Source organism: Streptomyces sp. NPDC002838, from assembly GCF_040295365.1.
Classification (GTDB): Bacteria; Actinomycetota; Actinomycetes; order Streptomycetales; family Streptomycetaceae; genus Streptomyces.
Genome location: NZ_JBEOVF010000051.1, coordinates 1 through 55,865, shown reverse-complemented (window position 1 = coordinate 55,865; position 55,865 = coordinate 1). Strand labels below are relative to the sequence as shown.

Annotated in this window: 53 protein-coding genes and 9 pseudogenes (1 of these 62 running past the window's edge); 25 read left to right on the top strand and 37 right to left on the bottom strand. The window is 70.0% G+C overall.

The genetic code is table 11. The features are described from left to right. The 6 genes in view from ABT063_RS41660 to ABT063_RS41635 are tightly spaced (at most 35 nt apart) and all read right to left on the bottom strand, a layout consistent with a single transcriptional unit that may run on beyond the window. Positions 1–210, bottom strand: partial view of a TIGR04283 family arsenosugar biosynthesis glycosyltransferase gene (locus tag ABT063_RS41660; protein ID WP_351066156.1) — the 5' end (the start) only. The gene continues 513 nt to the left of window position 1, outside the view; only the first 210 of its 723 coding nucleotides appear in the window; the start codon lies at positions 208–210; the stop codon falls past the left edge of the window. Further along, complete coding sequence (locus tag ABT063_RS41655; protein ID WP_351066155.1) at positions 207–875, bottom strand: TIGR04282 family arsenosugar biosynthesis glycosyltransferase; 669 nt, start codon at positions 873–875, stop codon at positions 207–209. Before ABT063_RS41655 ends, ABT063_RS41660 begins: the two co-directional genes overlap by 4 nt. Then, positions 872–1,660 carry an MTAP family purine nucleoside phosphorylase gene (locus ABT063_RS41650; RefSeq protein WP_351066154.1) on the bottom strand — a complete coding sequence of 263 codons (789 nt, stop codon included), beginning with the start codon at positions 1,658–1,660 and terminating at the stop codon, positions 872–874. Before ABT063_RS41650 ends, ABT063_RS41655 begins: the two co-directional genes overlap by 4 nt. A 3-nt stretch (positions 1,661–1,663) precedes the next feature. After that, positions 1,664–3,091 carry a radical SAM domain-containing protein gene (locus ABT063_RS41645; protein ID WP_351066153.1) on the bottom strand — a complete coding sequence of 476 codons (1,428 nt, stop codon included), beginning with the start codon at positions 3,089–3,091 and terminating at the stop codon, positions 1,664–1,666. A 35-nt stretch (positions 3,092–3,126) separates the two neighbouring features. Beyond that, positions 3,127–3,585: a MauE/DoxX family redox-associated membrane protein gene (locus ABT063_RS41640; protein WP_351066152.1), complete on the bottom strand. Its 459-nt coding sequence runs from the start codon at positions 3,583–3,585 to the stop codon at positions 3,127–3,129. Beyond that, the gene (locus ABT063_RS41635) at positions 3,582–4,997 is read right to left on the bottom strand and encodes a dihydrolipoyl dehydrogenase family protein (RefSeq protein ID WP_351066151.1); all 1,416 of its coding nucleotides are present in this window, start codon (positions 4,995–4,997) and stop codon (positions 3,582–3,584) included. Before ABT063_RS41635 ends, ABT063_RS41640 begins: the two co-directional genes overlap by 4 nt. A gap of 233 nt (positions 4,998–5,230) precedes the next feature. On the opposite strand from ABT063_RS41635, the gene ABT063_RS41630 reads away from it, so the two are divergent. After that, positions 5,231–6,340 (top strand): methyltransferase domain-containing protein, encoded by a 1,110-nt coding sequence (locus ABT063_RS41630; protein WP_351066150.1) that lies wholly within the window; start codon positions 5,231–5,233, stop codon positions 6,338–6,340. A 221-nt stretch (positions 6,341–6,561) separates the two neighbouring features. On the opposite strand, the gene ABT063_RS41625 is transcribed toward ABT063_RS41630, so the two are convergent. Beyond that, the gene (locus tag ABT063_RS41625; protein WP_351066149.1) at positions 6,562–6,885 is read right to left on the bottom strand and encodes a DMT family transporter; all 324 of its coding nucleotides are present in this window, start codon (positions 6,883–6,885) and stop codon (positions 6,562–6,564) included. Positions 6,886–7,167: 282 nt separating this feature from the next. After that, positions 7,168–8,670, bottom strand: coding sequence for a carboxylesterase/lipase family protein (locus ABT063_RS41620; protein ID WP_351066148.1), 1,503 nt, complete (start codon positions 8,668–8,670; stop codon positions 7,168–7,170). A gap of 646 nt (positions 8,671–9,316) precedes the next feature. Between ABT063_RS41620 and ABT063_RS41615 the strand changes: the two genes are divergently transcribed. Next, a complete protein-coding gene (locus ABT063_RS41615) occupies positions 9,317–9,661 on the top strand; it encodes a DoxX family protein (protein ID WP_351066147.1) in 345 nt (114 codons plus the stop codon). 440 nt (positions 9,662–10,101) lie between these two features. On the opposite strand, the gene ABT063_RS41610 is transcribed toward ABT063_RS41615, so the two are convergent. The 3 genes from ABT063_RS41610 to ABT063_RS41600 form a co-directional block, all read right to left on the bottom strand. After that, positions 10,102–11,400: a PucR family transcriptional regulator gene (locus tag ABT063_RS41610; protein ID WP_351066146.1), complete on the bottom strand. Its 1,299-nt coding sequence runs from the start codon at positions 11,398–11,400 to the stop codon at positions 10,102–10,104. A gap of 10 nt (positions 11,401–11,410) precedes the next feature. Beyond that, positions 11,411–11,875 carry a flavin reductase family protein gene (locus ABT063_RS41605; RefSeq protein WP_351066145.1) on the bottom strand — a complete coding sequence of 155 codons (465 nt, stop codon included), beginning with the start codon at positions 11,873–11,875 and terminating at the stop codon, positions 11,411–11,413. Positions 11,876–11,945: 70 nt separating this feature from the next. Continuing rightward, entirely contained in the window at positions 11,946–13,133 is a 1,188-nt protein-coding gene (locus ABT063_RS41600; RefSeq protein ID WP_351066144.1) for a PucR family transcriptional regulator, read from the bottom strand. A 289-nt stretch (positions 13,134–13,422) separates the two neighbouring features. Between ABT063_RS41600 and ABT063_RS41595 the strand changes: the two genes are divergently transcribed. The 6 genes and pseudogenes from ABT063_RS41595 (at position 13,423) to ABT063_RS41570 (ending at position 20,432) form a co-directional block, all read left to right on the top strand. Beyond that, a complete protein-coding gene (locus tag ABT063_RS41595) occupies positions 13,423–14,625 on the top strand; it encodes an acyl-CoA dehydrogenase family protein (RefSeq protein ID WP_351066143.1) in 1,203 nt (400 codons plus the stop codon). A 43-nt stretch (positions 14,626–14,668) separates the two neighbouring features. Beyond that, entirely contained in the window at positions 14,669–15,247 is a 579-nt protein-coding gene (locus ABT063_RS41590; RefSeq protein WP_351066142.1) for a VOC family protein, read from the top strand. A gap of 177 nt (positions 15,248–15,424) precedes the next feature. Beyond that, a pseudogene (locus tag ABT063_RS41585) lies at positions 15,425–16,574 on the top strand (VOC family protein). After that, positions 16,571–17,542, top strand: coding sequence for a fumarylacetoacetate hydrolase family protein (locus ABT063_RS41580; RefSeq protein WP_351066141.1), 972 nt, complete (start codon positions 16,571–16,573; stop codon positions 17,540–17,542). Before ABT063_RS41585 ends, ABT063_RS41580 begins: the two are co-directional and overlap by 4 nt. 51 nt (positions 17,543–17,593) lie before the next feature. Continuing rightward, a complete protein-coding gene (locus tag ABT063_RS41575; RefSeq protein WP_351066140.1) occupies positions 17,594–19,633 on the top strand; it encodes an acetoacetate--CoA ligase in 2,040 nt (679 codons plus the stop codon). Between the two features lie 76 nt (positions 19,634–19,709). Further along, a complete protein-coding gene (locus ABT063_RS41570) occupies positions 19,710–20,432 on the top strand; it encodes an amidohydrolase family protein (RefSeq protein ID WP_351066139.1) in 723 nt (240 codons plus the stop codon). Here the strand turns inward: ABT063_RS41570 and ABT063_RS41565 are convergent. The 10 genes from ABT063_RS41565 to ABT063_RS41520 form a co-directional block, all read right to left on the bottom strand. Further along, a complete protein-coding gene (locus tag ABT063_RS41565; RefSeq protein ID WP_351066138.1) occupies positions 20,323–20,814 on the bottom strand; it encodes a GIY-YIG nuclease family protein in 492 nt (163 codons plus the stop codon). The two genes, ABT063_RS41570 and ABT063_RS41565, sit on opposite strands and share 110 nt — an antisense overlap. 277 nt (positions 20,815–21,091) lie before the next feature. After that, complete coding sequence (locus ABT063_RS41560) at positions 21,092–21,295, bottom strand: cold-shock protein (protein WP_020120296.1); 204 nt, start codon at positions 21,293–21,295, stop codon at positions 21,092–21,094. Positions 21,296–21,876: 581 nt separating this feature from the next. Continuing rightward, complete coding sequence (locus ABT063_RS41555) at positions 21,877–22,251, bottom strand: ArsR/SmtB family transcription factor (protein WP_502990994.1); 375 nt, start codon at positions 22,249–22,251, stop codon at positions 21,877–21,879. After that, positions 22,238–22,675, bottom strand: coding sequence for a (2Fe-2S) ferredoxin domain-containing protein (locus tag ABT063_RS41550; protein ID WP_502990993.1), 438 nt, complete (start codon positions 22,673–22,675; stop codon positions 22,238–22,240). Before ABT063_RS41550 ends, ABT063_RS41555 begins: the two co-directional genes overlap by 14 nt. Beyond that, positions 22,672–23,706: a WD40 repeat domain-containing protein gene (locus ABT063_RS41545; RefSeq protein ID WP_351066137.1), complete on the bottom strand. Its 1,035-nt coding sequence runs from the start codon at positions 23,704–23,706 to the stop codon at positions 22,672–22,674. The genes ABT063_RS41550 and ABT063_RS41545 overlap by 4 nt, the downstream gene beginning before the upstream one ends. Beyond that, a complete protein-coding gene (locus tag ABT063_RS41540) occupies positions 23,703–24,716 on the bottom strand; it encodes a CobW family GTP-binding protein (RefSeq protein WP_351066136.1) in 1,014 nt (337 codons plus the stop codon). Before ABT063_RS41540 ends, ABT063_RS41545 begins: the two co-directional genes overlap by 4 nt. Then, entirely contained in the window at positions 24,713–25,003 is a 291-nt protein-coding gene (locus ABT063_RS41535) for a hypothetical protein (RefSeq protein ID WP_351066135.1), read from the bottom strand. The genes ABT063_RS41540 and ABT063_RS41535 overlap by 4 nt, the downstream gene beginning before the upstream one ends. A gap of 13 nt (positions 25,004–25,016) precedes the next feature. Next, positions 25,017–25,427, bottom strand: a complete 411-nt coding sequence (locus tag ABT063_RS41530; protein WP_351066134.1) for a Fur family transcriptional regulator — start codon at positions 25,425–25,427, stop codon at positions 25,017–25,019. 248 nt (positions 25,428–25,675) lie between these two features. Continuing rightward, complete coding sequence (locus tag ABT063_RS41525) at positions 25,676–27,931, bottom strand: heavy metal translocating P-type ATPase (RefSeq protein WP_351066133.1); 2,256 nt, start codon at positions 27,929–27,931, stop codon at positions 25,676–25,678. A gap of 12 nt (positions 27,932–27,943) precedes the next feature. Continuing rightward, a complete protein-coding gene (locus tag ABT063_RS41520; protein ID WP_351066132.1) occupies positions 27,944–28,258 on the bottom strand; it encodes a DUF1490 family protein in 315 nt (104 codons plus the stop codon). A 260-nt stretch (positions 28,259–28,518) separates the two neighbouring features. Here ABT063_RS41520 and ABT063_RS41515 point away from each other — a divergent pair, with 260 nt between their 5' ends. The 4 genes from ABT063_RS41515 to ABT063_RS41500 all read left to right on the top strand — a co-directional run bounded on the left by ABT063_RS41515 (position 28,519) and on the right by ABT063_RS41500 (position 32,067). Further along, complete coding sequence (locus ABT063_RS41515) at positions 28,519–29,460, top strand: metal ABC transporter solute-binding protein, Zn/Mn family (protein WP_351066131.1); 942 nt, start codon at positions 28,519–28,521, stop codon at positions 29,458–29,460. 11 nt (positions 29,461–29,471) lie between these two features. Next, positions 29,472–30,338, top strand: coding sequence for a metal ABC transporter ATP-binding protein (locus ABT063_RS41510; protein ID WP_351066130.1), 867 nt, complete (start codon positions 29,472–29,474; stop codon positions 30,336–30,338). Next, a complete protein-coding gene (locus ABT063_RS41505) occupies positions 30,335–31,216 on the top strand; it encodes a metal ABC transporter permease (RefSeq protein WP_351066129.1) in 882 nt (293 codons plus the stop codon). The genes ABT063_RS41510 and ABT063_RS41505 overlap by 4 nt, the downstream gene beginning before the upstream one ends. 605 nt (positions 31,217–31,821) lie before the next feature. Continuing rightward, positions 31,822–32,067 carry a hypothetical protein gene (locus ABT063_RS41500; protein ID WP_351066170.1) on the top strand — a complete coding sequence of 82 codons (246 nt, stop codon included), beginning with the start codon at positions 31,822–31,824 and terminating at the stop codon, positions 32,065–32,067. 369 nt (positions 32,068–32,436) lie between these two features. Here ABT063_RS41500 and ABT063_RS52435 read toward each other — a convergent pair. Next, positions 32,437–32,703, bottom strand: a pseudogene (locus tag ABT063_RS52435) (ATP-binding protein); the annotation flags it as partial. A gap of 224 nt (positions 32,704–32,927) precedes the next feature. Between ABT063_RS52435 and ABT063_RS41490 the strand changes: the two are divergent. Both ABT063_RS41490 and ABT063_RS41485 read left to right on the top strand, forming a co-directional pair. After that, positions 32,928–33,305: a hypothetical protein gene (locus ABT063_RS41490; RefSeq protein WP_351066128.1), complete on the top strand. Its 378-nt coding sequence runs from the start codon at positions 32,928–32,930 to the stop codon at positions 33,303–33,305. Between the two features lie 11 nt (positions 33,306–33,316). Continuing rightward, positions 33,317–34,504 (top strand): GTP-binding protein, encoded by a 1,188-nt coding sequence (locus ABT063_RS41485; protein ID WP_351066127.1) that lies wholly within the window; start codon positions 33,317–33,319, stop codon positions 34,502–34,504. Between the two features lie 7 nt (positions 34,505–34,511). Here the strand turns inward: ABT063_RS41485 and ABT063_RS41480 are convergent, their stop codons facing one another. The 12 genes and pseudogenes from ABT063_RS41480 to ABT063_RS41425 form a co-directional block, all read right to left on the bottom strand. Further along, the gene (locus tag ABT063_RS41480) at positions 34,512–34,715 is read right to left on the bottom strand and encodes a hypothetical protein (protein WP_351066169.1); all 204 of its coding nucleotides are present in this window, start codon (positions 34,713–34,715) and stop codon (positions 34,512–34,514) included. 152 nt (positions 34,716–34,867) lie between these two features. Beyond that, positions 34,868–35,128, bottom strand: a pseudogene (locus tag ABT063_RS41475) (class I SAM-dependent methyltransferase); the annotation flags it as partial. Positions 35,129–35,425: 297 nt separating this feature from the next. Then, positions 35,426–35,716: an ArsR/SmtB family transcription factor gene (locus ABT063_RS41470; RefSeq protein WP_351066126.1), complete on the bottom strand. Its 291-nt coding sequence runs from the start codon at positions 35,714–35,716 to the stop codon at positions 35,426–35,428. Between the two features lie 95 nt (positions 35,717–35,811). Further along, positions 35,812–36,114 carry a hypothetical protein gene (locus tag ABT063_RS41465; protein ID WP_351066125.1) on the bottom strand — a complete coding sequence of 101 codons (303 nt, stop codon included), beginning with the start codon at positions 36,112–36,114 and terminating at the stop codon, positions 35,812–35,814. A gap of 134 nt (positions 36,115–36,248) precedes the next feature. Next, positions 36,249–36,485 (bottom strand): annotated as a pseudogene (locus ABT063_RS41460) (transcriptional regulator); the annotation flags it as partial. Between the two features lie 492 nt (positions 36,486–36,977). Next, on the bottom strand, positions 36,978–37,817 hold the full coding sequence (locus ABT063_RS41455; protein WP_351066124.1) for a metal ABC transporter permease: 840 nt from the start codon (positions 37,815–37,817) through the stop codon (positions 36,978–36,980). Continuing rightward, the gene (locus tag ABT063_RS41450; RefSeq protein ID WP_351066123.1) at positions 37,814–38,659 is read right to left on the bottom strand and encodes a metal ABC transporter permease; all 846 of its coding nucleotides are present in this window, start codon (positions 38,657–38,659) and stop codon (positions 37,814–37,816) included. Before ABT063_RS41450 ends, ABT063_RS41455 begins: the two co-directional genes overlap by 4 nt. Next, on the bottom strand, positions 38,659–39,453 hold the full coding sequence (locus ABT063_RS41445; protein WP_351066122.1) for a metal ABC transporter ATP-binding protein: 795 nt from the start codon (positions 39,451–39,453) through the stop codon (positions 38,659–38,661). Before ABT063_RS41445 ends, ABT063_RS41450 begins: the two co-directional genes overlap by 1 nt. Beyond that, complete coding sequence (locus ABT063_RS41440) at positions 39,450–40,403, bottom strand: metal ABC transporter substrate-binding protein (RefSeq protein ID WP_351066121.1); 954 nt, start codon at positions 40,401–40,403, stop codon at positions 39,450–39,452. Before ABT063_RS41440 ends, ABT063_RS41445 begins: the two co-directional genes overlap by 4 nt. Positions 40,404–40,583: 180 nt before the next feature. Beyond that, positions 40,584–40,989, bottom strand: a pseudogene (locus ABT063_RS41435) (four-helix bundle copper-binding protein). A 166-nt stretch (positions 40,990–41,155) separates the two neighbouring features. Then, complete coding sequence (locus ABT063_RS41430; protein ID WP_351066120.1) at positions 41,156–41,650, bottom strand: DUF4396 domain-containing protein; 495 nt, start codon at positions 41,648–41,650, stop codon at positions 41,156–41,158. Between the two features lie 212 nt (positions 41,651–41,862). After that, entirely contained in the window at positions 41,863–42,822 is a 960-nt protein-coding gene (locus ABT063_RS41425; RefSeq protein ID WP_351066165.1) for a PA domain-containing protein, read from the bottom strand. 4 nt (positions 42,823–42,826) lie between these two features. Here ABT063_RS41425 and ABT063_RS41420 point away from each other — a divergent pair. From ABT063_RS41420 to ABT063_RS41395, 6 genes and pseudogenes are all read left to right on the top strand, one after another. Next, a pseudogene (locus tag ABT063_RS41420) lies at positions 42,827–43,138 on the top strand (DUF305 domain-containing protein); the annotation flags it as partial. A 160-nt stretch (positions 43,139–43,298) separates the two neighbouring features. Further along, entirely contained in the window at positions 43,299–43,664 is a 366-nt protein-coding gene (locus ABT063_RS41415; protein ID WP_351066119.1) for a hypothetical protein, read from the top strand. A gap of 761 nt (positions 43,665–44,425) precedes the next feature. After that, positions 44,426–45,535: a PLP-dependent cysteine synthase family protein gene (locus tag ABT063_RS41410; RefSeq protein WP_351066118.1), complete on the top strand. Its 1,110-nt coding sequence runs from the start codon at positions 44,426–44,428 to the stop codon at positions 45,533–45,535. After that, positions 45,532–46,830, top strand: coding sequence for an MDR family MFS transporter (locus ABT063_RS41405; RefSeq protein ID WP_351066117.1), 1,299 nt, complete (start codon positions 45,532–45,534; stop codon positions 46,828–46,830). Before ABT063_RS41410 ends, ABT063_RS41405 begins: the two co-directional genes overlap by 4 nt. Positions 46,831–47,280: 450 nt before the next feature. Further along, entirely contained in the window at positions 47,281–48,234 is a 954-nt protein-coding gene (locus tag ABT063_RS41400; protein ID WP_351066116.1) for a universal stress protein, read from the top strand. A gap of 1,066 nt (positions 48,235–49,300) precedes the next feature. Next, on the top strand, positions 49,301–50,500 hold the full coding sequence (locus tag ABT063_RS41395; protein WP_351066115.1) for a serine/threonine-protein kinase: 1,200 nt from the start codon (positions 49,301–49,303) through the stop codon (positions 50,498–50,500). A gap of 111 nt (positions 50,501–50,611) precedes the next feature. Here the strand turns inward: ABT063_RS41395 and ABT063_RS41390 are convergent. The 3 genes and pseudogenes from ABT063_RS41390 to ABT063_RS41380 all read right to left on the bottom strand — a co-directional run. Continuing rightward, a pseudogene (locus ABT063_RS41390) lies at positions 50,612–50,683 on the bottom strand (TraR/DksA C4-type zinc finger protein); the annotation flags it as partial. Between the two features lies 1 nt (position 50,684). After that, positions 50,685–50,816: pseudogene (locus ABT063_RS41385) on the bottom strand (MarR family transcriptional regulator); the annotation flags it as partial. Between the two features lie 334 nt (positions 50,817–51,150). Next, positions 51,151–51,570 carry a CBS domain-containing protein gene (locus tag ABT063_RS41380; protein WP_351066114.1) on the bottom strand — a complete coding sequence of 140 codons (420 nt, stop codon included), beginning with the start codon at positions 51,568–51,570 and terminating at the stop codon, positions 51,151–51,153. A gap of 459 nt (positions 51,571–52,029) precedes the next feature. On the opposite strand from ABT063_RS41380, the gene ABT063_RS41375 reads away from it, so the two are divergent. The 5 genes and pseudogenes from ABT063_RS41375 to ABT063_RS41355 all read left to right on the top strand — a co-directional run. Further along, the gene (locus ABT063_RS41375; protein WP_351066113.1) at positions 52,030–52,242 is read left to right on the top strand and encodes a hypothetical protein; all 213 of its coding nucleotides are present in this window, start codon (positions 52,030–52,032) and stop codon (positions 52,240–52,242) included. Positions 52,243–52,437: 195 nt separating this feature from the next. After that, positions 52,438–52,866, top strand: a complete 429-nt coding sequence (locus ABT063_RS41370; protein WP_351066112.1) for a hypothetical protein — start codon at positions 52,438–52,440, stop codon at positions 52,864–52,866. A gap of 704 nt (positions 52,867–53,570) precedes the next feature. Beyond that, a complete protein-coding gene (locus ABT063_RS41365; RefSeq protein ID WP_351066111.1) occupies positions 53,571–53,864 on the top strand; it encodes a hypothetical protein in 294 nt (97 codons plus the stop codon). An 896-nt stretch (positions 53,865–54,760) separates the two neighbouring features. Beyond that, positions 54,761–55,642 carry a universal stress protein gene (locus ABT063_RS41360; protein ID WP_351066110.1) on the top strand — a complete coding sequence of 294 codons (882 nt, stop codon included), beginning with the start codon at positions 54,761–54,763 and terminating at the stop codon, positions 55,640–55,642. Between the two features lie 132 nt (positions 55,643–55,774). After that, a pseudogene (locus ABT063_RS41355) lies at positions 55,775–55,865 on the top strand (2Fe-2S iron-sulfur cluster-binding protein); the annotation flags it as partial.

Below are 55,865 nucleotides of genomic sequence, written 5' to 3'. Positions count from 1 at the left end.
CCGGGCTCCTTCGTTCATCTGCCGCGCACGGCCGCGTCCACTGTGCACCACGGTGGCATGCGGGGTGGCGAGTTCGACGGTGGCGTCGGTGGAACCGCCGTCGACGACGATCAGCTCGCAGTCGGGGAAGTCCCGGCACAGGCGGCTCAGCGCGGCCTGGACGGTGGCTTCCTCGTTCAGTACGGGGACGATGACCGACACCTGGCTCATACCGCGTCCTCCGTGGGACGGAGCAGGGCGGCGATCCGGGACGGCATCATCCGGTCCGCGAGCAGCGCGGCAGCGTCCTCGGGAGTGTCCAGGTCCCGCAGCGGGCGGAGCAGTTCCACGCTCAGCCCTTCGTCGGTGGCGAGCGCGCGGGTGGCGGCCAGCACCTGGTCCGTGCTCCACAGGGCCGCATCGATGCCGAACAGGCCGACGTGCGGGTGGCGCATGCCGATCAGGTAGTAGCCGCCGTCCAGCGCCGGGCCGAGTACGACGTCCTTGTGCTCCAGCGAGGTGAGGGCGGCGGTCAGGTGGTCGCCGGTCAGGATCGGCGCGTCGGTGCCGATGACCAGCAGCGGACCCGCACCGTCGGCGAACGCCTCCAGAACCGCGGAGCTGAGCCGCTGTCCGAGGTTCTGGCCACGCTGCACCATCAGGCGGACGCCGGGAGGGGCTACGTGGCCTGTGCTGTCCTCGGCCTCTCCCGGGGCGTACGCCAGGTAGGTGCGCGCTCCCAGGCCGCTGGTCAAGTCCACAGTGTGGCGGATCAGTTCGGCCTGGAGGACGGCGCAGCCGTCCGGGCCGAGCAGCGGGTGCAGCCGGGTCTTGACCGTGCCCGGCCGGGGTGCCTTCGCCAGGACCAGCACCGAGGGTGTGTGTCGCGTACTCATGTGCCGAAGCGGTAGACGGTGCCGACCGGTGCCACGGGTCCCAGGCCGGGCAGGGCATGGGCGGCCAGCGCGGCGAAGATGTCCTTGCTCGCCGCCATCCGGGCCAGCAGCGCGTCGAGGGGCTCGGGTTGCGGTGCGACGCCGTTGGCGTAGTCGGTGACAAAGCCGACCAGGGCCATCGGCAGTTCGGCCTCCCCGGCCAGCACCACCTCCGGGCCCGCCGTCTGGCTGATGGCGGTGACGCCCGCGGCGGCCAGGGCGGCGATCTCGGGGCGGCTGTTGAAGCGGGGGCCGTCCACATGCCCGTACACACCGCTCGTGACGACGGGCGCTCCGGTGTGTGCGGCGGCCGTGATCAGGGCCTGGCGCAGCGGCTCGCTGAAGGGCCGCTCGAAGATCCAGTGGCCGCGGCCTGCGGCGCCGGGAGTGTCGTACCAGGTGCAGGCGGAACCGTCGGGCAGCCGGTTGCCGGGGAAGTACAGGTCGTCGAAGACCACCAGGGAACCGGGCTCGGCGTCGGGGTCGACCGCGCCGCACACGGTGAGTGACACCAGAGCGTCGACCTTGCAGGCGAGCAGGGCGGCGAGGTTCGCGCGGTGGTCGACCTGGTTCGAGAGCCGGTGATGGCCGGCGCCGTGCCGGGACAGGTGCACCAACTCGGCGCTGCCCAGGTCGCCTTCGGTGACCGTGGCCTCGCCGTACTCGGTCTTGACGGTTCGCTGGGCCGCGTTCTCCAGTTGGGGCCAGTCGTAGCTGCCGGAACCGGTGATGACACCGATGCGCATGGGTCACTTCTCCTGGGTGGTGGCGGGACGGCGGACGGACGTACGGACCTCGACGAGCGGGAGCAGCGTGCGCAGTTGGGCGTTCTCGGCCGGGTCGAGCACCGCATGCTGCACGCAGGCCGGGACCAGGGTGCCGTCCTGCGGGTGCGCCATGGCGTAATGACAGGCGGCCAGCCGTTCCTGGGTCTCGCGCAGCTTCGGGTCCTGGGCCTGCTCGCCGCGCCGCATCATCTCCCAGGCGGGCGCGACGACTTCGGCGTCCATGAACTGATGCATCACGAAGGTGACCGGGCGGACGCGGAAGTGGTGGCGCAGCAGCCGCAGTACGCCGACCCGGCCGACCGTACGGGCCAGCCACCGCAGCCCGACCACCATCGTGGACGGGTGGCGGGCGACGACGCGGGCCAGCTTGGCGGCGAGCAGCACGGGCGGCGTGCCGGTGAAACTGACCTTGCCGAAGAAGCGGAAGAAGGCGTCACGCACCGCCAAGTCGTGAGGGTCGTCCTCTTCGAGGAACGGATACCAGCGTTTCCCGACGTAGAAGCCGTACGCGGTGCGGTTGCAGCGCACGTCGCCGTTCTGGAAGACGTGATAGCCGAGGGCGCGTCCGGCGCCGCGCCCGATCTCCGCCCAGACCGCGTCCGGGGTGGCCTCGCGGTACCGCTCCTTCCAGCGCCGCTCGTCGCCGAGGAAGGCGGCGGGCTGGAAGGAGAACATGCCGTAGCCCATCGCCCGGCAGTCGCGGATGACGTCGGCGACCTCGTCGAGGTTGCCGGGGGTGACGGTCATGTTGTGGGCGAGGAAGTACCGCACCCCGTGCTCGCGGCGCAGCTTCGCGAACATGGCGGCGAACCGCCGGCGGTAGGGGCTGAGTGCCTGCTCGCTGGGCGGGCGTTCGATGCCGCGCCTGCCGTACATGAACTTGTCGAAGTGCGCTGCGAACGAGAGCCGGTCGAAGCGTCGCTTGCCGTCGTCGCCGAGGGCGAGTTGCTCCAGGTAGTCGTAGTCGAAGTCGCCGTGGGTGAAGCTCATCGGCTCCCGGCCCTGCCGACGCATGATCTCCAGGGTGGCGGCGTGGTCGTCGGGCGGGAGCAGGCTCACCTCACCGCCGATGAGCTGGGCGTGGGCGCGCGGACCGCGCAGGGTGCGCAGCAGGCCCATCTGGGCGGCGACCTGCTCCTGGGTGTGAGGGCCGTCGACGCGCACCTGATTGGCGTCCCGCGAGTGGTAGCAGGGCGTGCATTTCAGGTCGCACTTGGGGAACACGCCGTGGGTGCCTTCGCAGCCGACGCCGTGCTGTCCGATGATCTGGCCCGGTGTCCTGACGATGTCGGGGAGTTCGGCCCACCGGCGTTCCATCGCCGCGACGAACTCCGGGTCGTAGGGACGGGTGGCATGTTCGACAGCCCGCAGTCGCGCCAGGATTCCCATCGGGTACCTCTCCGTTTCCGGTATCGGACCAGTGATCACGGGCCGGTCGTCCCGAGGGTCTGCCGGGTCGGTGTCGAATCCCCCGGGGCGCGCGGCCTTCCGCGCGCGGCGCGCAGCAGCAGCCACGCGTACAGCAGCATCAGGGCGTCCTCGACGAGGACGAACCACCGCAGCGGCTGGGCCAGATGGATACCGAAGCAGCCGCAGTTGGAGACCGACAGCCCCCGCGCGTACGCCTGCACGGCGAGCAGCGCCCACACCAGCGAGACGACCGTGTAGAGCCACACGGGGACGACCGCCTTGGAACGGGGCCGGGCCAGGAACCACACTCCGACCACCGCTTCAGCCGCGATCAGCACCACCGCCAGGGCCGTTGAGGCAGCTCCGCCGGTCACCCCGTAGGCGGTGAGGATGCCCGGCATGGCGTCGAAGGAGGCGAGCTGGCCGAGCGCCATCGCGGCCATCAGCACGCCCAGGACCAGTCGCAGGATCATGACCGCACCTTCCTGCGCAGGCCCAGCAGTGCGCCGGTGATCCTGCGGTGCGTGGCGAGCCGGTCGTAGACGTCGGTGAGCGCGGCGTGCCAGGGCCCGTCGGTGTAACTGGGGTAGGGGTGCACGGTTTTGGCGTACTGCGAGGGCGTCCAGCCCAGCCGTACCGCCGTGGCCAGGTGCGCGATCGTCTCCCCGGCGCGCGGGGCGACCACCGTCGCGCCGACGATCCTCCGGCGTCCGTCCAGCACCAAGCTGGTGAAGCCGTCGGTGCGGTCGTCGGCAACGGCCCGGTCGACGCGGTTGTGGTCCAGGGTGTGCGTGCGGGTTCCTTCGGCGGAGGTCACACCGACGCGGGCGACCTCGGGATCGGTGTACGTCACCCAGGGCACCGCGTCATAGCCGATTCGGCGCCGCACGCCGAGCAGCGCGTCGGTGGCGGCGGACGCGCCCTGCACCCCGCCAAGATGGGTGAACGCCGACTTGCCGGTGACGTCCCCGGCGGCGTAAATGCGCGGGTTGCTCGTCCGCAGCCGGTCGTCGGTCCGGACCTGACCGCGCTCGTCCGTCTCCACCCCTGCCGACTCCAGCCCGAGGCCGTCGGTGGTGGCGCGGCGGCCGGTGGTGGTCAGCAGCCAGTCGTACGGAATGGGTCCGCCCGGCCCGTGGACCGCTCCGGCGTCGACCTTCTCGGCCCGGTAGCCGGTGAGGACGGTGATGCCCTCGGCCTCCAGCCGCTCTCGGATGAGCGCGGAGGCACGGGGCTCCTCGCGCGGCAGCAACCGGTCCACGGCTTCCACCAGGGTGACCTTGGAGCCGAGGCGGGCGAACGCCTGCCCGAGTTCGCAGCCGATCGGCCCGCCGCCCAGTACCACCAGACGCTCCGGCAACTCGGTCAGACTCCACACGGTGTCACTGGTCAGCGGCTCGGCCTCGGCCAGGCCCGGCACCGGCACCAGAGTGGGCGCCGAGCCGGTCGCGATCAGCGCGTACCGGAAGGCCACCTCCCGCCCACCGGCCCGCAGCGCCCGACGGCCGGTGAAGACGGCGTCCCCGTGGGTCACCTCGACACCGAACTCGTGCAGTGACTCGGCCGAGTCGTGCGGCTCGATCACCCCGATCGCCTGCTTGACGTGGGCCATGGCCGCCGCGAGGTCGGCCGGGCCGTCCGCGGCCTGAAGCCCGTACCGCCCCACCCCACGGGCGGCCTGCACCTCGGCGGCCACATGCAGCAGCGCCTTGCTGGGCACGCACCCGGTCCACAGGCAGTCGCCGCCCAGCCGGTCCCGCTCGACCAGCAGCGTGCGGGCGCCGAGGCGGCCGGCGGTCCGGGCGGCGGTCAGCCCGGCGCTTCCGCCACCGATCACCACCAGGTCGTACGCCCTCTCGCCCCGCGGGGGATGTCCCATGCTCATCGGGCCGCCTCACTCGCCTTTCGTCGTCGCTGCGGCAAGGGAACCCGTTCGGGCGGCTTACGCCTTCCCTCCGGGTACGACTCACGACTCATTCGATACGACACACCGCACCGGCGGGCACACTCCCGGTTCCGGCGTGTCCGGCCCGGGGAATGCCGCCTCCTCCTCGGCGGGTTCCCGGCGCACGGCGGCACCCGCCCGCCGACGCTCACCGCCTTCATCCAGGGGAGACCATGGCGACCGATGTATCCACCGGCCACGTGACAACCGCCGGGTCCGTGACGACCGGCCACGTGACGTCCGCCGACTCCGTGACAGAGACCGTCAAGGAGTACTACGGCTCGGTGCTGTCGTCCTCACAGGATCTGAAGACCTCGGCCTGCTGCACCGCCGAGGCACCGCCGCCCCACATCGCCGAAGCCCTCACCCGCGTGCACGACGAGGTCATGGACCGCTTCTACGGCTGCGGCTCCCCGATCCCCACCGCACTCGACGGCATCACCGTCCTGGACCTGGGCTGCGGCAGCGGACGCGACGCGTACGTCCTGTCCCAGCTCGTCGGCCCGGCGGGCCGGGTCATCGGTGTCGACATGACCGAGGAGCAGCTGGCCGTGGCCCGCCGCCACCAGGACTGGCACGCGGAGCGCTTCGGGTACGCCAATACGGAGTTCCACGAGGGCTACATCGAGGACCTGGCCGCCGCCGGTATCGCCGACGACTCCATCGACCTGGTGGTCTCCAACTGCGTCTTGAACCTCTCTCCCGACAAGCCTCGCGTCTTCCGGGAGATCTTCCGGGCCCTCAAGCCCGGCGGCGAGCTGTACTTCTCCGACGTCTTCGCCGACCGCCGCCTGCCCGCCGCACTCATGGACGACGCGGAGCTGGTCGGCGAATGCCTCGCCGGCGCTCTGTACACCGAGGACTTCCGCCGCCTGATGCGGACCTCCGGCTGCGCGGACGCCCGCACGGTGGCCGCCGCGCCCATCACGCTGAGCAGCCCGGAAATCGAGCGGAAGATCGGCTTCGCCACCTTCACCTCACGCACCGTCCGTGCCTTCAACGTGCCGTTGGAGGACCGCTGCGAGGACTACGGGCAGGTCGCCGTCTATCGAGGCACGCTCCCCGAGCACCCGCACGCCTTCGACCTCGACGACCACCACCGCCTCCACACCGGCAAACCGATGCTGGTCTGCGGCAACACCGCCGACATGCTCAGCCTGACCCGCTATGCCCCACACTTCACCGTGACCGGCGACAAGGCGACGCACTTCGGCCTCTTCCCCTGCGCCCCCGCCGACGCCGCGGCCACCAGCGGCACAGCAACACCGTCCGGCTGCTGCTGACCGCAGGCCCGGGCCCGGACGCCGCCGATCGCCCGGTCCAAGCGCGCGCACTCGGCACCGTGAAGACCGTCAGCCGTGACGTGCCTCAGTAAGCGGGCAGTCAGCCAGTCCCTGGTTCATGAGGGTGAATTCTTGGGATTCGCGGAGCGCAGTCGGCTGATCGCCGTCTCCGCCGTGTCGACCCCACCGACCGGCGCGCGGAACGGGCCACCGCCGTAGCGTCAGGGGGCCGAGCCCGACAGTTGCAGGCCGATCACGCCCACGATCACCATCGTGATGGAGACGATCTTCAGGGTGGACACCAGGTCGCCGAGGAAGACCATGCCGTAGATCGCGGTGCCCGCCGCGCCGATCCCGGTCCACACCGCGTAAGCGGGTCCCACGTCAAGGCGTCGCAGCGCCAGCGTCAGCAGTCCGAAGCTGCCGAGCGCGAAGCAGGCGAAGGCGATCGTGGGCCAGAGCCTGGTGAAGCCGTGCGAGAGCTTCAGGCATACCGCGAAGCCGGTCTCCAGCAGACCGGCCACGATGACCAGCAGCCACGCCACGTTTCTGCCTCCGCATCAGGTGATCGCGCTGCGTGACCGCTTGGGCCGGCTCGGGGCGCCGGCAGCACATTGGCAGTGACGGACGGGGAGTGGGCCGAGGAGTTCTCCGACCGGCTGGAGGATCTCCTGCTGGAGGTTCAGGTGTACGGCTTTGTCGTCCGGCGACGAGGGGCGACCCATGGCGTGTCGCTCCTCTCGGAACTGGAGACCTGCCGGGCCGCACCCTGCAACGCCAGAAACAGGGCACGGAAGCCGCTCCCTGTCCGCACACAACCGCCGTGCTCAGGGCAGGGGCCACCATGTGCCGGGAGTCCAGTCGCGGTCGGCCCACAGGACCTTGTACTGGGGGCACGCGCCGTCGAAGGCGATGTGCGGCGCGGTGTCGAGGATCATCGTGGCGCGGGAGACGGGGTCGTACTCGGGCCAGGCCGGCAGGTGGTCGGACTGGGGGACGGCGTGGCGGCGGAAGGCGGTCCAGGCGTCCTGGACGCCATGGCAGAGGACGGCCACGGCTGGTTCGGCGCTGTCCTCGTACAGGCCCCAGGCATATGGGATGTCGGAGCCGTGGAACATCCAGAACTCCTCGGGCAGCCCCGGGAAGGGACCCGTGAACAGGTAGTGCCAGACGGGCGCATGGTGGGCCTGGGCGTCGGCGAGTCGCAGGGTCGAGGCGCGATAGCGCTCATCGGACATGAACATCCGGTCGGTGTCCTCGGGGGTGGAGTCGGGATGCAGTGCCGCGTAGGTGGCGGCGGCCTGCTCCGCTCCGGTGCCGAAGATCTCGTGGCGGATGGTGGCGGTGTGGTCGGCGGCGGTGGGATCCATCAGGTGGTAGAGACCCGCCTCGTTGCCGGTTGAGCCGATGACGAGTGGGATCCCGGCCGCGTGTCCCGCGGCGAGGGCGCGGGTAGGGCGCTGTGGGAGGAGGCCGCCGTCGACGGTGGGCCGCCAGATCCATGTGGCCTGTATGCCGTCTGCCAGGGCGAGTTGGGCGGCCAGGACGTCCTTCGCCGGCACGTCCCGCAGGCGTGTGAGATCACCGCCGGGCGGGTCGAGCAGATCGGTGAGGCGGCGGGCGAGGCTGGTGGTGGCGTCAGGGGTGGCGACGTGGTCGCCGCCACTGTGCGTGATCGCGCGGTGGAACAGGCCCTTGGCGGCGGGTGCGGCCATGAGGTTGACGACGCTCTTGCCTCCCGCGGAGACGCCTTGCACGGTGACGTTGCCGGGGTCGCCGCCGAAGCCCGCGATGTTCTCCCGCACCCAGGCCAGGGCCGCGATCTGGTCGCGCAGGGTGTTGTTCGCGGCGGAGGCCTCCGCGGGACCCAGCAACCCACCGAGGTTCAGCAGACCCAGGGCGCCGAGGCGGTAGTTGAAGGTGACCACCACGATGCCGCGCCGGGCGACCGCCGCGCCGTCGCCGATGAACTGCGCGCCCGAACCGACGGTGTATCCGCCGCCGTGGATCCACACCTGAACCGGCATCCGGGCGCCCTCGGCCGCGTCCTCGGGCGCGCACACGTTGAGATACAGGCAGTCCTCCTCGAAGGGTGCCTCGTCATCCGTATCAAGGCTGACGCCGAAACCCAGGCCCTGAGACGGCTGCTGCGGGGCGCGGTTGCCGAATCGGCTGCCGTCCCGGATCCCGTCCCAGGCGACTTCCCGATGCGGTGCCGCCCAGCGCAGTACGCCCACCGGAGGCTGCGCATAGGGGATACCACGCCAGGCACGGACACCGTCGTAGGCGATGCCTCGCACAGCGCCGGACCGCGTATGGACGACGGTCATGGGGGCTCCTTGTTGTCCGGGTGGCGCGGCGACATAGTTGACCCGGCCGCCGAGCATCCGTGCACCCTGCTACGCGACGCGGTACTCGAGAGATCAAGACTAATTCAAGCGCGCATCGGCAGACTGCCGCTTCATCGCCCAGGTTCCGGCCACCGGCAGCGGCACTCGTGAGCGGCGCGGTGGCGGCCTCGCGTTTTTGCGTGCGAGCCTCTGTCATCCATGCAGCCGGGGAAACCCGGGAGTTGAGAACGATCGCCGCCAGGATCAACCAGCCGCCGCCGGTACCGTACGTGCCGAGCTCCGAGTGAGTCGGAACGCTGGAGGGCGGTTGCGGTCGGCGTCCTCCCAGAACCACACGATCCGACCCACCATCCCGTGGCCGGGCAGCGTTCTCCCTCTGGTTTGAGGGTGACGGTGTAGCCGAGCTGGTTGAGGGCGGTGATCGCGTGGCGGGTGGTGCGTTCGGGGTCGCGCTGGGCGAAGTAGGTGCCGCCGAGCTCGTGGTAGGGGACGTTGTCGGTGAGCAGGTGCCAGATCGCGGTGATGATTCCCCGGACCGGTGGCAGACCGCCCGCCACCGGTCCGGGGTCTTCGGCGTCCGTGCCCGCTCCCTGACCATGCTGTCCGAACATTCCGGGAACACCTCGTGATTCTTTCCGTCACTCTCACCTGTCTCATCGCCCTGATCTTCACGGTGCTCGGACTGGCCAAGGCGCTGGCCTTGCCGAAGATGCGTGAACTGGCCGCGGAGGCCGGGTTCTCCGTCGCGGCCTACCGCCGCATCGGCGTGCTGGAACTGGCGGGCGCCGCCGGCGTGGCGCTCGGCCCGGCCGTACCGCTGCTCGGTGGCCTCGCCGGTGCCGGGCTTCTCCTGCTGCTCGCCGGAGCCGCGGTCGTGCACCTGCGCCAGGGCGACCCGGTGGCCGGGCTCGCGCCCGCTGCTGTGTGCGCGGTACTGGTCGCCGGGTACCTCGTGGCCCTGTTCGGCTGAGGACGGACGGGCCCCCTCGACGTGGGGCGGCACCGGAGTCTCCCCTCTCCTGGTGCCGCCCCGCTTTGTTGCCTCTCCATTGCCTCGGATGTCTCAGCCCCCGCGCCCTCGGCCAGATGGCCACAACACATAAAGGGACGGTGCCGGGCGTCCCCTCCCGGCACCGTCCGGGGGCCGGGCGCCGCTCAGGCACGGCCCGCCCGGGGTGGCCTGCCGGATCACGCGGACGCTACGGGAGCGTCCGCGGCGTCAGCAGGCGGGTGAGCACTTCGTCGGCGGGTGGCCCTTCCGGTGGGGGGAACTTCCGCGGCCCAAGAAGGAGTACCGGCCCCGAACCACCCCGACGAACCCCTTCCTCTCCACCCAGGTCTTCGGAGCAGCCAGGCGCTACCTGCTCGACCGAGACCTACGGGTCCCGGACACCGCCGAACGGTCCAAAGTCAGCGGTCGGGTTCGGGGTCGCGGTCCAGGGTGCCGGCGATCTCCAGTGCGAGGCGCAGCTCCATCGGGTCGCCGATCGGGTGGCCCAGCAGTTCCTCGGCCCTGTGGACACGGTAGGTGACGGTGTTGCGGGCGATGTGGAGCTGTTCGGCGGCGGTCTGGGGACTGCGTTCGCAGGCCAGGTAGACGCGCAGGGTCTCGCGGAGGTCCCGGGTGCGCGGGTCGTCGGCGAGCAACGACCCGAGCACGTCCTCGGCGTACCACCGGGCCTGCTCGTCGTCAGCGGTGGCCAGGGCCAGGGTCCGTACATCGGCGTAGTCGTACCACCTCGTCCGGGTCGCCGTGGCGACGCGTTCGGCTTCTCGCGCGCCGAAGTGGCTGCGGCGCAGTCCGCCGGGTCCGAAGGCCACGGGTCCGACCGCCACTCTCGTCCCGGGCGGGGGTCGCAACCGCCGCGCGGGACTGCCCTGGGCGGGCTTGGCCCGCCAGCCTGCCCAGGCCCACACCCGGCCGGGGACGACGGACAGGCTGAGCCATCCGTCGGCTGCCTGCGCACGGGACAGGTCTTCGGCGCAGCGTTGCAGGTCGCCGGTGGTGTGCCGGTCGTCGGCCGTCACCACGAACGCCTGGTGGTGGCGGGCCAGTTCGTACCCCAGCGTGGCAGAGGCGGAATCGGTGGGAACATTTCTGCCGGCCAGCAGATCGTCGATGATCCGGCGCCGTTCGGCCTCCCGGCCGGCCTCCCAACGGGCCCGCTCGGCCAGGTACTCCTCGGCAAGGCGGCTTGCGTGGGCGTCGGCGTAGGCGAACAGCAGGTCGCTGACCCGATGGTTCTCCTCGCGGCGGACCGGATCGGGCCGGCCGTCGATGACGGCGATGAGCGCCTGGTGCAGGTGGGCGTGACCGATGCGCACCCCGCGCAGCACCCGGTCCAGGGGAATGCCGCGGCGCGCGAACTCCTGGCCGGCTGCGGCGGCTTCCTCGGTGATCGCCCCGGCGGCCGCCGCGGCCGACGGCGGGACGTCCTCCAGCAGACCGCGCAGTGCCAGCAGAACGGCGGATTCGACCGAGGACCGCAGCGTGGCGAACGGAGCAGGGCCCCCGCCGTGCTCGGGCACCCGAGCGATGATCTCCTCGGTCATCTCCAGCGCGGCTTGAACGGCCCAGGCGACCGGTCCGGCGCCCAGCAGCGCCCTGGCGACTGCGACGGTGACCGCCGAACCGGCCGGCTCGGGGGTTTCGCGCGGTGTGCCGGGCGGGGCCAGAGCCAGGATCCAGCCGCGGGGGTTTTCGCTCATACGACCAGTCTTAGCAGGGGAGACCCGCCAGCTCACCGCGGAAGAAGACCAACGGCCTGGCGTCGTGGACCGCCCGCGCGTGCTGGACCAGGCCCGCCACGGCGACGTGGTCGCCGACCTCGTGGACGGTGTACAGCTCGCAGTCCATCCAGGCCAGGACACCGTCCAGCAACGGAGATCCCAGCGGGCTGGGCGCCCAGTCCCGGCCTGCGAACCGGTCGGCGTCCCGAGCGGCGAACGAGGCGGCGATCTGCGGCTGCCGCGCCGACAGGACGTTCACGCAGAACCGGCCCGCGTCCTGGATACGCGGCCAGGTGGTGGAGGACTTCCCGACGAAGAACGACACCAGCGGCGGGTCCAGGGATGCCGAGGTGAACGACCCGACGGTCAGCCCGACCGGGAGAACGCCGTGCAGGGCGGTGACGACGGCGACACTGGACGGCACATGCCGCATGACCTCTCGCAATGGGCTCATGGCACCACCTTGCGCGGCCGGTGGCCGGCTCCGCTTGGTTCCCGGGCATCAACCGGCGCCGGTGTTTTGGTCACGGCACCAGGCCGGCCTTGACGTACATCTGCCGCATCGGGCCCGGATCCCTGTCCGCCTCACGCGGCCGGTCCGCGGAGCCGACCTCCGACGCGCCGGGAAACCGGAGGATCTCCAGAGCGAGCTGTGTTTCCAGCGTGGCCATGGAACCGGTCGATCCGAGGAGTTCTTCGGCCCGTTTGACACGGTAGGCGACGGTGTTACGGGCCACGCCCAGCTGCTGGGCGGTGGTCTTCAGGCTCCGGCCTGTCGCCAGGTAGCAGCGCAGAGTCTCGCGCAACCGGTGCGACCAGGGGTCCGGGGCGGCCAGCGGGCCCAGTGTCTCCCGCAGGTACCAGCGTGCCTGCTCGGCGTCGGCCGTCAGCAGGCACGCGGTCCGTATCCGCGTGTACTCGCACACGCCCGGGGCCGTCGGCATCGCCGCGGCGATCCGCGCGGCGTGCCGCGCGCTCAGGTGGCTGCGCCGCAGCCCCGCCAGGCCGAACGACGGGGGGCCGGCCACGGCGCGCCACCCGTCCGGCAGGCTCGGTGGCCACAGCAGCCGGTGCGGGCGGGCGCTCAAACCGATCCATAGCCACACATCCGTGGCATGCCCTGCCATCTGCAGCAGCGACTGGCCTCCGGACGCAGCCAGCAGTTCGGCGACCGGCGGGTCCGGACCCGGACCGGTGTCGGGGGGGCTCTCCCGCCACAGGATCAGGGCGACATGGTGCCGGTCCACCGCGTAGTCCAGGGTGTGTTCGGCGGCCCCCGGGTCGCTCTGCTCACCGGAGACGACCGCCTCGACCATGCGCCGGCGTGCGGACTCCTCGCTGGACTCCCACCGGGCCCGCTCGGCGACGTATGCCTCCGCCAGCTGCCCCGACAGACGATCGGCCTGCTCGAACAGCGCCTCGACGGCCGTTGCGGGCAGCTGGCCGTCGGGGGCGGCATCACGCAGAGCACGGTGCAGGAAGGCGTGTCCCAGCCGGATCCCGCGCAGCACCCGTTCCAGCGGGATGCCGCGGCGGACGCAGTCCCGAACCGTGTCCACGCCGTCGCGGGGCCCGCCCTGGGGAGCACGGTCGTCGCCCACCAGAGCGCAGAGCGAGGTCAGCACCAGTGCTTCGGCGTCCCGGTGCAGCGTCGCGAACGGTGCCGGTCCGACCCCGGGTTCAGGGACGCTGCTGATGATGTGCCCGGTCATGGCCCGAGCGGTGGCGATCGCCCACCGCGCCGGGCCATGACCGAGCGATCTTCGAGCCGACGCGAACGTGGCGGTGTCACAGCACGGATCCGCCGACCGCGGACCGTCCAGGTTCCTGATCCAGGAAACGTCCATCACGTCATTCCACCACCGCGAAGGCACCGGCGGAGAGAACACCCGGCGCAACTCCTGACCCCGACTTTGGGCCCCGGGACCAAGCGAGACGACCGCGGCAGCCAGTGAAATCGGCTGAACGCCCTGCAAGGGGAACGCTTCAAGGAGGCATCCCATGACCGTCCCCGGTGATTTCCCGCTGGACTGCAGCCCGTCCATCGACGCCGACCTGGTCCGGCGCGCCCGGGACCTGGGTCCGCTGATCGAAGCGAACACGGCCGCGGCCGAACTCCAGCGGCGGCTGCCGGAGTCGACCGTCGCCGCCCTCACCGAGGCCGGCCTGTTCAAGCTGACCGTGCCGCGCCGCTACGGCGGCCACCAGGCCAACTTCGCCACCTTCCTGGCCGTCAACGCCCAGCTCGCCCGTGCCTGCGGATCGACCGCATGGGTGTCCAGTCTGATCAACATCTGCAACTGGGCCGTGGGCATCGCTCCCGACCGGGTGCGTGACGATGTCTTCGGCGCCGACCCCGACGCCCGGATCTGCGGTGTCCTGGCCCCCAGCGGCACCGCGACGCGCACCGGTGACGGCTACACCGTCACCGGTTCCTGGGGTTTCGCCTCCGGCAGCCTCCATGCCACCTGGGCGACGCTGGGCGTACAGGTCACCGACGAGGACGGCCAGATCGTCGAGTTCGGCAATGTCGTGATCCCGATGGACACCCTCACGATCAAGGACACCTGGCACGTCACCGGCATGCGCGGCACCGGCAGCAACACCCTCATCGCCCAGGACGTCTCCGTCCCCGCCCACCGCTGCATTCCGCTCGCTTTCGGCACCGACGTGCCCGACCACCACCCCGACGAGCCCCTCTACCGCTCCTCGACGGTCCCCTCGCTGGCCGTGATCCTGACCGGGCCCCAGCTCGGCCTCGCCCGCGCCGCCCTCGACCACACCCTGTCCACGATCGGCAAGCGCGGCATCTCCTACACCTTCTACGACCAGGCCGTTCAGGCGCCCTCCACACAGTTCCAGGTCGCCGAGGCCGCCGAACTCATCGACACCGCGGCCCTGCACGCCTTCCGCTCGGCCACCCAGATCGACCAGGCCGCCGCCGAAGGCCGGGCCCTCGACGTCACCGAACGGCTGCGGGTACGCATGGACACCGGCTACGCCATCACCCGCGCCCGCCAGGCCATAGACCTGCTGCTGGACGTCAACGGCGCCTCCAGCTTCGCCGAGTCCAACCCGCTGCAGCGCATCTGGCGCGACTCGGCCACCGCCGCCCGCCACGCCATCGCCAGCCCCACCATCAGCGCCGAAGCCTACGGACGGGCCCTGCTCGGCATCCAGGAGCAGATGACCCCCGTCGTCTGACCCCGGCAGCCGCTCCCTCCACCCACCAGATCAAGGAGCGACCATGGACCGCATTCGTCCCTCGAGCTTTGTTCACGTCGTCTACCGCACCCACCGCTTCGCTTCCATGCTGGACTGGTACCAGAAGGCATTCGGCGCCCGTATCCAGTTCCAGAACGAGACGCTGGCCTTCCTGACCTACGACGAGGAGCACCACCGCTTCGCCTTCGCGAATCTGGACATGTTCGACCCGGACGCCAAGGAGAAGAACCGCACCGGTCTGGTCGGGGTCGATCACGTCGCCTACACCTTCGCCTCGCTGCGCGACCTGCTGGAGAACTGGGAACAGCTGAGGGGGATGGGGATCGAGCCGTACTGGTGCCTGCATCACGGCATCACCATCTCGCTGTACTACGCCGATCCGGACGCCAACTGCATGGAGTTCCAGGTCGAGTGCTACGCGACCCCCGAAGAGGCCAACGCCTTCATGGCAGGCCCCGGATACGCCCAGAACCCCATCGGCGTCGAGTTCGACCCCGCGGACTGGCTCGCCTGCCTCCGCACCGGCACCCCGGACACCGCGTTCCTGGTCCGCCAGGTTCACGAGCCCGTATCCGAGATCCGCTTCCCGGCCCCGACCTGACACGCGAGCGGGTCCTTCGTCACGCCCGCCCTGGACCGGCCTGCCTGATCGTCCACGGGCCCTCCCGGCGCACACGGTCCTGCCACCGGACACAGCCGCCGGCCCTCTGCTCTCGTCCTGGCCTCGGCAAGAGAACGAGCAGTAGGTCGGCACCTCGCCCAACCGAAGGGCACCACCATGCTCAACCCCAGAACCACCCCGTCCGACCTGAAAACGGCCCATCAGGACCTCCACAGTGAGCAGGGCGCCCTGCGCGGCGAACACCCGGGGCGGGCCCGCAACCCGGTGATCAAGGTGGCCGACCTGGCGTGGCTGGAGTTCGAGAAGCCAGACCTGGACCGGGCGGAGGTGTTCGCCCGCGACTTCGGATTCGCGATCGCCGCTCGTACGCCGGATGCTCTCTGGCTGCGCGGCAGCTTCGCCGGCTCGCCGTGCATGGTGATCCGGCGCGGCCGCACCTCCCGCTTCATCGGCCCGGCGTTCCGGGCCGCGGGCGGAGCGTGCCGATCTCGACCGGCTGGCACGGGGCACCGGAACCACGGTGCGGGACACGGACGTCCCAGGCGGCGGCAAGGGCGTCGACCTGCTCGATCCCTCCGGCTTCCCGGTCCGGGTCGTGCAGGGCGCCGAGCAGGTGCCCGCACTGCCCGAGCAGCAGCCCCTCCTGCTCAACTTCGGCACGGATCACCGTCGGACGAACGCCACACAGCGCCCGCCTCGCGAGCCGTCCCGCATCCAGCGGCTGGGACACGTGGTGCTTCAAACGCGGGTGTTCGCCCGGGCACTGGACTGGTACCTGGACACGCTCGGGATGCTCGTGAGCGACTTCCTGTTCCTGGACGGGCAGCGCGAGCGCGGTCCGACGATGGCGTTCATCCGCTGCGACCAGGGTGGTACGGCCGTGGATCACCACACCCTGGCCATGCACCTCGGGCCCGGCACCAGCTATGTCCACTCCGCGTACCAGGTCACCGACCTCGACGCGGTCGCCGTCGGCGGCGAGTACCTGGCCGAGCGCGGCTACGAACGCAGCTGGGGGATCGGCCGGCACATCCAGGGCAGCCAGCTCTTCGACTACTGGCGTGACCCCGACCGCTTCATGCTGGAGCACTTCGCCGACGGCGACCTGTTCTCCTGCGACGTCGAGCCGGGCTGGGCGCCGATGTCGGCGAGCGGCCTCGCGCAGTGGGGCCCGCCGGTCACCCGGGACTTCCTCGGCGCGAATCCGTCCCCCGCCAGGATCCGGGAACTGCTGCACGCACTGCGCGGCGACAACGAACTCGACCCGGCTCGCCTGCTGGGCCTGATGAAAGCGATGACCTCATGAGCATCAATGTCCTGCGGACCGGTGGGGGCACCTCCGGCTCGGGCGAAGCCGGGAGCGAGGGAGGCTGGTGGGTGGTCCGCGAGGAGCGAGCCTTCCCCATCGACACCAAGGCGACCACCACTGCCGAACTGCTCGCCGACCGCGACGCCGTCCGGACCGCCGCCTCCGACGACCTCGGTACCCCGGTCGCCGACCTGACCGCGCTGTCCCCGGTCACCACCCCGTGCCGGGTCGTGGCACAAATGGTCAACTATCATAGCCACGCCCGCGATTCGGGCTTCACCGGCGACATCCCGCCGACCTTCTTCCGTAAGGCGTCCGGCTCGGTCAGCGGCCCGCACGACACGGTCGTCCGCCCCGCGCACGTGCAGCTCCTCGACTACGAGGTCGAACTCGGCCTGGTCATGGGCGCACCCCTGCCGGTGGGCACCGTGGTCACCGAGCGGGACCTGCCCTCGTACGTCGCCGGGCTCGTCCTCACCAACGACGTCAGCGCCCGCGACGTGCAACTGACCAAGACCCAGTTCTACGAGGGCAAGTCCTACCCGACCTTCACGCCCACCGGGCCCCACCTGGCCCTGCTGGAGCCGGACGACTTCGACCACCTCCTCGATCTGCGGCTGAGGTTGTCGGTCAACGGCGACCTGCGACAGGACCGCACGCTCGCCGACATGATCGTCCGTCCGGCACAGGCGCTGACCCTGCTCGCCCGCTTCCAGCACCTCGACGCCGGGGACCTGCTGCTGACCGGCACCCCGGCCGGCACGGCCCTGAAAGCCCCGCCCAAGCCCATCGAGATGATCGGCGCGCTGCTGCCGCCCGCGCTGAAGTGGAAGAGCTTTTTCCGCAGCGAGGCCCGCAACCCGCGCTATCTCCACGCCGGTGACGTGATCACGGCCACGATCGCCACGCCGGACGGACGGATCGACCTCGGCGCCCAACGCAACGCCGTCACCGACGCAAGGTAAGACACCCACCGAAGAGCCCACACCCACAGCCTTGTCAAGGAGCGCCGCGCGATGACCACCCCGCACACCACATCGTCTCCAGCCCCCTTCTGGAGCCCGGACCCGGAGTCGGCCGCGCGCAGTCGCATCGCGGACTTCGGCCGCTGGGCCGCCCGGCACCGGGGTGTCGAGGACACCTACGACCACATCGACTACGGGGCCCTGCACCGCTGGTCCGTCACCGACCTCGAAGGGTTCTGGAGCGCGGTATGGGAGTACTTCGGCGTCGAGTCGGCCACACCGTACGAGCGAGTGCTGGCCGAGGAGAAGATGCCCGGCGCCCGCTGGTTCACCGGCGCCACCCTCAACTACACCCACCACGCCCTGCGCCACCTGCGCGACGACGAGCCCGCGATCGTCGCCCTGGACGAGAACGGCTCCGGCTACGAAGTGACCGGTGGACGTTTGCGCGCCCAGGTCGCCGCCGTCGCCGCGACCCTGCGCGAGCTGGGCGTGGGGCAGGGCGACCGCGTGGTGGGCTACCTGCCCAACACCCCGCACGCCATCGTCGCGTTCCTGGCGGCCGCCAGCCTGGGCGCGGTGTGGTCGGTGTGCGGCCAGGACTACGCCCCCAAGGCCGCCGCCGACCGCTTCGCCCAGCTCGAACCCACCGTTCTGATCGCCGCCGACGGCTACCTTTTCAACGGCACCACACACGACCGCCGCGAGGCCGTTCGCGATCTGGCCCGCGCCCTGCCCACTCTGAAAGCCACGGTGCTCGTGGACCACGTGGGCCTGCCCTGGCCGCAGGACACCTACCCGTCGCTGGTCGTCCCGTGGGAGGAGGCCTCCACCCGCGCCGAGGAACTGCACTGCACCCCGGTGCCGTTCGACCATCCGCTGTGGGTCGTCTTCTCCTCCGGCACCACCGGCCTGCCCAAAGGCATCGTGCACGGCCACGGCGGAGTCCTGCTCGAACACCTCAAGACGCTCGGCCTGCACTCCGACCTCGGCCCCGGCGACCGACTGCTCTGGTACACCACCACCCACTGGATGATGTGGAACCTGGTCGCCTCCACCCTGCTGACCGGCTCCACCGCCTGCACCTACGACGGCAGCCCCGCCCCGCACGCCCGCCCCGACGTCCTGTGGGACCTGGCCGCCCGCCACCGCGTCACGGTCTTCGGCACCAGCCCCCAATACCTGCTGGGCATGGCCAAGTTCGGCATCGACCCGTCCGTCCACGACCTGTCGTCGATCCGCGCCGTCGGCTGCACCGGCTCCACGCTCCCGGCCTCCGCCTATCCCTGGGTCCGCGACCACGTCGGCACTCGCGTCCAGTTGGCCTCCACCAGCGGCGGCACCGATGTCGTCTCCGGCTTCGCCGGCAGCACCCCTACCACTCCCGTCTGGGCCGGCGAACTGTCCGCTCCTCACCTGGGCGTCGCCCTGGCCGCGTACGCCGCCGAGGGCCACCCGGTCCTCGACCAGGTCGGCGAACTCGTCGTCACCCGGCCCATGCCGTCCATGCCGCTGTACTTCTGGAACGACCCCGACGGCACCCGCTACCGCGAGGCGTACTTCTCCACCTACCCCGGCCTCTGGCGGCACGGCGACTGGATCACCCTCACCTCCCACGGCTCCGTCATCGTCCACGGCCGCTCCGACTCCACCCTCAACCGCAACGGCGTACGCCTGGGCAGCGCCGACATCCACGACGCCGTCGAACGCCTCCCCGAGATCACCGAAGCCCTCGTCATCGGCGCGGAAGAGCCCGACGGCGGCTACTGGATGCCGCTCTTCGTGGTCCTCGCCCACGGAGCCGAACTGGACGACACCCTGCGCGAGAAGATCCGCGAGACGATCCGCACCAGCGCCTCACCCCGCCACCTCCCCGACGAGATCCTGCGGGTGCCCGGCATCCCACACACCCGCACCGGCAAGAAACTCGAAGTCCCCGTCAAACGCCTCCTCCAGGGCACCCCCGTCGAACAGGTCCTCAACCCCACGGCCGTCGACAACCCCGACCTCATCACCCACTTCGCCCACCTGGGCGCCGAACGCCGCCACACCTTCCCCACGGCCACGTCCGGCAAGGAGAGCACCTCATGACACCGGACGGTGCAGCCCCGCTGCGCGAGGCCATCGACGTGCACGCCCACTTCATCACCCCCGCCTGCGGGCCGCGATGACGGCGGCCGGGCACGGCCGGCCCGACGGCATGCCCGGCATTCCCGACTGGAGCCCGGACGCGGCCCTGGCCACCATGGACAAGGCCGGCATCGCGGCCTCGCTGCTGTCGGTGTCCTCGCCCGGCGTCCACTTCGGCGACGACACCGCCGCACGGGAGCTGGCCAGGGCGGTCAACGAGGAAGGCGCGGCACTCGTCCGCTCCCACTCCCGGCGTTTCGGGCTCCTGGCCTCCCTCCCACTGCCCGATATGCCCGGTGCCCTGGAGGAAGTGCGGCACGCCTTCGACGACCTGGGCGCCGACGGCATCGTCCTCCTCACCCACTACGACGGCCGCCACCTCGGCGACTCGTTCTACGAGCCGCTGATGGCCGAACTCGACCGACGCGCCGCAGTTGTCTCCCTTCATCCGACCTCGCCGCCGTGCTGGGAGGCCACCAGCAACGGACTGCCGCGACCGATGCTGGAGTTCCCCTTCGAAACGGCCCGAGCGGTGACCGGCCTGATCGTGGGCGGCGTACTCGACCGGTACCCCGGCATCCGCTTCATCGTTCCGCACGCCGGAGCAGCCCTGCCCGCGCTCGCCGACCGCATCGCGGCGTTCGCACTCGTCACCGACGGCCCACCCGTCGACGTCCTCGGCGCGCTGCGCGGCCTGTACTACGACCTGGCCGGCTCTCCTTCTCCAGCGGGACCGGGTCGGGGTGCTCGCTCCACGTAAGGGTGAGGTGCTGGTGCATCCAGTGGGTGAGGCGCTGTTCGTCCTCGAGGATCAGGACGACGCGGTCGGTCCAGACGGTGCGGTAACTCTCGGTGGGCATGAGGAGTGCGGCCAAGGTCCGGCGCAGGGTGGACCGTCCGGAGTCCCTCAGGTGGTTCGAGACGACGCGGGACCGCAGCCGGCTGGCCTTGCCCAGGTAGAGCAGCCGCCGTCCGGCATTACCGGTATTGGCCGATCCGGGGAAGGAGGCCAGGACCTCGGGAGGCGCCCACCAGGCGTACACCCCGGCAGCCGTGGGCAGGGCGCTGGCCGCGGGCCCAAGGGTCTGGGGTGCGCAGAGCAGATCGGCTGTGGCCCGCTGAACGGTCGCGTCGTCGAGCATGGGCGCACCCTAGGCGCGACGGAGCGGATCTGTCACCGCCTGCGGCATCACCCCGCAGCTTGATCAGACAAGCGGCTCAGGGGGCGTGCTCACCTGCGGGTTCATCTCTCTGATGCGGGTAGCAGGCGTGGTGCTCGCATCTGCAGTGTTAGCGGGCCTGAGCCGTACCTGGCGACGGCCCAGGCTCGGCCTGGGACACCGGCCTGCTGTCCGGATACAGCAGGCGGAAAGGCCCGGCGGCCTCAGGTCGGTATGCCGGGCCTTGCCGCAGCGGCGATCAGACAGGGCGAATGTTCTCCGCCTGCGGGCCCTTCTGGCCCTGGGTGACGTCGAACTCGACCTTCTGGCCCTCCTGCAGCTCGCGGAAACCCTGGGCGGCGATGTTGGAGTAGTGGGCGAAGACGTCGGGGCCGCCGCCCTCCTGCTCGATGAAGCCGAAGCCCTTCTCGCTGTTGAACCACTTGACCGTGCCCTTGGCCATGACTGTCTCCTTCGAGGGAAACCGGGCCCGCACCCTGCGTGCCCGGGAGGTGATCGCCCTGGTCCGGAGAGGCGCTGAAACGCAAGAACGCCCGTGATGGCGATCACGGGCGAACGGGACTTCGGAACCACGACTGCTGGCTCACGACGCTACACCCGCGGGGTGGCAGCCGCTATCAAGACGGCGCCGGTGCCGGTGTGCTTCCAGGTATCGGCCGCCTCAGGCGGAACCTCACTGAATGCACACGGGACGGTCGCCTCGCGGCTGCCTGCTCACCGCCTTGCCCCGGAACTTCTCGCGGCTACCGTCCGGTGGCCGCCTCCAGCGCCGTCCTGACCGGACAGCCCTTGCCGCAGGACTGCGGCGCCACGGAGCATGCGTCGGCAACGTCGTCTTCGTCCACCTGTTCGGCGTGCGTCGCCTGCGCTACGCCCCCGTCGCGCTGCCCCAGGTCGACTCTGCCCAATTTAATGAAAACTGTTTTCAAGTGTGCGGTGCCTAGTCCCGTATGGCGCGCGTCAGTTGCCGCGCTGGAGCGATGCTGAGCGTCCCAGTCGCCAACCGGAGCACTCCGGGGTGGTTCAGTGGGGGTCGCGCAGGCCGAGGCGGAGGTGCTCGATGTGGTGGACGGCCTGGTCGAGGAGTTGGGCGACGTGGTCGTCGTAGAGGCGGTAGACGATGCGTCGGCCCTCGCGTTCTCCGGTGACCAGGCCGAGGGCGCGCAGGAGCCTCAGTTGGTGGGAGACGGCGGACTGTTCCATGCCGACGGCGGCTGCCAGGGCGCCGACCGGGTATGGGGCGTGCCGCAGGGTGGTGAGGATCCGCAGCCGGGAGGGTGTGGCCAGGGCCTGGAGGGTGGCGGCGACGGAGGTGGCGGTGGCCTCGTCGAGGCGGGCGGCTGCGAGGATGTCGCGGCCGCCCGTTCCTGCTCCGCTGTCGGGTTCAGCGGCGTGCACGGGTCCTCGTCTCGCGTGGTGGGCGGACGAACTGGAGCTTCAGGGCGGACGGGGGTTCGGCGAGGCCGGGTCCACCCGCGGTGACCCAGGCGATCAGATCGTCGGTGCAGTCGTCGTCCAGGGCGAAGCCGATCCAGGTGGCCCGGCCGCCGGCCCTGCGGCCGGCGGTGGAGGGCTGGACGACGATGACGTTGGCCTGGTCGCACGGGCCGAGACAGTCCGATGTGCGGACGGCGAGGCGGCCCGCGGAGTCGGCGGCCACCGCGCGCAGGCGGTCGAGTTGCCAGGCGTGGTCGGTGCCGGGGTACTTGCGTGGGTTGCCGCAGCAGCAGCCTCGGCACACGACCAGGGTGCACGGGCGGTCGGCCGCGCCGATCGTCACCGTACGGCCAGTGGTGGCGATCGGTGTCGTACGGCGGTTCACAGCGTCGTACGCGAGGGCAGGCCGTAGGCCCGGACGCGGCCGTCGCGGTGGGCGGTGATCAGCAGGTGCGGTCCGGCCCAGGCCAGCGCGCCGACTGCGGCGCCCGTGTCGTCCAGGGTGCGCACCGGTCGCAGCCGGTTGGCGGGCTGTCCGGCGGTGGCGTACCAGAGGGCGACCGTGCCGTCGTGGCCGCCGCTGGCGAGGTGTCCGGCGGGGCCGGGCCGCCAGGCCAGCGCGGTGATCGTCTCGTGGCAGCGCAGTTGGCGCGGTGCGGTGCCGGCCGGGCCCTTGCCGGAGAAGTCCCAGACCGTCAGGTCCGGCGCCCCGTCGGCGGCGAGCCAGAAGCCGGTGTCGTCGAAGGCGAGGCGGGAGACCTTCTCCGGGTAGCCGGACATGGTCAGTTCGCTGCCGTCGCGGGTGCGCCAGATGTGGATGGAGGCGTCTTGGTTGCCGCTGCAGATCCACTTCTCGGTCGGGGCGACCGCGAGCGCGAGGTGCGAGCCGATGTAGGGGTAGGTGACCACGGGCTGGGCGGTGTGGCGCTCGTGTCCGCGTACGGCCCCGTACGCGGCCACGGCCAGCCGTCGCCCCCGGCGCAGCCAGGCGAGGTCGGTGACGGTGGACGCGGCGGGCTCCGTACGCCACAACTCTTCGCCGTCCGCGTCGAGTACGAGCGCCATGCGTCCGGAGGCGACCGCGACCCGCTCGTCGTTGGCCCAGGCGGCGGAGGAGGACCAGGCGCCGGACTCGCGGACGACCGTTCGGCCGTCCGCGCGACGCCACAGCGCGTACCCCATGGGCCCGGTGACCGCCAAGTGCCGTGCTGTCGAGGACAGTTGGACCTTCAGGGCGCCGCTGGGCAGCTCGAGGTCGCCCATTTCGGCGCCCATGGCGGCATCGAGGACTCGTACCGTGCCCTCGGCTCCGGCGACGGCCACGAGGTCGCCGCGGGCGCTGAGGGCGACGGGTGCGTCGTCGATGGTGATCTCCCAGGCCACGGTCAGGGCCTGGTCGGGTGCGGTGATGTTCACGCGGCCGCTCCCGCGGTGGCCAGGCAGTCGGCGAAGCCACGCTCCAGCTCGTCTCGGTCGAGGTTGCGGCCGATGAAGACGAGCCGGTTGCGGCGCGGTTCGTCGGTCCGCCACTGGGCTCCTTCCTCGCCCATCAGCAGCATGTGGACGCCCTGGAAGACGTACCGCCTGCCCGAACCGGCGACGGCGAGGATGCCCTTGGAGCGGAAGATGTCGGCGCCCTTGGTGCGCAGCAGGTTGCCGAGCCAGGCGTTGAGGCGGGCATCGTCGACTTCGCCGTCGAGTTCGATGCCGACGGAGGTAACGGTGGTGTCGTGCTGGTGCTCGGTCTCGGTGAGGAAGGACGGGTCGTCCTTGAGGACCCGATCGAGGTCGAAGGCGCCGACGTCGAGGATCTTCTTCAGGTCGACCTCGGCGTTGCGGGCACGCAGGATCTGCACCGGCGCGTTGATCGCCTTCACCCGCGCCTCGACCTCGGTGAGGGTCGCCTCGTTTGCCAGGTCGGTCTTGTTGAGCACGATGCGGTCGGCGAAGGCGATCTGCTCGACCGCCTCGTTCTCCACGCCCTCGGGCTTGACCTCGTCCAGGTGCTGGAGGACGTGGGCGGCGTCGACGAGGGTGACGATGGCGTCCAGACGCAGCTGGGCGGCGATCTCGTCGTCCATGAAGAAGGTCTGCGCGACCGGCGCCGGGTCGGCCAGGCCGGTGGTTTCGATGAGGATGTGGTCGAACTTCTCGCGGCGGCGCATCAGGGCGCCGAGGATGCGGATGAGGTCTCCTCGGACGGTGCAGCAGATGCAGCCGTTGTTCATCTCGAAGATCTCTTCCTCGGCGTCGAGGACGAGGGCGTCGTCGATGCCGATCTCGCCGAACTCGTTCTCGATGACGGCGATGCGCATGCCGTGGTGTTCGGTGAGGATGCGGTTGAGCAGGGTTGTCTTGCCGGAGCCGAGGAAGCCGGTCAGGACGGTGACGGGGACGCGGCCGTCCACAGGGGTGGGCTGGGTCATGCGGGTCGGGCTCCTTCGGGTGCGGTGGTGAGCAGGGCGGCCTTGAGGTCGTCCTCGGTGATCTGCTCGGCGGGTTGGTGCAGGGTCCAGCGGCGGGCCGGCCCGTTCATGGGCAGGACGGCGACGACCGTCTCCAGGGGCGGGCAGCCCGGTTCGGTGCAGGCGAGCTGGCGGATCATGACGGCGGTGTCGTCGTCGAGGTCCAGCAGGGTGCGCACGGTCTCCTTCAGCTCGCGCAGGTGCGGGCTCGGTGCGGCGGGGTTTCCTGGTCCGTATCCCAGGGGCATGTCGGCGTTCTCCTCAATTGGTGGGCGGTTGGCAGCCGGCGCAGACGCCGGTGAGTTCGACGGTGTGCTCCACCGCGGCGAATCCGGAGTCGGAGGCGATCCGCCCGGCCCACTCCTCGACGACCTCGGAGTCAACCGGCCGGCTGTGGCCGCAGGCGCGGCAGATCAGGTAGTGGCGGTGGCCGGTGCCGGGCCGCCACCGGTACAGCCGTTCACCGGCGCCGGCTTGGACGACGTCGACCGCGTCTGCGGCCTCCAGGTTCCGCAGTCCTCGGTAGACGGTGGTCAGGCCGATCCGTGTGCCGTCGGCGGTCATGCGTGCGTGCAGATCCTGCGCGGAGACGAAGTCGCGGCAGTTCGCGAGCGCTGCCAGAAGGGCTGACCGCTGACGGGTGGGCCGCTGCTGGGTCGTCGGGTCGCTCACCCCAAGTTTCACCCCCTGGTGTCGAGCTTGATGAAAATGACATCCATAACCATATGAACGGTAGCTCATGTATGGGTAGGGGCGCCAGACGGTATGGCTTCGCGTTGCGGGGGAGGTGCGGCCCTCGTTGGTGCTTGTCACCGACGTTGGGCGGGCAGCTGTGGGGAAGGGTGGTGCCTTGAGTGAGGCAGCCAGGGCTTCGGCCTGCGTGTCCTGCGTATCGGGATGGACAGGCCGTCGGCGCCCGATCAGCGCACGCGCCGCTCTTCCAGCGGTGCGGCCCGCAGTCGTCCGGCGGCGTCGCTCGGCAGGTGCGGGGTGTGTCCTACGAGTCGGGCGGAGTTGCCGACCACGGCGATGCTGCTGGTGTTGTGGAGCAGGGCGGCCAGGACGGGGTTGATGGAGCCGCCGGCGCTCGCGATGAGGCCGGCGAGGTTGACGCCGATGGCGAGTGTGTAGTTCTGCCGTACGACGCGCAGGGTGTGCCGGCTGAGTTCGACGACGGCGGCGACATTACGCAGGTCGTTTCCGGCCAGGGCGATGTCGGCGGTCTCCAGCGCGACGTGGGAGGAGTGGGCGCCCATGACGATGCCGACGTCGGCGAGGGCCAGGGCGGGTGCGTCGTTGGTGCCGTCGCCGACCATGGCCACGCTGTGCCCCTCGGCCTGGAGGTCACGGATCAACTGGAGTTTGGCCTCGGGCAGCGCGTGGGCGTGGACCTCCGTGATGCCGAGGGCGTCGGCGACGGCCTGGGCGGTCTCGGGGGCGTCGCCGGTCAGCAGCACGATGCGGGTCACACCGAGTTCGGTCAGCTGGCGGACGACGGTGTCGGCTCCGCCGCGTACGGCGTCGGACAGGCCGAGCATGCCGATCAGCTTGTCCTCGTGCGCGAGGCAGATGACGGTCTCGCCGGCAGCGCGCAGCCGGCTCGTCCAATCCTGGGCGACCTCGGACAGCTCCATGCCGTGGCGGCGCAGCAGGGCGGGGCTGCCCACCAGCAGGCGGCTGCCGTCGAGTTCGGCGCGTACGCCCATGCCGAGGACGACCTCGCACGCTTGGTGGATGGGAATGTGCAGGTGCTGTTCCTCGGTGCGCCGGACGATGGCTTCGGCGAGCGGGTGCCGGGCGTGCAGTTCGCCGGATGCCGCGAGGCTCAGCACCTCGTCGGCGGTGACCGTCTCGTCGAGCGTGACCACGCTGGTGACCAGGGGGCGGCCGAGGGTCAGGGTGCCGGTCTTGTCGAAGACCACGGCGGTGACGCGGCCGATGCCTTCCAGGTGGGTGCCGCCCTTGATGAGGGTGCCCCTGCGGGCGCCGTTGCCGATGGCCGCGCTGATCGCGGTCGGGGTGGCCAGGCCCGCGGCGCAGGGGCAGGCGATCAGCAGCATGGTCATCGCCCGTCGGGCGTCCCGGGTCAGCACGTACGTGATCCCGGCGAGGGCGAACGAGACGGGCACGAAGCGGCGGGTGAAGGCGGCGGCGACGGTCTGGATCGGGGCCCGGTCGGCCTGCGCCTCCTCGACCCGGGAGATGATCCGCCCGACGACCGTGTCCTGTCCGACCGAGGTGGCCCGTACCGTCAGGGAGCCGGTGGAGACGAGAGTGCCCGCGTAGACCTCGCTGCCGGGCTGCACGTATACCGGGAGTGCCTCGCCGGTGATGGCCGCCTGGTCGACCAGTGCCTCACCGGTCTCGGCGGTGCCGTCGACGGGGATGCGGTGGTGTTCGTAGACCGCGATCACGTCCCCGGCCCTGACCTCCGTGAGATCGACCTCGATCTCGACGCCGTCGCGGACCAGCCAGACCCGCTCCTCGCCGATGGAGAGCAGTTCCTCGATGGCGCGCCGGGTCCGCCGCAGGGTGATGGCCTGCAGGAACTCGCCGATGTTGAGCAGCCACAGCACCATCAGCGCGACCACGTTCTCGCGCAGCACGAGCGAGATCACGGTCGCCGTCGTCACCAGCAGGTCAGTGCCGGCGTGGCGTCTGCCGCCGAGGGTGCGTGCGGCGCCGCGGAAGAACGGCAGCCCGGTGAAGACGGTGACCGCGCCGAGGAATCCGGCCGAACCCGCCGGGGCCCAAGGAGGCCGGCCGAGCAGTCGCCGCAGTCCCACCAGAGCGAGCACCGCACCGCCGACCACCAGCCGAGCGACCTCCCCCGTGGAGGAGTCGGGCACGGACCGGCTGGCTCTGGCGGGCACTCCCGGCGGCGGCGCCTCGGCGAGGGCGGCGACCAGTCGGTCGACGTCGACCAGGTCGGGCTTGATCCAGACGATCACAGCGCCGGTGCGCGGGAAGATGCGCAGCGCCCGGAAACCCGGCAGATCCGTGAACCGCTCATCGACGATCCCGGCACAGCCCGGCCGCGCCCGCAGCCATGGAACGAGCAGCCGTACGCGGCCCGCGGCGGCGGACCGCACCACCACGCCGGCGTCGGAGGCGGGACCGGGCGGGGAGCCGGTACCGGGAGCAGGTACGTCGCCGGGTGCGGACGGGCCGGACATGGCGACCGCCTCTCAGTGCTCGTGGTCGTGGTCGTGCGCCTCGACACCGACCGCCGAGGGCGGCGGGGCCTCCTCACCCATCTGCTCCCGGGCCTCCGCCAGCAGATCTCCTGCCCTCAGGCGGGCCTCCTCGGCAGCCTCTCCGAGCCATCGCCCCGTCGTGATGCCGCCGGCGATGCCGCTGACCAAAAGCCGACGGGCCGCGGGTTTCGCCTTGGGCGCGGCCTTGGCGGCTCCCCGCAGAACCAGTACGCCGGCGGTTCCGGACAGGGCGTAGTGCGTGATGCGGCCCACGACCGCACCCGCGAGAGCGGCGGGATGCATCATGCTCTCCTTCCGCGGAACGGCTTCGACCGTCTTCGACGCGGTAAGTCCATTCTCGCCCCGTGGCGAACATCGCGCACCAGTCGTTCTGAACCAAGCCTGTGGCCGCGCAGGCCGCGGCGACGCGCGTTAAGTTCTTGGTAAGGATTTCCATATCGGATGACCGGAAGATGTTCTTGACATCCGTTTCTATCTAGCGTGGTGCCGAAGCCGGGACAGGCTGAGCTCGGCGGACAACTCACCTTGTTGCGGAGGGATCCTCGATGCGTGCGTCCTCGTCCCGACGTCTGGCGCCGCTGATAACCGGCGCCTCCCTGGTCTTCCTGGCCGGGTGCGGTAACTCGTCCGACTCCGCAAGCGGCACCGATGCCTCGCAGAGCCCTGCTTCCGCGTCGGCCATCCCGGTGGTGGCCTCGACGAACGTCTACGGGGACATCGTCGAACAGATAGGCGCCGGGAAGGTGAAGGTCACGTCGATCATCAGTGACCCTGACCAGGACCCGCACTCCTACGAGGCCAACACGCAGAACCAGTTGGCACTGTCGAAGGCGAAGGTCGTCGTCGAAAACGGCGGCGGTTACGACGACTTCATCGACCGGATGCTGAAGAGCACCGACAACTCCTCCGCCGAGGTGATCAACGCGGTCAAGGTCTCCGGCAAGACCGCCCCGGCAGGCGGGGAGCTCAACGAGCACGTCTGGTACGACTTCCCCACCGTCGGCAAGGTGGCCGACAGTATCGCCGCCGCCCTGGGCAAGGCCGACCCCGACGATGCCGCCACCTTCACCAAGAACGCGGAAGACTTCAAGGCGAAACTGAAGCCGCTGGAGGCGAAGGAAGCGAAGATCAAGACCGACCACGGCGGCGAGGAAGTGGCCATCACCGAGCCCGTGCCGCTGTACATGGTCGAGGCGAGCGGGCTGAAGAACGCCACACCAGAGGAGTTCAGCGAGGCCATCGAGGAGGGCGACGACGTCTCCCCGAGGGCCCTGCAGGAGACGCTGGCGCTGTTCACCGGCAAGAAGGTCAAGGCGCTGGTCTACAACGAGCAGACCTCCGGTCCGCAGACGGAGAAGGTCGAGGAGGCGGCCAAGGGCGCCGGGATTCCCGTCGTTGCCGTGACCGAGACGCTGCCCGAGGGCAAGGACTACCTGGGCTGGATGACCGCCAATGTCGACGCGCTCGCGAGCGCGCTGGGCAAGTGAGGCGGACGGTCGTGGCCTCCTTGCCCCGGGCCCGCGAGGGCAGGACCGAGGACCGTGGCGCGGACGCTGCGGTGATCAGCCTGCGCGGGGCGGCCCTGGCCTACGGGGAGCGTGTGCTGTGGCGGGACCTCGATCTCGACGTGTGTCCCGGGGAGTTCCTGGCCGTGCTCGGACCGAACGGATCGGGCAAGACCAGCTTCGTCCGCGCTCTGCTGGGGCAGCGCCAGCTGTCCGCTGGCACGTTGACGGTCCTGGGCCGCCCGCCCCGCCACGGCAGCCGGCACATCGGCTACGTCCCGCAGCAGGCGACGCTGTCCGCGCACGCGATGCTGCGCGCCCGGGACCTGGTCCGCTTCGGCATCGACGGACACGGCTTCGGACCCCGACTGCGCACAGGCGCCGTACGCTGCCGGGTGGACGAGGTCCTCAAATCGGTCGGGGCAGCCGCATACGCGGACGTCCCCGTCGGCCTGCTCTCCGGCGGCGAACGGCAGCGCGTACGCATCGGGCAGGCGCTGGCCACAGACCCGCGGATCCTGCTCTGCGACGAGCCGCTGCTCTCCCTCGACCTGCACCACCAGCGGGCCGTCACGGAACTGGTAGATGCCCGGCGCCGTTCCCACAACACGGCGGTGGTCTTCGTGACCCACGAGATCAACCCCGTGCTGGGACTGGTGGACCGCGTGCTCTACTTCGCCCGCGGCAGTTACCGGGTCGGCACACCGGACGATGTGCTGACCTCCGAGGCGCTGTCGCAGCTGTACGGCACGCAGGTCGACGTCGTCCGCGTCCGGGACCGGATCACGGTCGTGGGCGTACCCGATGAGGTGGCCGAGCCGCCGCACCACCCTGAACTGCCGCACGGAGTACGGCCATGACCATCGCCGAGGGGATCTGGCAGCAGATCTTCAGCTTCGACAACTACGGCGAACTGCTCGCCCTGGTCCGCAACTCCCTCATCGCCGGGGCCGCGCTCGGCCTGGTCGGCGGTCTGGTGGGGGTCTTCGTGATCATGCGGGACCTGCCGTTCGCGGTGCACGGGACCAGCGAGCTGTCCTTCGCCGGCGCCTCGGCCGCGCTGCTGCTGGGCGTGAACATCGTGGGCGGCTCGATCGTCGGCTCGCTGATCGCGGCCGGGGCGATCGGCCTGCTCGGATCACGCGCCCGGGACCGCAACTCCGTGATCGGCACCCTCATGCCGTTCGGCCTCGGCCTTGGGGTGCTGTTTCTTGCCCTGTACAAGGGTCGGGCGGCCAACAAGTTCGGCATCCTCACCGGACAGATCGTCGCCGTAGACACCCCGCAGATGTCCTGGCTGCTGGGCACGTCGGCCGTGGTGCTCGTGGCGCTGGCGGTGATGTGGCGGCCGCTGGCGTTCGCCAGCGCCGACCCGGAGGTGGCCGAGGCACGGGGAGTTCCGGTCCGCGCGCTGTCGTTCGCCTTCATGATCGTGCTGGGGCTCGCGGTCGCGCTGTCCGTGCAGATCGTGGGGGCGCTGCTGGTCCTCACCCTCCTCGTCACCCCGGCGGCCGCCGCGGCCCGGATCACGGCCTCACCGGTGCTGCTGCCCGTCCTGAGCGTGGTCTTCGCGGTGGCCTCCATCGAGGGCGGAATCCTGCTGGCCCTGGGCAGCAGCATCCCCATCAGCCCCTACGTCACCACGATCTCGTTCACGATCTACATCGTCTGCCGACTGGTCGGCACTTACCGGACCCGGCAGTGGGGAGCCGGACGAACCGTTCCCGAGCCCGGCTGACCAACGTTTGCGCCTTCCCTCCTGGCGTCTGATCTCCCGCGTCAACAGCGAAGTTGTTGCTGAACGCGCATGGCGGCCCGCGCTGGAGGTGGTGACGCCACTCGCCGCCAGTGAACACGACATACAGCGCGTGTGCTTCCTCAGTCAGCATCCGGTCGGGTTCGCCTCCAGCTGCCCTGTGTCACGCCCGCCCGTTCCCGCCCCCGGACATCACCGCAATCTCATTGCCGTTTATGAAAACGATTATCGTCTTTTGTTGTGCCCGAGGGGGCATGAACATGACCCATGGGGTTTCTCTTGCGTACCCACAGACGCCTGCTGACCGTCACCGGCATCGCCGCCGCCGCGCTCGCCACGGCCGGCCGTTGGGCTTTCCTCCGCACCAGCCTTCGATGACGTCGGCCGGGCCGGCCACCTCGATGCCGGTGATGCCCACCGGTTGTCGGCGGTGCGCGGCGCTGAGGACAGCATGGCCTTGCGGCCAGTGGATAAGGCACGGCAGGAAGCGCCGGAAGGTTCATGAAAAAAGTGCGTCACCGTCATGGCGCCGCGCCCATGCGGTCACGCCTTGAGCAACACACAGCCGTGACTGACGTGCGACGGCGGTGCCCTGGGCAAACCCGGCCACTCCCGCACGGCCGCCGCCGCCGCCGCCGACCCGACCCGCGTCCCGGGCGTCGGCGACCGGCTGCGACTCGAGCGGTGCTGCGGTACCGCTTTACGGCGCGGCGCCGCTCTCCGCCAGTCAGCGCGCCTCGCTCGCCGTGGTACGCGACGCCACCGGCCGCCCCACCGGCATGGTGACGCTGGACGACCTGCTCGCCCGCTATCTTCAGCCGCAGGTGGCCTGACCTCCACCAGGCCGTGGTGGTCGGCGACGACGTCGAACCGAACGACATACTGCTTGGGGCGAGAGTGCTCGACGGCGGCCACGCCGACGTCGCTCTCAACGCCGAGACGGGTGCGCGACTTCCTCGTCGAGGGCGCCGAGCGTCTTCAGATACGCCGGGAAGCGACGTACGAGAAGAACGCCGCCCAGGCCGTTGCGTTGCGCAGATGGAACTGACGGCGTGCCGCTGGAACGCTCTCCAGTCCTTGGGCCGGGCGTCCACGGCCCCACGCAGCCGGGCCGGAGCGAGCGCGTTGTACAGCTCCAACTCCCCGGCGTCCCGGCCCTGCTCCTGGGCGCGTACAAACGAGGACTGCTCGCAGAGGGCGATCGGCGGAGTCGTCTCGACCATGGCATCGCGCGACAGGATCCGCGGATTGGTGCCCCGCAGATAGTCCTTGATCTCGCCGGTCCGGGCGCTGAGCGGCAGTGCGGTGAAGAACTCGCCCTCGTCGAGACCGAGCGCGTCGGCCAGGTGCTGGTTGATGTCGCCGTCGATGGCGAGGACCGGCGCGCCGGAGCGTGCCAGGTGACGGGAGAAGAGGACGGACAGGGTGGTCCAGCCGCTGCCGCCCTTGCCCACGAAGGCGATGCGCATGGCTAACGGCCACCGCTACTGGAAACGGATGTCAAGAGCACAGGTTGGCGAGGGGGTGGTGCGAGTGTCAAATGACGGGCCCGCCAACTGTCCCTCCGTTACCGAGAGTTGGGTCACCGAATCCGGTGAGGGTGTGCCGGTCGGCTTGGAGGGCCTCGATGCGGGCGCCCGGCTGTGCTATAAAAATGGAAACCATTTTCAATAGGTCGGGGAAGGGTGCGGATATGAGTGACGCGGCACGCGGCCGTAGGAGCCGTCCATTCACCCTCGTCGTCTGCGCGTCGTGTCACGCCGAGACCAACGGGCTGATGGACGGGCTGCGTCGCGCCGTCCGGGGCTGCCCCCACGGGGTCATGGTCTCCACCGGTTGCCTGGAAAAGCTTCTGCGCTGCCGGTCGGACCGCGGACTGCACGCCGCCGTGCAGCCATGTACGGCGGATCGCAGGCCGGCCGGGGCCGTCGTGCGGCTCGGCCCGCTCGTCACCGGGGCCGACGCCGAAGCGGTCGGTGCCTGGCTGAGGGCCGGGATGCCCGACGACGGTACGCTGCCCGACCGGCTCCGCGCGGCGCCCGCCCCGCAGCATGTCGCCCACCTCAACTGAGGGGCGACGGCGTGCAGAAGGGCCTGTTGAGCGTGGTCGCCGGCAACACCCCCGAGATCCGCGGCGTCGGAGTCGAGCAGTTGCTGCGGCTGTCTCCGCGCGCCGTGCTGCTGGCCGTGTCGATCCAGGGTCAGGAGATGGGGTACCAGGTCGTCCAGCGGTTCCTGTCGAGCGCCGACGCGTCCGTGCGGGAGGCAGCCTGGGGTGCGACGGGCGATCCTGTGGTGATTCTCCGTCAGGACTTGATGTCTCTACGGCGCTGTTCGCGCCTGGTGCACGTGGTTCTCGCCCTGCCCGGGGACGTCGATGTCCTACCGTTCCTGGTGGAGTTGTGGCGTGCCCGCGTGGCGAGCGGCTCGCTGGGGGACTACTACGAGCCGGCACCCGTGGTGGTCGGAGTCGAGCCGTCGTCATTCATGGTGGACGTCGGTTGCGTTCATCAGGCGGTACAGCTGTGGAGCGGGTGCGAGCACGGTGAGGCCCTGAGCCCGGCCGAGGCCGCCGTTCGCCAGGTGGAGGCGGCGGACGTACTGCTCGTGCCGGCTCCCGCGGGCAGCGACAGCGAACAGGCGTCTGCCGCAGCCGCGTTGGCCTCCCAACTCAACCCACGTGCCCGCCTCGTAACACCTCCGGACATTGACGGAGCCGGACCCGAGCTGTCGGCCTCGCTCGTCCGGGCCGCGCCTCCTGGCGCCGAGGGCGAGTGGCAGGCGCGACTGGAGCCGGTGACGGTTCCCTCTACACGATACGGCGCCGGCCGAGGAGTGGAGACGGTGCTCTGGCGGGCCCGCCGCCCCCTGCACCCCGGGCGGCTGGCGAACGCGCTCCCCACCGCGATGCGCGGTGTTGTCCGCGGCCGAGGCCACCTGTGGCTGTGCAGCCGTCCCGACTCCGTCGTGACCTGGCGTTCGGCCGGGGCCCACCTGGAGTTGAAGGAGGCAGACCGCTGGCTGGAGCCGACGGACGCGCGCGCCTGGCAGGCCGCTTCCCCGCAGCGGCGCGCCCTCGCCTCCTGGTTCTGGGATGACTACTACGGCGAACGCCGCAACGAGATCACCCTGACCGGAACCAGCCTCGACGGCCCGGCGATCCGCTCCGCACTGGACGCGGCCCTGCTCACCGACGCCGAGCTGTCCCTGGGTCAGGAGGGCTGGACTACGGTCCCGGACCCGCTCCTCGGCAGTGCCGGTACCCAGTGACCGTGCGTCAGGGCAGGCGGACCAGGCTGAGCCGGTACTCCTCGACCTGAGGCAGATGCTGGGCGGCGAGGCCGCTCAGCATCTCCTGGGTGGCGGCCGGAAGTTCGTTGTACATCGGGGCGGGAAGGCTGCTGAGCGTGTGGGAGGCCAGTACCTGTGCCCTGGGCCGCCACTCGGCGAGCCCCGCCGGATCGGCGCACGTCCACTGCATCCGGGCCTCCACCTTGCTGAGCGCGTCGTGCTGGTCCTGGGTGCCGACGATGCCGGGGCCGGCAGTGTCGAGCCGGGGAAGTGACTGGCCAGCAGGTCGATGACGTGGTGGACGTCCGCCTCTGTAAGGAACGGCAGTACGGCTTCCGCGGCGAAGCAGTACGGTCCGCCGGAGTTCGCGGCGACGGTCTCCGCCCATGCCTCGTGCGTGACCGACGCGGCGATCATCGTGCGGCGTGACATGTCGGCGAAGAAGGCGCGGCGCAACTCGATCACGTCGGGCAGATCGAGCTCGAACCAGCGAGCCCGGCCGTTGTCGGTGCGCTCGTAGCGGGTGTTGAGGCCCGTGCCGATCTCCACCACGGTACCGGCGGGATGGGCGGCGAGGAAGTCGGTCACCCAGCGGTCGAACAAGCTGGTGCGCAGGACCGCACCGGTCAGGCTGGAGATCGTCGAAGCGGGCGAAGCCGTAGTCGATCGCCGCGACGATCTCCTCGGCGCGCGGGTCGGTGAGGATCGCGTCCTCCTTGCGGCTCTCCACCGCCCGGCCGTACAGCGGGATCAGAAGGGTTTCCTGGACCGTGCCCAGGTCTGCACCGCGCTCCGTCATGACCCGCCTCCCCGGCTCTCACGAGTGGGACGACCGGGTATATGGAAATGGATTCCATTAACAAGAGATGCCCGGCGCCGTCGTGTCGCGACGCCGCCGGGCTACTCCTGTGCGTGTCGGATGGCATCCAGCACGATGTGGGCGACATGGTCGTCGGTGAGGCAGTACTGGATCTCGCGAGCCTGGCGCCGGGTCGCCACGATCCGGGAGTTGCGCAGCACCCGCAGGTGCTGGGAGACCAGCGGCTGGCTCACGCCGAGCGCTGTGACCAGTTCGTGGACGTACTTTCCGCCCTGGGACAGCTCGCGCACGATGCCGACGCGGACCGGGGACGCCAGTGCCTTCAAGAGGTCACTGGCTGCCTGCAGGTCCCGCAGTGGCTCGTCGGTCACGGCTGTCGGGGAGGGCGGAATCGTTACCATATGCACACATTAGCATGTGGCAATGATTTTCGGCTGACGTTCCGTTTGCCGAGGGCGAACTCGGCTTAGTGATCGTCCCAGTGGCCGTCGTGGGCGGCGTGGCGGTGGCCGTCGTGCACGTAGTCGACGTGGTCCTCGTGCGGTACGGCGACGTGGCCACAGCCCTCGCCGTGCTGGTGAGTGTGGCCTTCGTGGCTGGCGTGGCCGGTGTTCGCGCACTCGTCGACGTGGTCCTCGTGGACGCGGTGGATGTGACCGTCGTGCGCGTAGTCGGTGTGGTCACCGTGCGGGATGGCGACGTGGCCGCAGCCCTCGCCGTGGGTGTGCGTGTGGCTGTCGTGCGTGCGGTGTTCAGTGGCGGTGGTCATCTCGTGCTCCTGGGCGCGCTCTTGGGTCGCCTGTGGCTCGTGCTCCGCAGGCCGTGCATGGCGACATTAACATATGGCGATCCGTGCATGTGTAGTTCGGGGTTCGCCCACCCGTCCCGGGGCCCGGGAAAACAGTCCACCGCTGTCCGCGTGGCCGCGGCGGCCGGTGCGTCACGCAGGCCCGGTTCTCAGGTGCTGCGCGTGATGGAGGGCCTGCCACAGGAGTTCGGCGACGTGGTTGTCGTACAGCGCGTAGATGGGTCCGAGCGCCCCTGTCGCTCGCCGATCACCCGGCCGAGGTTGTGCAACAGCCGCAACTGGTGCGAGCAGGCGGCCGAGGCATGGCAGCGGGCCGCTTCAGAGAGCAGTCCGTGAGGTGACCACGTGGACATCCTCGTCGACCGGGCGAGGAGTACCCGTAGCCGATCCGGATGGAGACTCGGCCGCCCCCGCCGCGCAGGCGGCCGAGTGGGCGGTCACCGCCGGCGGGCGCAAGAGCCCTGGGATCCGGGTGCCGGACGAGCGTCGCGAGGAGTCTGTGACGGTGCGCCTGTTGGTGGAGCTGGACCTTCAGCGGTACCACTTGTCCATAGGTTGTGCCGTTTCTGTGGATACGTTGCTCGACCTCTCCCGGAAGGCCGCTTACTGGCTTTGTGCACTTCCAACAGCAGCGTTTGCCCATCGGTTTGGGAGGCAGCTGAGGGCAGGGGGCGTTTCCGCCACCTGGCTACCCATTGCCGGTGGTGAAGGGAATGCGGACCGCATGGATGGTGCTTGTCGCGGCCCGGCCCCTCTGCCGCGGCGGCCCGGGCCGGGGCACGCAACTACCTGACGGCCCTCGGGGGGTGTCTGATCCGCCGGTCTCAGCCAGTGGGCATGGCGCGGCGCCGCAGAGGCTGCCCGAGCAGGCCGCTGTGGGGGGAGAGGACCAGGGAAATCAGGAAGACGACGGCGACGACGAGGGTGATGGTGCCGCCGGCGGCGAGCTCCCAGTGGGTTGACAGGACGAGGCCCAGGGCGCAGCAGCCGGTGCCGAGGGCGACGGACAGCAGCACAGTCAGACCGATGCGGTCCGTCCACAGCCGGGCGGTGGCGGCGGGGCCGACGATGAGGGCCATGGCGAGCATGACTCCGATGGCGGGCGCGGTGACGATGATGACGGCCTCGATGAGGACCAGCACGAGGAGGTCGAGGGCGGTCACGGGGTATCCGGCGGCGCGCTGGCCGTCGGGGTCGAAGGCGCCGTACACAAGCTCTTTGTGGAGGGCGGCGAGTACCAGCAGGACCAGCGCGCCCACACCGGCCGTCACGGCGAGGTCGTGCCCGGTGACGGTGACGATGGAGCCGGTCATGAAGGCTTCGAGGTCGCGGCTGAAGCCGTTGGAGGCGGACAGCAGGGCGACGCCGAGTGCGAAGCCGGCGGCCAGCACGATGCCGGTCGCGGTGGTGGCGCCCTGGTCGCGGCGGCGGGAGACGGCAAGGACGCACAGGCAGACCAGCACGCCCATGGCGGCGCCACCGAGGTAGATGTCGATGCCGGCCACGGCGGCGAGGACGACGCCGGGGAAGGTGGCGTGGGTCATGGCCATCGTGAAGAAGCCCATGCGGCGCAACACGACATGGACGCCGATCGCGCCGCACACGGCGCCGACCAGTGCGACTTCCAGCAGTGCGCGGTGGGTGTAGGAGTCGAGCCAGCTCATGCCCGTACCGCCGCCTTCCGCGTGGCGAGCAGCAGGGCATACGCGGCCGTCATGAGCAGAACGATCGCAGGCCCGGCGGCCAGTTGTATGCCGTGCCGGACGGACGCCTGGTAGCTGGCTGCCAGTCCGAGCCAGCCGCACAGCGCGCCGAAGGCCGCGCCGATGGCGGCGATGACCGGGACGCGGTGCGAGAGCAGTCGGCCGAAGGCGGCGGGCACGATCATCAGCGCGATTACCAGGACGGTGCCCACCGCGCGGACCGCCGCCACCACCACCAGGGCGATCAGGACGTTCAGCGCGAGGTCCAGCAGCCAGGTCCGGTAGCCCATGGCGCGGGCGCCCTCCGGGTCGAAGGCCCGCAGCGTGAAGTGCCGCCCCAGGAGCGCCAGTACGACAAGGCAGCCCGCGGCGAGCACGGCGCTCTGCACGATTTCGGCGCGGGTGACGGTGAGCACCTGTCCGAAGAGAAAGGCGTTCAGGTCGTGCCGGTAGTCGTGCTGCCGGGAGACCAGGACGACGCCGAGTCCGAAGAACGCGGTGAGGATGACGGTCAGCGCCGAGTCCTCGCTGATACGCGGCGCGCGGGTGAGCAGCGTCAGAAGTACGGCGGTGAACAGCCCGGCGACCAGCGCACCCCAGAAGACCCCGTCCGCCGCCCCGGCGGCGAACCCCACCACGACACCGGGGAAGACGGTGTGCGTGAGCGCGTCGGCGACGTACGCGAGACGGCGTACGAGGACGAAGACGCCGACCGCGCCACCCAGTACCCCCAGGATCAGCAACTCCACTAGGGCGCGGGCCATGTACGGCACCTGGAAGGGATCGGTGAGCGGTGAGCCCATCAGGTGCCCGCCACGATCGTGCCGCCGTCGACTTCGAGCACGTGCGCGCCGTAGCAGCAGCGGAGATTGTCGGCGGTCAGCGTCCGCTCCGGCGGGCCGAACCCGTACTGCTGCCCGTTGAGCAGACAGACCTGCCGGCACAGGGCGTGCGCGACCGACAGGTCATGGGTGGAGACGAGGACCGCGGCACCGCCCGCCAGCAGTTCGCGCAGCGCGCCGAGCAGCGCGTTGCGGCTGACCGCGTCCACGCCGTTGAACGGCTCGTCGAGGAGGAGCACGTCGGCCTGCTGGGCGATGGCCCGGGCCAGCAGGACGCGCTGGCGCTGGCCGCCGGAGAGGGTACCGAAGCGGTCCCGAGCCCGGTCGGCGAGCCCCACCAGGTCCAGGGCGTCGGCGGCGATCGCCCGGTCGCGTTTCCCGGGGCGGCGCAGCCAGCCCACCGCCCGGTAGCGGCCCATTAGCACCACCTGCCCGACGGTGACGGGGAATTCGGGGTCGAGGGTGTCTGCCTGCGGGACATAGGCGGTGCGGCTACGGGCGGCGGCCGGGCGCCGCCCGCGCACGGTGACGGAGCCGGAGGCGACCGTGACCAGGCCGAGCGCGGCCTTGATGAGGGTGGACTTGCCCGCGCCGTTGGGGCCGACGAGTGCGGCGGCCTGGCCCGCGGGCACCGTGCCGTGCACATCGCGCAGCACGGTCGCGGAGCCGTAGGCCAGGGTGGCGTGGTCGAAGACGATGGCCGGAGGCAGAGCATCCTCGGTGCGCGGCTGGGGTACGACGGCGGTGGCGGTCACTTCAGGGCGTCCACGATCGTCTTGGTGTTGAACTCCATGCTCTTGAGGTACGTGTCGCCCGCCGAACCCTTCGGTCCGAGCGAATCGCCGTACAGCGAGCCGTCGCCCGCGACCACCTTCACCCCGGACTGGCGGGCGATCGCCTGGGCGGTCTTGGGAGGCAGCGAGGTCTCGCCGAAGACGGCCTTCACCTTCTGCTTCTTGATCTTGTCCACGAGGCTGTCCAGCTGGCTGCCGGACAGCTCGGCCTGGTCGCTGAAGTCGGGGATGACCGAACCGACATAGGTCAGGTGGTAGCGGTCTATGTAGTAGCCGAAGGCGTCGTGGTTGGTGACGAGCTTGCGGTCGTCGGCGGGCAGGGAGTTGATCTGGCCGGCGATGTCCTTGTCGAGGGCGTCGAGCTTGGACGCGTACGCCGTGTAGTTGTCCTGGTAGTCCGCCTTGTGTGACGGGTCGGCCTTGATCAGGGCCTTCTCGATGGTCTCGCTCATGATTTTGGCGTTGAGCGGGTTGTGCCAGATGTGCGGGTCGTCGGCGGTCTTGCCGGTTTCGTGGTCCTCGCCCTGGTGCAGAGTAATGCCCGTGCTGGTGTCGACGGTCTCGCCGTCGAAGCCGGACGCCTCAACGGTCTTGGGCAGCCACTCGTCCTCCAGGCCCACGCCGTTCTTCACCAGCAGCGCGGCCTCGCCGATCGCATCGAGTGCCGCCGGGGTCGGCTCGTACTCGTGGGGTGAAGCGTTGGGCTTGACCAGCTGGGTGACGGTGACCCGGTCTCCGCCGATGTTGCGGACGAAGTCGGCGACCTGAGTGGTGGTGGCCACGACCTTGACCGTGCCGCTGCCCTTGGCGTCGCCGCTGTCGGCGTCGGCGCTGGTGCCGCAGGCGGTGAGTGAAGCGGCGGTGACTGCCGCGAGGGCGGCGGCCGTGCTGAGGTGCTGGGGGTGGCGCACGAAGGTTCTCCATCTCATGGGCATGGAAATCATTTTCATTTAGACTCTCGCATGCCCATGGCGTCGGTCAACATGGAGTCAGGGGCGCCCTCGTCGGCACCGGCCTCGATGTGGGTGCTACGGCGCGGGAGGGTGCGTCGATGCAACGCCGGCGAGGTCGGCGAACCGGGCGGTGTTCCGTCAGCGGAGGGCCTGGAGGAGTTCACTGCACGCCTGTTCGCAGGTGCGGCAGGCTTCGGCGCAGATGCGGCAGTGGTCCATGTCGGAGTGGCAGCCGCATTCGTCGGCGCACGCTGTGCAGGCCGTCGCGCACGCGGTGAGGATCGCGCGTGTGACGTTGGCGTCGTAGCCGGTGTGGCGGGACAGGGCAGCCACGGTGGCGTTGCAGACGTCGGCGCAGTCCATGTCGGTGCGGATGCACTTGGCGAGTTCGCCGACCATGCCTTCGGACAGGCAGGCATCCGCGCAGGCCGTACATGCCTGGGCGCAGGCGATGCATTCCTGGATATCGGCGGGTGAGCTTGTCGCGGTCGATGTCGCCGAGGTCGGCCGGGTAGGTGGCGAGCATGTCCTTGACTGTGGTCATAGCCGGTTGCCTCCCTTCACTGCCGGAGGCCGGCGGGCCCGGGCGGCCACGCCTCCTCCAGCCCTCGACCCATTGGCGACCAGCCACGATGGTGTGCGGCAAACGCGCATGGGGTGCCCATGGTCTTGGGGCGCCCCATGCGCGTATGGGCCGGTCCGGCTGGTGGTCAGTGGTAGGCGTGGACGACTGCGTGGCCCTTGCCGCGGCCGATCATCCACTTGTTCACGGGTGTGGTGACCAGGAAGGCAACCCCGAACCCGCCCAGCAGGGCGGACCAGAAGAGTCCGTCGGAAAGGTGGGCGTCCATCGCGCCGGGGGTGAGGGCGATGATGGCGTTGTCGACGAACTCCATCACAGCGATGGACACGGTATCGGCGGCGAGCGCGACCTTGATCGCGGACTTGAGGTCCAGGCCGGCCCGGCGCACCGCGAACAGCGTGAAGGAGTAGCCGAAGAGGAACGCCAGCGTGATCGCCAGGACCATGGTGGGCACGTTGCCCCACAGCAGGGCGGTGCCGATAACCATGCCGAGGATCTCGCCGATGGCGCAGCCGGTCAGGCAGTGCAGTGTCGCCTTCGCTGCCGTTCCCCAGGAGGCCCCCGCGTGCCCGCCGTGGCCCTCGTGGGTGGCGTGGTCGTGTGCGGTACCGGTGTGGTCCATGACCTCTTCCCCAATCTCATCCGGTGTGGCCCGTTCCCGAGCCCCACATCGAAAACCATATACCCCCTGGGGGTATTTCACCGCGAGGGTGCCTTGTTCTGTGGACGGCCGGTGGAACACGCTGAGTGAGCGGTCGGCTGCGCGCAGGCGGGGCCGGGTGCGTCTGTGGTGCGAGCGGGGCCCGACCTGGACCCCGTCACGCTCAGATCACGTCAGCGACCGACGTACTCGAAGATGTAGAGCCCGTAGTCGCGGTCGGACGCCGCTACGTACTCCCTGCCGAAGGAGTTGAAGGTCTCGACCCCCCAGAAGTTGTTGCCGCCCTCGTCGATGAAGCGGCCGACCTCCACGAGCTTGTCCTTCTTGATCTTCGCGACCCTGAACCCGCCCGCGTAGTAAGAGAAGTAGGCGAGGTCGGGGCGGACACCGGAGGCCGCCACCTCGTGGATGGACAGGTCGCCCGAGCCAGACGCGTGGGCCGGGTCGTGTGCTTCGGAGATCGCGTAGGTGTCGAGCTCCGTCATCTTCCCGCCCTTGTTGCGGTAGAGATGTGCGTAGCCCCAGCCGTCGAAGTATGACGAGAAGGTGAGGCGGTCACCCTTGGTGCCGATCTCCACCGGCAGAGTCGCGGGTCCTGTCCCGGTGAGGCAGTCCTCATTGCTGTACGGCTGGTCGAAGGCTGCGAAGCCCTGGCTGCGCGGTGCGACGCCGAACGTCGGCACGGTGCCCTCGACGGTCATGCCGCTCTGCGCGTCGCAGGCGTCGGTCCCGGGGCGGTTGAAGACGAGTACGGCGTCGTAGCCGCCCGCCGCCTCGACGCCTGCGACCTTCTCGGTGAAGGTGCACACGCCGCGCTCGACGACGGCGATGTCCACGGCGGCCGGGTCTCCCGCAGGGACGGCGGGGCTGTCGTTGCAGGCCAGGCCGGTGTAGACCGAATCGCCGGTGATGGTCTTGCCCGCCTCCAGGGGGATGCCCTGTCCCGCGGTGACGGCGGTGTTGTCGTCGAGGTTGCGGGCTGACAGTGCGTACGGCCCGAAGTCCTCGTCGGCGCCGATCACATAGCGGTTGTCGAGGGTGAACTCCGCCTGGTGGCCGTTGCCTTCGGGCGCCACGGTGAGTCCGCTCTCCGCGGCCTCCGGATCGGGATCGGTGAAGTCGGTGTCACCGATGTAGGTCAAGGACCTCGCCACCAAGATCAAGGGGGCGCAGGACCCGGAGATCAAGACGATGTCGGGCTGGCTCACCTCGTGGGGTGAGGAAGTCCCCGAGGACATGTCCGGCATGGGTCACGAGGGCCACGACGTGTCGCCCTCCATGCCCGGCATGATGAGCAGCGAGGACATGGACAAGCTGGAGAAGGGTTCCGGCGCCGAGTTCGCCAAGATGTTCCTCAAGATGATGATCGAGCACCACGAGGGCGCCATCGAGATGGCCAAGACCGAGAAAGCCGACGGCAAGTACGGTCCCGCCGTGAAGCTCGCGGAACACAGTGTTCCCGTTGTTCGAAGTGCAGGTGCCTTCTGGATCAGGTTAGGATCACGGCGTGATTACGGCCTGGTCTCCCTCTGGCGTGCAGCGGAGCCGCTCATCAGCGGCTCTGTGGCGTGTACTGGGGCTGGGCCTGTTCCTCTTCGGCCTGCTGTATATGCATGCGGTCAGCCCTGATGCGACGGTGAGTCACGTCACTTCCGGGAAAGCCGTCCCGGTGTCGGACGTTCCGATCGAGTCAGCTGCTGAGCCCGAGAAAGTTGCAAGTGCCACGCAGGCTCTGTCGGCGAGCGACTCTTCGGAAGACCATCACCATGGCCACGGGGAGCACCTCACCTCAGGGGAATGCGCACTGGGGCAGCCTTCGCAGGGCCCTGGTGTGGGGATGCCCAGCCTCTGGCCGCTGAGTTCGGCCACGGACGACAGCATGGCCGTCCCCGTGCACGCCCGTCCCTCCGCGGCACGGGACTTCGTGGTGCCGACAGCGCATCATGTGGCGGAAACCGCGGTTCTTCGTATCTAGGTCAGCGCCCTCACGAACCGGTCGATACTTCCCGGGGATGCACCGACTCGGCCCGAAGCCACAGTCGTGCCCACTCTCCGGTCGGTCGGTTCATCGGCGTCTGACCTCCTGCGCATGGCCCCCACAGTGCGGCGCGGTGGTCGACGGCTCTCCATCACCCCCCACTGATCGCTGCCCCGTGCCGTGAGTCTTCCGGCGGGGGCGGCTGCCGCGCGGAGGATCTGTGCCGCCTTGCCCTGCCGCATCTCCTGTTCCTGCCCGACGGTCGGGTTCGTTTCGAAAGAACGGACTCGTCCGCACCACGCTCTGCTTCTTGTTGTTCCTGGTGCTGGCGTGCGTCGGCGATCAGCACCATGCCTCGGAGCGGTCGTACGGTCGCTCAGCCGCCTCCGCGAGCGACGTCCCGCTATCGGCGGCGAGCTTCGAGGAGGACATCCTCGAAGCCACTGAACCCCCGGACCACTGCCATGGGTCCGGTCCTGAAACTGCCACGGCCGCCCCGTCGGCTGCTCGCGTTCTGCCGCTCGCCCTCATAACCGGGTCGCCGGCGGACACGACGGACAACCTCACGTCCGCTCCCTCCAGGGCGTCGCGAAGACTGCCGTCGAGCGGCGGCCGGTCCGCTCTCATCGCCATCTGCCGGTGGCGTACATAGACGCCGCCCCGGCGGTCGGCCCCGTCGACCGCCGCGCACCGCGCCATTCCGACGGTGCGCGAGATGAGCATCCGCACGCGTCCACACCGAATGAGAGCGAACAGAGATGCACTCTCTGACCACGAGTGATTCCATCCCCGCCGGCTCCACCCTCCAAGGGCTGGTCGGCAACACACCTGTACTGCAGGTCTCCCAGCCCTTCACACCGGCCGACCGAGGCTTCTGGGCGAAGCTGGAGGGCTTCAACCCCGGCGGCATCAAGGACCGCCCCGGACTGCACATGGTCGAACGGGCCCGGAGCCGGGGGGACTTGCGGCCGGGACGTCCGATCATCGAGTCGACCAGCGGCACCCTCGGCCTCGGTCTCGCCCTGGCCGGGATGGTCTATGGACATCCCGTCACCCTCGTCACCGACCCGGGCCTGGAACCGTCCATGACCCGGCTGCTCACCGCCTACGGCGCCACCGTCGACATGGTCTCCGAGCCGCATCCCACCGGTGGCTGGCAGCAGGCCCGCCGCGATCGCGTCGCCGAACTGCTGGCACAGCAGCCTGGAGCCTGGTGCCCCGACCAGTACAACAACCCCGACAATGTCACCGCCTACACCTCGCTCGCCCTCGAACTCGCCTCGCAGATGGGGCACATCGACGTACTGGTCTGCAGTGTCGGCACCGGCGGGCACTCCGCGGGCATCTCGCGCGTCCTGCGCCAGCTGTACCCCGGGATGCGGCTGGTAGGCGTGGACACCGTCGGCTCGACCATCTTCGGCCAGCCCGCCCGGCCCCGCCTCATGCGCGGCCTCGGCTCCAGCATCTACCCGCGCAACGTCGCGTACGAGAACTTCAGCGAGGTGCACTGGGTGGCGCCCGCCGAATCCGTCTGGGCCTGCCGGAAGTTGGCCGCATCGCACTACGCCACGGGCGGCTGGAGCGTCGGGGCGGTCGCGCTCGTGGCCGGCTGGCTCGCCCGTACGGCACCGCCGAGCACCCGCATCGCGGCGATCTTCCCCGACGGACCCCAGCGATATCTGGAGACCATCTACGACGACCAATACTGCGCCGAGCACGGGCTGTTGGAGGCGCCCCCGGCCCCCGAACCGGAGGTCATCGGACGCCCCGACGAAAAGGAGGTCATCCGCTGGACGCGCTGCGCGACGGTCGACGACCCGCTCTCCCTGCCGGCTGAGACGGCCGGTGCCGAAGGCGGGGCGCTGTGAAGGCGACACTCACGCAGGTCCGCTCCTACGACCGAAGCGTCCAGCTGCTCCTGGTGAACCAGTTCACCATCAACCTCGGCTTCTACATGCTGATGCCGTACCTGGCCGCCCACCTGTCCGGAACCCTCGGGCTGGCCGGCTGGCTGGTCGGGCTCGTCCTGGGCGTACGGAACTTCAGCCAGCAGGGCATGTTCCTCATCGGCGGCACCCTCGCCGACCGGCTCGGCTACAAGCCCCTGATCGTCGCCGGATGCGTGCTGCGCACCGTCGGCTTCGCCACGCTCGGCCTGGTCGATTCGGTCCCGGCGCTGCTCGCAGCCTCGGCGGCGACCGGCTTCGCGGGGGCGTTGTTCAACCCGGCCGTCCGCGCCTACCTCGCGGCCGACGCGGGGGAGCGCCGGGTCGAGGCGTTCGCGTTGTTCAACGTCTTCTACCAGGCGGGCATTCTGCTCGGCCCGCTGGTGGGGATGCTGCTGACCGGCGTCGACTTCCGGATCACCTGCCTCGTCTCGGCGGCGATCTTCGCCCTGCTGAGCGTCGTGCAGATCCGAGCGCTGCCGGCTCGCCGGGCGGACGACGCGGCGCGCACGAAGGCCGGCGGCCGGGAGCGTGTGTTGTCCCAGTGGGGCGGGATCCTGCGCAACCGCGCCTTCCTGCTCTTCTCGACGGCCATGATCGGCTCGTACGTCCTGTCCTTCCAGGTCTACCTGGCGCTGCCACTGGAGGTACGACGCCTCGGAGGCGAGGGGGAGTTCGGGACGGCTGCCGTGGCACTCCTCTTCGCCGCGTCCGGTCTCGCCACCATCTTCGGCCAGACCCGGGTGACGGCGTGGTGCAAGGAGCGGTTGGAGCCCGGACAGGCCCTGGCCTGGGGGCTGTTGACCATGGGGCTGGCGTTCGTGCCGCTCCTCGCGGCGACGGCTCTACCCGTGCCCGACGAAGGGATCGGACGCCGGCTGCTCGCCGCCGTCCCGCCGACGCTGGCCGCGCTGCTGCTGGCCCTGGGCACGATGATCGCGTACCCCTTCGAGATGGACACGATCGTCCGGCTCTCCGGTGACCGGCTCGTCGCCACCCATTACGGGCTCTACAACACCATCTGCGGTGTCGGCATCACACTGGGCAACCTGCTCACCGGAGCGGCCCTCGACGCCGCGCGCGGGGCCGGCATGTCCGCGCTGCCGTGGCTGGCGCTGCTCGTCCTCGGCCTGGCCTGTGCCGGGTCCCTGTACGGGCTGCACCGGGCCGGTCGGCTGACACTCAACGCTGCTGAACCCGAGCCTGTCGTGGCCTGACGGAACAACCCTTGAGGGGCGAGCCGCCTGACCTCGGCTCGCCCCTCCCTGCAGACCTTGCGGCGATCACCGCCACTGCCGACAGGACATCTCCCCCGGGGGGATTTGCCCGTGGACAGGGTTGCTGAGCGCCTACGACCAGCCGCCCGAGCTCGATCAGCAGCGGCAGGTCCGAAGACACTGCCCCATCCGTGAGGGGCCGGATCAGACCTCGATCACGGTCGTCCGTCCGTCGCACAGCGCGGCCAGGTCCTCACGATCCGGGATGAGGATCGTGACGGGGCCGGGGCCGGGGGCGGCGACTGGCACTGAGCACGGCGTCGCCGGCGTGGGCGTGGAGACGGATCTACGCCGCGTGCCCTGGCGACACCCGCGTACGCACCGGGCGGAAACTCCCGGCTGTCGTCCGCCGGACGGTGTACGAGCCGCGCCGGCCCAAGTGGAGGGAGAATGAGAGGGCATCCCGGCGCGCTGAAGGCGGTGGGAACCATGGTGCTGCCCTTGGTCGTGGGTGTCGACGGCTCGGAGCCCAGCCTCCATGCCGTCGACTGGGCCGTGGACGAGGCGGTCCGCCACGGTCTGCCGCTGCGGATCGTCCATGCCTCGCTGTGGGAGCGGTACGAGGGTGCGGCCCTTGCGGACACCCCCGGGGCCGTCTCGGATGTGGTGACCGAGCACGACATCGCCGAGAGTGTCGTGGCGCGAGCGGCCCAGCGTGCCCGGCAGCGCGCGCCGACGCTGGAGATCGGCACTGGAGTGGTGCCGGAGGATCCCGTGTCGGCGCTGTTGCGCGAGGCGCGCCTCGCCACTGCCGTCGTGACCGGGGTACGAGGCAGGGGACCGATCAAGGAACTCCTGCTCGGCTCGGTCAGTCTCTCCCTCGCGGCCCGGTCTCCCCGTCCGGTCGTCGTCGTACGCGGCCGACCGGAGAACAGACAAGCCGCCAACGGCCGCATCGTCGTAGGCGTCGGCGGTGCCACAGCCCCGGCAGCGGTCCGGTATGCCCTCCGGGAGGGCGCGGTGCGCGGGTACGAGGTCGAAGCCGTACGGGCCTGGCGCCGCCCAGCGCACAGGACTGCGCCGCACCCGCTGCTGACCGGGGAGCCCGCCCATGCCGAGGAGGACCACGCCGCGGCTCTGCTTGACGAGGCATTGGACGGCGTCGCCAAGGAGTACCCCGGCGTGATCGTGCACCGCGCGCTCGTCGAGGGCTCCGCACGCCATGCGCTGGTGACCCGGTCGTCGGCGGCCGACCTTCTGGTCATGGGGGCCCGTCGGCGTCGCGGCCACCTCGGTCCGCAGCTCGGCCTGGTGGGACACACGGTGTTGCACCACTCCGAGTGTCCGGTGGCGGTGGTTCCACAGCAGGAGTGCCATCGGCTGACTGCGGCCCTCAGCGAGTGAGCCTGAGCCACTCCTCCTGTGCCGAAGACGGCGCTCGGCATCCAGGCCGGCCGACAGGGGGCGGACAGCTGACATCGGAGAGAGCCGATGTGCGGGAGCGCCGTGACGCTCGCGCTGTGAGTTCGGCGAGCGCGACCATTGAGCTGTTGCTTCCCGACAGCTCGCCGGCGTCAGACGGAGGCCACAGCCTGGAAACCAGGGGCGCCGCACCGATGACGGGCCGATGGGCCGCCCTCGTGCCCGCAGATAGCCTGGGGCACAAGGCGCTCCTCAACGGCGACGGGCCTGGCGGGTGCGCTGCCGGCGCGGCTCCGGCCGCCGTCACTGGCGCTGCACCGGTCCGCGCTGCGTCCACGCAGGGAGGAGTTCAGCCCCACCGGTTATCCACAGGGCTCAGCGGAATCTGTGGATAACCGGCTCGCCCGGCTGTGCAACGCCACTTACCTTTGTCCGCCATGACGACGCACACCGCAGCTGTCGTGGGCCTCATCCTGCTGCCAGTCCTGATCGCTGCACTCGTGGCGTGCTTGAGTTCGGATTCCGACTGTCGGCGGGACGCCTATCGAGTGCTGTCGCGGATATGCGGTGCCGCAGAGAAGATCCTTCGATGCCGAGCGTAGGACGACCGCAACCGGGTCCCGCCATCTACCGACGTCGCTGGCGCCGGCGTGCCCGGCGACAGGCCCGGCCTTGATCAGCTCGCGCAGGTGACTCTGGCACGACCGGAGCCTTCAAAGGCCCTGCCACGCCCCGGCTGTGATGCGCCCGGCCATCGGTCAGCGAGCGACTTCGTGATCCTCGGGTCTGTCGCAGGTGTCACGCCGGTACCACCCCCGTGCGCTGTATTAGGTGGGTCTGCTGTGGTCAGGCCCCGTGATGCTTGCTCCCTCCTGGGGCGCGGGCACTCGCATCACAGGCGCAGACAGGTGTGTCCCCCGGTCGCCTGCCTGCCCCGCGGGGAGCGACGGGACTACGCCCCACCGCCCGGGGAGCCCGGTGACCTGGGCGCGCCGCAACCTAAATGATCACCAAGTATGAGAATTCAGGTCTGTGGGATGTGCGGTTGATGTTGCGATTCGGGGTGGGTGAACAGGTGCTGCTGGGGGGCCGCTATCAGTTGGACGAGCTGCTGGGCCGCGGCGCGATGGGCGAGGTGTGGCGAGCCGCCGACCAGGTCCTCGGCCGCCCCGTCGCGGTCAAGCTCCTGAAGACGGAAAAGGCCACGGACACCGAGCGGTTCCGCCTGGAGGCGCAGACCGCGGCCCGCCTCAACCGCCCCCACGTGGTGGGCGTGTACGACTTCGGCTCCCACCACGGCCGGCTCTACCTGGTCATGGAACTCGTCGACGGCTGGAGCCTGGCCCAGGAGCGGTCGATGCGCGGCACCCTGGCCCCGCAGGAGGCGGCCGCCCTCGCGGCGCAGGTGGCGGCGGGCCTGTCCGCAGCACACCACCGAGGGGGGATCCGCCGGGACATCAAGCCCGCCGGCATCATGCTCACCGCCGACCGCACCGCGAAGATCACCGACTTCGGGATCGCCCGCTTCGCCGACGACGCATCAAGCACCCTGACCGTCACCGGCAAGATCCTCGGCACCGCCGACTACGTCGCCCCCGAGCGGGCCCTGGGGCGGGCGGCGCAGCCGGCCTCGGACGTCTACTCGCTCGGCTGCGTGCTGTACGAACTGCTCACCGGTCGGCCCCCGTTTCGTGGCGCCACCTCGCTCGCCGTGGTGCAACAGCACGTCGACGCCGCCCCGCCGCCGCCCGCCCGGCTGCGCCCCGAGATACCGCAGCCGCTCTCCGAGTACGTACTGCACCTGCTGGCCAAGGACCCCGAGCACCGGCCCGCCGCCGAGGAGGCAGCCACCTGGCTCCGCACACAGCAGCAGGCGGGGCCCCGTCCGGAGCCGCAGGGCATTGTCCCCCTGCCCTCCCCGGTCACCCCTGCGCCCGGGCCGCCGCGTCCGGCGGGGGCGCCCGTCACGCACTCCCGCCCGCGCGCCCACCGCAGGCTCGCACCGAAAGCAGCACTGGGCGCCGCTGCCGTGGTCCTGTTCGCTGCTTCCGCCGCCATCGGAGCATCACTGAACGCAGGCGACGACAGCCCTTTCGCCCGCGCAGCCGACTTCACCCACGCCGACGACCGTCAGATCCGTACCCGTGAGCGAGACCCCTGCCGCTACGCCCCCGTCTGTCCAGCCGTCCAACTCGGCGCCTCCAGTAGAAGACGACGAAGACGGCGAGGATCGCGACGGCAAGGGTAAGCATGACAGGGGAAGGGAAAGGGATCCGACGACTGAACCGGTGCTGGGCCGCCGAACCGCCCTCTGACCAGGACGAGCCACTTCGGCGGGGGAGTGGCCTGATGGTTCGTGGCAGGGGACACAGAACCGCGTGTAGGGCAGGATTTCCAGGCGCTCGACCGGGATGGGTGTCGAGCAGCCCTGCCTGCAGCAGGTCGGCGAGCGCCACCAGCTTGGTGGCGCCCACCGGGGACAGGACCAACCGCATGCGGAGCTGCGGTAGTGTCCTCCGTTCCTCGACCGCTGCCAATGAGCGGGCGGAGTCCGCGACGAGCAGCCACTACGCGCCGTTCGGCGGCTCATTCCACTGCGCGACGCTCGATATCCGGCGTCGCGGCACGCTCGAATCGTATTTCAATTGAACGGTCCACCGAGTGGCGTTTCTATCCGGGAGCGGCAGGGACCGGATCGGGCAGTTGGAGGCCGAGGCCGAGGCCGAGGCCGTGCTGCGCGAGCTGTCCATGTGCACCACATCAAGCTCCGCAACATGGCCGAGCCGGTGGCCGCAGGCCGAACCGATGCTGCCCGCCCCAGCGTCTCCAGCCGGGCCGTAAGTGTGGGCGGTGGGGGTTACCACAGGTGGCGCCCCGGCCTTTGACGGCGGACCGTGCTCAGGCCGTGGCATACACCCGCTCTGCGAATTCGGCGATCTGCTGGTCGTTGAGATGCCGGGCGATGTCGGCTTCGCTGATCATGCCGACCAGCTTTTTGTTCTCGATCACCGGGAGCCGCTTGATCTGGTGCCGCTCCATCGTGTCGAGCACCTCCTTGACGTCGGCGTCGACGTCGATCCACTGCGGGGTGCCCTGGCACAGCTCCGTGCACTGAGTCTCGGCGGGGTTGTGTCCGGCGGCGACGCATTTCACCACGATGTCGCGATCGGTGATGATGCCGCACATCCGGCCGTCGTCCTCACAGACAGGCAGCGCGCCGACCTCCAGTCGTTTCATCATCTCGGCGGCGCGAGTAAGGGTTTCCGTTTTGTTGATGCACTCAGCGCCTCGGTGCATGATCTGCCCGGCAACCGGCATGAGCCCTCCTAGTGGGATGGGTCTGGCGTCCCCCCTTTGTGGTTCGTAGTGCGCTTCTACGCTATTCCCGCGCACTCCGCGGCCCCGTGTGGTGATACGCCGCTTGGGTGACGTCCTCTTTGCCGTGGTGCGGAGGGGAGCGATTCGTGCCTGTCGGCAGTGCCATCGAGGCGACTGCGACTGGACGACCCGCGGCCGACCGACGGGCTCCGCCCTGCCCACCAGACACGAGCCGCCAACCGGATCACGGTGGGGCCGTAACTCCCGGCTCACGTCGGAGGAGCAATGCGACATTGGGCTTCCGCCTCAGAGCAGGCCGCCGTACAAGCTGGCTGTCCACGGCACGGATCCAGCAACGATGGACTTATCGTGTGGGGAGAGGCTGGTCGTCGTCATCCGCATGTCCTGCGGAGAGCATCACTCCGCCGCACAGGTGTCCTTGCCGCCCTTGGGGGCGAAATGAAGATCGAACTGATCCCGCCGGCTGACAACGTGCTGTCCGACGTACCGGACGACATGCACGAGGAGATCATCACGCTCATCAGCGCTGTGGCCCGCACCCCGGAGGCCCAGGTCACGGGCCTGGGCGCGGCGTTCGGTGAATGGTGCTGGCTTGTGTATACCACTCATGGTGATGTGATCGAAGTGCTGGACGTCGGCTGCGCCCGGTGAGTCAGCGGCGCGTTCACAGTCCGTCAGCGTGCCTTATGCGCACGTGAACATGCTCACCCATCACACGTCTCGTCTGGACGGAAATCCCATTCATTGAATGAGGTGCCAGCACGTCGGATAAGGGCCGACTCGCAGGGTGAGACCGTCTGCCTCCTGGACGCAAACGACGTGAGGATAGAAGGGAGGGCGCGATCAATGGCACGGATGGTTGCCAAGGGTGATGAACTCGTCGTACGGCTGGCGTGGTGGGAGAAAGCGGCCGCGCGCCACGGCGATGTGCGCGTGCCGCTCGCATCGGTGTGCCGGGTGACCGTCGAACCCGACTGGTGGCGTGCCCTGCGGGGAGTCGCCCAGAAAGGCGTCTGGATTCCGGGGACGCTGTGCATCGGCACGCGGGGCCACCACGGCGGAAAGGACATCGTGGCGGTGCGGCCCGGCAGGCCCGTGGTGTGCGTCGCCCTGTGGCCCACCGCTCCCTTCAGCCTTCTCGCGGTCTCCGTACGGGACGACGCCGCAGCCACGGCACGACGGCTTCGCCGTCTCGCACCGAGGATCGACTCCTCCACCCGCGCTCGGCAGGCGCTCCCTGTCCCAAGGGAAACAGCCCCTCCGGAGGAGCCCTGACCGCAAGGCGCGGTGTGCTGTCCGCTGCCGTCCAACCCTCGGCCGTCCCGCACCCGATCCGACAGCCGGACGAGTAGAGCCGGGCCGAACCGGTGACGACCCACCGGACCGTTTGCGTTTCGCTGTGCTGTCGGCCGCATTTAGGCAGGTCGCACGCGGTTCTCCAGCGGGAAACTGTGCTGGCCTTCATGCTGGCGCCAAGGTTCGGAATCTCGCCCTGAGTGTGGCCATCGAACGCCTCACGAAGTGGCTTTGACCTGCGGAAACGCACCAATAAAGGAGGGTGGCCGCGTTGTTCGGGATGCTACACGACCGGAAAAGAGCAACGGCCAAAAGACCGTGTGCGTTTTGGCAGGTACGCAAAAACTCCAGACCTGTATTTCTGCAGGTCAGGAGCTTTTCCCGGAGTGCCCCGGCAGGATTCGAACCTGCGCACACGGCTCCGGAGAGAAGCGGATGCGCCGCCACCTTGTGCGCCGGGCCGCGCCCACGGCGTCAGCACGGCGAGCGCGGACACCACGCGCAAGTCCTGCCGGGGGGCTCGTCCGCGCGGTTACCCTCGTCGCTCCTGCCCTCCTGAGGGTGCGGGCAACCGGGGTCACGATGCCATCGGGGCAATTGATGCAGCCGGGCGACCCGCGTTCGGCGGGCAGCGTCGATCCGATGCGGGGGCGTGGTGCTCCTGGAGTGGAAGGATCGGTGCCATGGGCACCGAGAAGTGCTGGGTGTACCGGGTCGACGAGCCGTACGGCTCGCAGGGCTGGCGCCCCCACGGCGGCCATCCCGAGCGGTGGCGGGGGACCGTCGTCACCGACAGCCCCGAAGAGTCCGCCGAGTACGTCGCCGCCCTCGTCGTCACCGACCTGGTGACCGAGTGGGAGGCGGGCGGCACCGGGCAGAGGCACGTGCGTGTGATCGTCTGGGAGGACGAGGAAGGTGACGGTGCCGAGGATGCGGCCTTCACCGTGGAGATCCGTCCCGGCATCGACGCAGGGTGACCGTTCCGGCCGTGGGGGTCCGGCTTGGCGCTCTTCGGTTCCGCGGAGCGTGGGCGCGGCAAAGCCTTCGCACCGAGGTCAGGCTCGCGCGAAGGCTCCGAGGGCAAAACAGTCCCCGGTAGTGCTGCGCGTGTCCTGAAGCCTCAGTCGTCACTGTTGCCTCGGTGTCGCGCCGGCTTGCCGGGGGCCTGAACCACATCCTGTCCAAGTCACTCCGCCGACTAGACGTCCTCACCGACTTTGTGGCTCTTTCGGTGTTGTGGTCTAGTCATAACGAAGCACGCGATATGTCATGAGTCAATACAATTTAGGTAAATTCTTTAGTATTCGGTGAGTGAGGGTGCAGGCTTCTCGGGTACCGGCGAGGGCTCGGAGACCGAGGTCCACGAGTGCACGAACCAGACCGCGGCGAAGAAGGGATGGTCTCGAAGTCGCGGCGAAGGAGTCAGGAGATGGATGCCCGATCAAGCGGGTGCGTCCCCGGCAGCTTGTTCCTCGCTCGCCCGGCGGGCGGGGCATGCGAGCTAGGCATTGCGCTCGTATCGGCAGGTCAGCACCTGCGGGAGCATGGGCCGACCTTCTGTGGGGAGGAGCCCAGCTGAGCGGGGCACTCGGTCTGTCGATCCTGCGCATCGCAGCACTGATGGCGCGCAGGCACACTCCGTTGGTCGCGGTCGTCGAACGCGACGGCAACCGGCCCCGCCTGGCCGGTGCGGTGATGGCCGCCCGTCTGATGGAGCGATTCATCCAAAGATCGTGAACGGTCGGCACACAGACGGCGAGTCAGCCTTCTGGCCGCAACTGTGCTGTCCCAACGTTCCGGCGACACTGCGAGGGCGTGGTGGCGCGGGAGAATGAAGGCATCATCCTGGCGCGTGCCGAAGGGGGTGGGATCGATGACGCTGCCCCTGGTCGTAGGCGTCGATGGGTCAGAGGCCGGCCTCTGGGCGGCCGAGTGGGCCACGGACGAGGCGGCCCTGCACGGCCTGCCGCTGCGCATCGTGCACGCCTGCCTGTGGGAACACTACGAAGGACCCGTCTTGGCGCAGTCCACGGAAGTTCCCGCGGAGCACGCGCTCGCACTGGACATCGTCGGCCGCGCTGCCGAACGGGCTCGGCAGCGCAACCCGGACGTGAAGATCACGGTTGACATCGTTCCCGACGACGCCGAGGCGGCGCTCTTGCGGGAAGCGTGCCTCGCCGCCGCCGTCGTGACCGGGTGCAGGGGCAGAGGACCGATCACGGGCGCATTGATGGGCTCGGTCAGCCGCTCCCTGGCGACGCATGCCTCCAGCCCGGTGGTCGTTGTACGTGGCACCGCGCACAACCGGGAAGGGGTTAATGGCCGCATCGTGGTCGGCGTGGGGGATGCCGCAACCAGCACCGCGGCGATAACGTTCGCGTTCCGCGAGGCCGAAGAACGGCACTGCGCGCTGGATGCCGTACGCGCCTGGCGTCGCCCCGCGCACAAACCCCTTGCGCATCCGCTGCTCGCCGGGCATCCCGCCCACCACCACGAGGATCAGGCATCGGCCCTGCTCGACGACGTCCTGCGCACCCCGGAGCGCGAACATCCTGATGTACCGGTGCATCGCGTCACCGCCGAGGGCCCCGCCCACCACCTCTTCCTCGCGCTGTCGGCCACGGCCGACCTGCTCGTCCTCGGCGCCCCTCGACGCCACGGGCTCGCACTACCCCTCGGCCGCGTGGCGCACGCCGCGCTCCAGCACGCCGATTGCCCAGTTGCAGTGGTGCCGCAACGCGAAGCCGCATCCTGAAGCAGTCCAGCCCACGGCCGACAAGCGCACACGCCGTCAACACAGCACACCGTGGAGGTGTGGTCGACCTCGTGGTGAACTGGTCGGGCAAGTTCCTGTTCGTAGACAGTGGTCTCCCCCGTGGGCGCCCCGGCCACGCCCCTGCTGGTCGTGGGCGAGGCGGCGGGTGTCGTCATGCCGAGCGGCTGCCGCATGGGCATCTGCCACAGCTGCGTCAGCCCGC

Bases quoted from the DNA above. Each gene is read 5' to 3' on its own strand.
- ABT063_RS41645 (WP_351066153.1), bottom strand. From the start codon at position 3,091: ATGGGAATCCTGGCGCGACTGCGGGCTGTCGAACATGCCACCCGTCCC.
- ABT063_RS41520 (WP_351066132.1), bottom strand. From the start codon at position 28,258: ATGATGCATCCCGCCGCTCTCGCGGGTGCGGTCGTGGGCCGCATCACG.
- ABT063_RS41600 (WP_351066144.1), bottom strand. From the start codon at position 13,133: ATGACCGGGCACATCATCAGCAGCGTCCCTGAACCCGGGGTCGGACCG.
- ABT063_RS41400 (WP_351066116.1), top strand. From the start codon at position 47,281: ATGAGAGGGCATCCCGGCGCGCTGAAGGCGGTGGGAACCATGGTGCTG.
- ABT063_RS41580 (WP_351066141.1), top strand. From the start codon at position 16,571: ATGAGCATCAATGTCCTGCGGACCGGTGGGGGCACCTCCGGCTCGGGC.
- ABT063_RS41430 (WP_351066120.1), bottom strand. From the start codon at position 41,650: ATGGACCACACCGGTACCGCACACGACCACGCCACCCACGAGGGCCAC.
- ABT063_RS41370 (WP_351066112.1), top strand. From the start codon at position 52,438: ATGGCACGGATGGTTGCCAAGGGTGATGAACTCGTCGTACGGCTGGCG.
- ABT063_RS41540 (WP_351066136.1), bottom strand. From the start codon at position 24,716: ATGACCCAGCCCACCCCTGTGGACGGCCGCGTCCCCGTCACCGTCCTG.
- ABT063_RS41480 (WP_351066169.1), bottom strand. From the start codon at position 34,715: ATGCAGTGGACGTGCGCCGATCCGGCGGGGCTCGCCGAGTGGCGGCCC.
- ABT063_RS41505 (WP_351066129.1), top strand. From the start codon at position 30,335: ATGACCATCGCCGAGGGGATCTGGCAGCAGATCTTCAGCTTCGACAAC.
- ABT063_RS41375 (WP_351066113.1), top strand. From the start codon at position 52,030: ATGAAGATCGAACTGATCCCGCCGGCTGACAACGTGCTGTCCGACGTA.
- ABT063_RS41565 (WP_351066138.1), bottom strand. From the start codon at position 20,814: ATGCTCGACGACGCGACCGTTCAGCGGGCCACAGCCGATCTGCTCTGC.
- ABT063_RS41655 (WP_351066155.1), bottom strand. From the start codon at position 875: ATGAGTACGCGACACACACCCTCGGTGCTGGTCCTGGCGAAGGCACCC.
- ABT063_RS41640 (WP_351066152.1), bottom strand. From the start codon at position 3,585: ATGATCCTGCGACTGGTCCTGGGCGTGCTGATGGCCGCGATGGCGCTC.
- ABT063_RS41490 (WP_351066128.1), top strand. From the start codon at position 32,928: ATGAGTGACGCGGCACGCGGCCGTAGGAGCCGTCCATTCACCCTCGTC.
- ABT063_RS41650 (WP_351066154.1), bottom strand. From the start codon at position 1,660: ATGCGCATCGGTGTCATCACCGGTTCCGGCAGCTACGACTGGCCCCAA.
- ABT063_RS41610 (WP_351066146.1), bottom strand. From the start codon at position 11,400: ATGAGCGAAAACCCCCGCGGCTGGATCCTGGCTCTGGCCCCGCCCGGC.
- ABT063_RS41465 (WP_351066125.1), bottom strand. From the start codon at position 36,114: ATGACCACCGCCACTGAACACCGCACGCACGACAGCCACACGCACACC.
- ABT063_RS41605 (WP_351066145.1), bottom strand. From the start codon at position 11,875: ATGAGCCCATTGCGAGAGGTCATGCGGCATGTGCCGTCCAGTGTCGCC.
- ABT063_RS41635 (WP_351066151.1), bottom strand. From the start codon at position 4,997: ATGAGCATGGGACATCCCCCGCGGGGCGAGAGGGCGTACGACCTGGTG.
- ABT063_RS41575 (WP_351066140.1), top strand. From the start codon at position 17,594: ATGACCACCCCGCACACCACATCGTCTCCAGCCCCCTTCTGGAGCCCG.
- ABT063_RS41515 (WP_351066131.1), top strand. From the start codon at position 28,519: ATGCGTGCGTCCTCGTCCCGACGTCTGGCGCCGCTGATAACCGGCGCC.
- ABT063_RS41450 (WP_351066123.1), bottom strand. From the start codon at position 38,659: ATGGGCTCACCGCTCACCGATCCCTTCCAGGTGCCGTACATGGCCCGC.
- ABT063_RS41620 (WP_351066148.1), bottom strand. From the start codon at position 8,670: ATGACCGTCGTCCATACGCGGTCCGGCGCTGTGCGAGGCATCGCCTAC.
- ABT063_RS41380 (WP_351066114.1), bottom strand. From the start codon at position 51,570: ATGCCGGTTGCCGGGCAGATCATGCACCGAGGCGCTGAGTGCATCAAC.
- ABT063_RS41455 (WP_351066124.1), bottom strand. From the start codon at position 37,817: ATGAGCTGGCTCGACTCCTACACCCACCGCGCACTGCTGGAAGTCGCA.
- ABT063_RS41365 (WP_351066111.1), top strand. From the start codon at position 53,571: ATGGGCACCGAGAAGTGCTGGGTGTACCGGGTCGACGAGCCGTACGGC.
- ABT063_RS41590 (WP_351066142.1), top strand. From the start codon at position 14,669: ATGGACCGCATTCGTCCCTCGAGCTTTGTTCACGTCGTCTACCGCACC.
- ABT063_RS41595 (WP_351066143.1), top strand. From the start codon at position 13,423: ATGACCGTCCCCGGTGATTTCCCGCTGGACTGCAGCCCGTCCATCGAC.
- ABT063_RS41410 (WP_351066118.1), top strand. From the start codon at position 44,426: ATGCACTCTCTGACCACGAGTGATTCCATCCCCGCCGGCTCCACCCTC.
- ABT063_RS41535 (WP_351066135.1), bottom strand. From the start codon at position 25,003: ATGCCCCTGGGATACGGACCAGGAAACCCCGCCGCACCGAGCCCGCAC.
- ABT063_RS41630 (WP_351066150.1), top strand. From the start codon at position 5,231: ATGGCGACCGATGTATCCACCGGCCACGTGACAACCGCCGGGTCCGTG.
- ABT063_RS41415 (WP_351066119.1), top strand. From the start codon at position 43,299: ATGCATGCGGTCAGCCCTGATGCGACGGTGAGTCACGTCACTTCCGGG.
- ABT063_RS41525 (WP_351066133.1), bottom strand. From the start codon at position 27,931: ATGTCCGGCCCGTCCGCACCCGGCGACGTACCTGCTCCCGGTACCGGC.
- ABT063_RS41395 (WP_351066115.1), top strand. From the start codon at position 49,301: ATGTTGCGATTCGGGGTGGGTGAACAGGTGCTGCTGGGGGGCCGCTAT.
- ABT063_RS41560 (WP_020120296.1), bottom strand. From the start codon at position 21,295: ATGGCCAAGGGCACGGTCAAGTGGTTCAACAGCGAGAAGGGCTTCGGC.
- ABT063_RS41570 (WP_351066139.1), top strand. From the start codon at position 19,710: ATGACGGCGGCCGGGCACGGCCGGCCCGACGGCATGCCCGGCATTCCC.
- ABT063_RS41360 (WP_351066110.1), top strand. From the start codon at position 54,761: ATGACGCTGCCCCTGGTCGTAGGCGTCGATGGGTCAGAGGCCGGCCTC.